Below are 56,744 nucleotides of genomic sequence, written 5' to 3' on the forward strand. Positions count from 1 at the left end.
GGTTCACCGTCGGCATGGTCGGTGCGATGGGAGTCGCGGCGCTGTTCGTGCTGTATTCGGCTGTGCGACAGACCTTTATGCCGGTGGCGATGCTGCTGCGGTCGGTGCCGCTGGTGGCGCTGAGCCCCATCGTGGTGCTGGTGTTCGGCCGCGGGACGACGGGCGTGACGGTGCTGACGGCCATCGTCGTGTTCTTCCCCGCGCTGGTGATGATCATGACCGGTCTGCGTGAAGCACCGAGGCAGGCGATGGAATTGGTGACGGTATACGGCGGCTCGCGATGGACCGGGCTGCGGATGGTCGCGGTGCCCGCCGCGCTGCCGTCGATTTTCGCCGCCGCGCGAGTTTCGGTGCCCGGCGCGCTGATCGGCGCGCTGCTCGGTGAATGGCTGGGCAGCGGAACGGGTTTGGGTGCCGCTCTGGTGCGTGCCATTCCGATGTTCCAGTACAACCGGCTGTGGGCGTCGATCGTGGTCGTCACCGTGGTGTCGGTGGTGCTGTACGCGCTGGTCGGGGTGATCGAAAACCTGGTGCTCGCCCGATTCGGGGTGAGGCGGAAAGAATAGTCGCGGAACCTGGCGGCAAAGAAAACGAAACGCGACGAATCTAGCGTCTGCGTATGAACAGTATCGACCGCCGTAGTTTCCTTCGCTTTTCCGCGCTCACCGGCGCCGCTGTCGGCGGTGCGAGCGTGCTCGCCGCATGCGGGGGTAGTTCGGCGACTTCCGGTTCCACCGACGACGGCTCGAAATACGGCAAGGTCGCGGTGCAGTTGTCGTGGATCAAGAACATCGAATTCGCGGGCGAGTATTTCGCCGATTCGCGCGGGTATTTCAAGGAAGCCGGATTCGGAACGGTAGATCTCATCGCGGGTGGTGCGGCGAGTACCTCTGTGGAGGCCGGTCTCGACACCGGGAAGGTGTGGATCGGCCTGTCCGCCCCGCAGACCACCGCGCCCGCCGTGCTGGAGGGATTGCCCGCCAAGATCGTCGGCGCGACGTACCAGAAGAATCCCTTCGCGATCGTCAGCGCGGCGGGTAAGCCGATCAGATCCCCGGCGGAGATGAAGGGCCGCAAGATCGGTGTGCAGGACACCAACCAGCTGATCTTCAGCGCACTGCTGGCCGCCAACGGCATCGCGCCCGGCGAGGTGACCGTGGTGCCCGCCCAGTTCGACCCGACCCCGCTGGCCAACGGCGAGGTGGACGGCTGGGTGAGTTATGTGACCAACGAGCCGATCACCTTGGCCGCCAAGGGTTTCGCCAACGACCACTTCCTCTTCGCCGACTTCGGTCTACCGCTGGTGGCCGAGACCCTGACCGTCGCCCAGTCGACCATCGACAACGAACGCGACAAACTCAAAGCCTTCCTCACCGCCCAGATCAAGGGCTGGAAGGACGCCGTCGCCGACCCCGCCGAGTCGGCCCGCCTGGCGGTCGAGGTGTACGGCAAGGACCTCAAACTCTCCCTCGACGAACAGATCAAGGAAGCCACCGCCCAGAACGACCTGGTCGTCTCGGCCGCCACCCGCACCGACGGCCTGCTCACCATGTCCGACGCCCTGATCGAACAGAACATCGCCGCCCTGCGTACCGCCAAGATCGACATCAAGGCAGACCAGCTCTTCGACCTGTCGATCCTCCGCGAGATCTACGCGGAGAACCCCTCCCTCAAGTGACCCGCGGCGCCGGCCGCGATCTATATCGCCATGCCCACCGAGGTCGAGGTGTCGAAGTCTCGGTGGGCGGCCAGGCGCAGGCCTGCGCGCGAGGCGAGGAAGTCGGCCGTGATGAAGACGGCGGTTTCGGCGGGGGTGCGTGGGCCCGCTTCCAGCCCGGCGGGGACGTGCAGCCGGGACAGGGTCGGCTCGTCGAAGCCGCCCGCGCGCAGGTCGTCGAGGCGACGGGCCTGGTCGGCGGGGGTGCCGAGGGCCGCGAGGTAGCCGAGCTCGGGCAGGCGAAGGGCAACGGTGAGCAGGGGAATCTCGAAGCGCGGCTCGTTGGCGAGCACGACAATGCCTGTGCTGCTGTCGATTTCGCCTGCGGCGGAAAGCGTGTTCAGGTAGCGGTGCGGCCAGTCGACGACCACCTCGGCGCCGGGGAACGACGCCGGGTCGGCGAACTCGGGGCGCGAATCGCAGATGCTCACCCGGTAGCCGATCATCCGCGCCTGGGCGGACAGGGTGGCGGCGTAGGCGTTGGCGCCGAAGATGAGCAGGCGCGGCGGCGGGCAGTAGGAGGCGACGAACAGGTCCGACTCGGGCAGGGCGACCAGCTCGGTGGCGTGTTTACGGTCGGTGATCAGGTGCTGGCCGATGACGTCGGGATCCTGGTTCCACACCACGGTGAACACGGTGACCCGGCGATGGGCCTGAATGTCGGCGGCGACGGTGGGGAATTCGGGGAAATCGCGGCAGGAGAACGGTTCGACGAAGATGTCGACGAGGGTGCCGTCGTCGGAGGACGATTCCAGCCCGGTGAGTGTGCTGTAGCGGCGTAGTTGCCGGATGCCGGTGCGCGCGGCTTCCATCGCCGCCTCGTACACGGTTTCTTCCAGCCTGCCCGACGCGATGGATCCGAAGACTCCGCCGTTGGGGGTGACGAGCATTGCCGAACCGATCGGCAGGGAGCTGGTTCCGATGGTGCGGACTACCGTTGCCAGGCCGCCGGTAGCGCCCGAATGCCACACTCGCAGAAGGTCATCGACGATATCGCGCATATCTCAAATCTCCGATCACCGTGCGTCGACTTCCGGGAAATCGCGATCGGCCCCTGTCGCCAAGTCGTCGCACGTGACGCACACCATATCCTGTCGGGTACCCAAATAGGAACCTGCCCCCGCATCCCCAACGGCGGCAGTGTAAATGGCTTCCCAGTGCTTGTTCTCTATCACAACTGGATGGCCCGGAGTGTCGTGGAACACACCACGAGCCAAACCGCTCTCATTCTCGCGGGCCGCGGCGAGCACTCGGGCCACCACTTCGGCACCGATATCGGGGGTGTCGACGGGCCGGAAGGCCACATATCGGGTACCTGCCCGCGCCGCCTCGGCCAACCCCGCGCGCACCGTCGCCGACAGTCCCCTGGCCCAGTCTGCGACCCAGTGCCATCGAGTGCCGGGTGGCAGGTTCAGTGCCGCGGGGTCGGGGCCGGTGGCGCCGAGCAGCACGATCACCGGGTCGCAGCCGCCGTCTCGCAAGGCAGTGATCGCGGCGGTGAGCCAGGCACCGTTTTCGGCGAGTGCCTTGGGTTTGCCGTAGCGGGTTCCGGCGCCCGCCGCGAGGACGATGCCCGCGCACGAGTCGTGCGTGAGCGCTTCGATCCGGGGCATGCAGGTGAAGGTAATGGCGCAATGTTGCCGGTCGATTACGGCCGGGGAGCGCGCGGGCGACGACACGGGTACGTCGGCGGTCGGCTCGAGTGGCGGGCCGCCGACATTGGGGAGATGCTGGATCGATGACTAGGGAAGCGATCGGACTCGCGGGCTTCAACTCGTTGCCCGACGACGCCGCTGAGCAGGCATTGCTTGCCTGTTGCTCGTCGCCGCGCTGGGCGCGGGCCATCGCCGCCGCCCGGCCGTACCCGACTCTGCTGTCCTTGCTGGATGCCGCCGACGTGGCCGTCGACATGCTCAGCGAGGCCGATATCGATGCCGCGCTCGCCGGGCACCCTCGCATCGGTGACCGCGCCACCGGCACCGCCGCCCACGAGCAGTCCGGCGTCACCGGCGACGACGTGCGCGCACGGCTGGCGGAGGGCAACCGGGCCTACGAGGAGAAGTTCGGGCACATCTACCTGGTCTGTGCGGCGGGCCGCGACGGTGAGGAATTGCTCGCCGTGCTGCGGGCACGTCTGGAAAACGATCCGACGACCGAAAGGCAGGTTATGCGAAGGGAATTGGCGAAAATCAATCTGCTGCGCCTTATCCAGCTGGTGGCGTCGTGACCGGGCTGAGCACGCATGTGCTCGATGCCGTACGCGGAGTCCCCGCCGAGGGGGTCGCCGTGTGGTTGATGCGCGGTGAGTTGCGGCTCACCGAGGCATTGACCGATGCCGACGGGCGAGTGAAAGAGCTCGCCGCCGGGCTGAATCCGGGCGAATACCAGTTGTACTTCGATACCGGCAGTTACTTCGCGGCTCAGGGCGTCGAGACGTTCTACCCGGAGGTCTGTATCGCTTTCACCGTCGGCGAGCAAGCGCATCTGCATGTGCCGCTGCTGCTTTCGCCGTTCGCCTATTCGACCTACCGAGGGAGTTGAGCCGTGGCACTGACCGGCCCGATCATGTTGACCGACAACCGATACGGCAAGGCCGAGAACCGGGTGGTGCGGTTCTACCGGGAGAACGCACGCCACGAGATCCGCGATGTGAATGTCACGACCACCCTGCGGGGTGACTTCGAGGCGGCCTATACCGAGGGCGATCAGCGGCAGGTGCTGCCGACCGATACGCAGAAGAACACGGCCTTCGCCTTGGCGAAGAAGGTCGGTCTCGACACCGTCGAGGATTACGCGATCGCGTTGGCGAGGCATTTCCACGAGACCGTCGAGCCGGTCAGCAGCGCTCGCGTCGATGTCGAATCCTATGGCTGGCAGCGGGTTTCGATCAACGGTGCCGAACACGATCACACCTGGGTGCGGCAGGGTCCTGAGGTGCGCATCGTGGCGGTGACGGCCGCCGATGCCGGAACCTGGCTGATCGGCGGGATCAAGGATCTCGTGCTGCTCAAGTCGACCGGGTCGGAATTCGCCGACTTCCTCGTCGACGAATACACCACCTTGGCGCCCACGAACGATCGCGTCCTGGCCACCTCCCTCGACGTGCATTGGCGATTCGCCGACATCGATGGCATCGACTGGGACGAGGTGTTCGCCGGTATCCGCGCCACCCTGCTGGAACTGTTCGCCACCACCTATTCCCGCGCACTGCAGCAGACCCTCTACGCGATGGGAACCGCTGTGCTGGAACGTTTCCCGACGCTCGCCGAGATCCGCCTGTCGGCCCCGAACAAACACCACTTCGACTACGACCTCGACCGATTCGATATCGAGAACAAGGGTGAGGTGTTCTGGGCCGCCGACCGACCCTACGGTTCGATCCACGCGACCTTGCAGCGTGCGGACGCACCCGACGCCGGAACGGCGTGGTCGGCGTGAGCGGGCGGGGTGTGGTCGCCGTCGGCGGCGCGGCGGGTCCCGGGACGGTCGTGCGTGCGATGCGTAGTGGGGCGAGGTGGTCGCGGTGAGCGCGCCGGATCTGGTTGTCGACGGGTGTGCGGTAGTCACTGTCGACGCTTCCGGGACCGAATATCGGCGCGGGTGGGTTTCGTTGCGCGGCAACAGGATCGAAGCGCTCGGGGAAGGCAGGGCACCGGCGTTCGGTCCGGAGACCGCGCGGATCGACGGGCGGGGTTGCTTGCTCACGCCGGGATTGGTGAACACCCATCACCACCTCTACCAGTGGATCACCCGTGGGCTCGCCGCCGACAGCACCCTGTTCGAATGGCTGAAAACCCTGTACCCGGTGTGGGCGCGGATCGACGAGAAGTCGGTGCGGGTAGCCGCGACCGGCGCTCTGGTGTCGCTGGCCCGTACCGGTTGCACCACCTCCGCCGACCACCACTACCTGTTCCCGCACGGTGGTGGCGACCTGCTCGCCGCCGAGATCGCGGCCGCCGCCGAGGTGGGGTTGCGCTTCCATCCCACGCGCGGGTCGATGGACCTCGGGCAGAGCAAGGGCGGGCTGCCGCCCGACGACGTGGTCGAGTCCATCGACGACATCCTCGCCGCGAGCACCACCGCGATCGAGCAGTGGCACGACCCCTCGCCCGACGCCATGGTGCGCATCGGCCTCGCCCCCTGTTCCCCGTTCTCGGTGACCGCCGATCTGATGCGCGAATCGGCTGCCCTGGCGCGCTCGGCCGGGGTGCGGTTGCACACCCACCTCGCCGAAACCGTCGATGAGCTGGACTTCTGCCGCGAGAACTTCGACTGCACGCCCACCGAGTACATGGAACGGCTCGGCTGGCTCGGCGACGACGTCTGGTACGCCCACGGCGTGCACCTCGACGACCACGCGATCTCGGCGATGGCCCGCACCGGCACCGGCATCGCCCACTGCCCGACCTCCAACGGCCGCCTCGGCGCGGGCATCGCCCGCACCGCCGACCTGGTCGCGGCGGGCATTCCCGTCGGCCTCGGCGTCGACGGCGCGGCCAGCAACGAATCGAGTTCGCTGATCGAGGAGCCACGCAACGCCCTCCTCTACGCCCGGGCCGTCGGCGGCCCCCAGGCGATGACGGTGCGCGGGGCACTCGAACTCGCCACCATGGGCGGTGCCCGCGTCCTCGGCCGGGCCGACGACATCGGCTCGATCGAACCCGGAAAACTCGCCGACCTCGCCCTCTGGCGCCTCGACACCCCCGCCCACGCGGGCATCGAAGACCCGGTCGTCGCCCTGATCCTCGGCTCCGCACCGCCACTGGCCGCCCTGTTCGTGAACGGTCGCGAGGTGGTCCGCGACGGCGTGGTCACCACGGTCGACGAAGCGGCCGTCGGCGCCGACGTCGCCCAGGCCCAGGCCACCCTCCTCGCCGGAGCCTGATCCCCGGAACGCGCCGATCAAGATCACCACGCGCTGGTGGTGGGACCTACTCGGCCGATGCCGCCACCACAGGGTGGTGATCGGGCGACCAGGTGCGGAACGCGGGTGGAGGGGCACACTGGAGGGTGGATATCGGGTTTACCGTGGCGCAATCTCGAGTGGGTGTCGCGCAACATCGTGGCAACTCGCCGCCCCTAGTGTGGCTGGTGAGGTAAGCGAGGTGGATGTGGATCTGGATACCGTGCGGGAGGTGGTGCTCGCTCGCCGGCGCGCCGATTTGGCGCAGGTCGGGGCGGGGAGCGCGGTGCTGGCCGGCGGGACCTTCCTCTACTCCGAACCCCACGATCACCTCGACCGGCTGATCGACATCACCACGCTGGGCTGGCCGTCGCTCGTCGAGACCGCCGAGGGCCTGGAAATCGCCGCGACCTGCACGCTCGCCGAGTTCGCCGGTGCGCGTCCCGGTCAGGAACTCGGCTCGAAGACCCTGCGGCCGGATTGGCCAGGGACGGAATTGTTCGCGCGGGCATGCCGGGCTCTGCTCGCCTCGCACAAGATCTGGCGCACGGCGACGGTCGGCGGAAACGTATGCCTCTCCCTGCCCGCCGGTGCCGTACTCGGCGCGCTGGTCGCGCTCGACGCTGACGCGGTGGTGTGGCCACGTGAGGGTGGTGACCGGCGAATCGCGTTGCGCGACTTCGTGACCGGCCCTGGAACGAATGTGCTGCCGTCGGGATCGGTGGTTCGCTCCTTCGTCGTCCCGGTGCGTAATCTCCACGCGCGCATCAGTTTTCGGAAGATCGCGTTGGCTCCGCTCGGGCGTTCCGGTTGCGTTGTGATGGGCAGGCGTACAGCGGACGCCTGCGCACTGACGATCACGGCGGCGACGACCCGGCCTGTCGTCCTGGAGTTCGGCGGTCCGCCGAGCGTGGACGCGCTCGCCTCCGCGCTCGCCGAGATCCCACCGAACATCTGGTTCGACGATCCACACGGCGCACCGGACTGGCGCAGACACGTCACCCACCTGCTGGCGACCGAGGTTGTCGCCGACCTGGCGGAGGGCCGGTCGTGAACCCGGCGACCCGGTACGAGGGAGGTGGACCGTGCGGCTAGAAGTCGACGGCCGCGTCGTCGAAACGGCACCCAGGCCGGGCCAGTGCCTGCGGACCCTGCTGCGGGAGCAGGGCACTCTCGCGGTGAAGAAGGGCTGCGATTCCGGCGACTGCGGCGCCTGCTCGGTCCTGCTCGACGGCGCCCCGGTGCACTCCTGCCTGATCCCCGCCCACCGCGCCGCCGACCGCACCGTCACCACTGCCGCCGGTCTTTCCGGTGCAGGCGGACCGAATGCCGTGCAGCGCAGTTTCGTCGACAATGCCGCGTTCCAATGCGGCATCTGCACCGCCGGAATGGTCGTCACCGCCACCGGATTACTCCGCGACCGCACCGATTCGGAAATCACCGAGGACGAGCGCGCGGAGTTGATGAAAGGAAACCTGTGCCGCTGCACGGGCTACCGAGCCATTACCGACGCCCTCACCGTGTGTGCACCACTGTGCACAACTCGTGAGGCCACCCCTGAACCGCCTCCCGGTGTGGAAGCGCGAGTCAGAGTGCCTGGCGATGCCGCCTTTGGCCAGCCTCCCGGTGTGGAAGCACGAGCTGGAGTGCCTGGCGATGCCCCCCTTGAACAGCCTCCCGGTATGGAGGCACGAGTTGGAGTACCTGCCGATGCCTCCTCCGTGCGCCCGCACGATGGGCAGCGGCGGAGTGCCGGAGGTGTGACGACGGCGTCCGCGGGGGAGGGTCCTGCGGTGGCGGGCCGTGAGGTGCGGGCGGTCGCGGAGCGGGTGCGGGGCGAGGAGTTCGGGGCGGGGCAGGTCGGTAAGGGTGTGGGGGCGCCTGCTGGGGAACGGGTTGTGCGGGGCGGCGAGGCTTTCACGTTCGATGTCGGGGTGGGGGAAGAGCGGGGCCCGGGGGTGGCGCCTTGGCATATCGCGGTGTTGAGCAGTCCGCACGCGCATGCACGGGTGGTGTCGATAGACATCGCGGAGGCCGAGGCTGTGCCCGGCGTGCGGGCGGTGCTGACGTCGGCAGACGCGCCGGGGGTGGCGTTTTCCACGGCACGGCATGAATTCCGGGAGGACGATCCCGACGACACCTTCGTCCTCGATCGCACGGTGCGTTTCGTCGGGCAGCGCGTGGCGGCGGTGGTGGGGGAGACGCTCGATGCGGCGCGGGCGGGGGTGCGGGCATTGCGGGTGGAGTACGACGTTCTGCCTGCTGTGTTCGAGCCGACGGAAGCGCTCGGAGACGACGCGCCGAAGCTGCACGGGGACAAGCCGGACTCCGCGCGTATCGCCGACCCGCAACGCAACCTGATCGCTGAAATACACGGTGGTGTCGGCGATTTCGATCGCGGAATCAAAGAAGCGGCGCACGTTGTCCGTGGTGTCTGGCATTCGCCGCGCGTGCAGCATGTGCACCTGGAAACGCACGGCGGAATCGGCTGGCTCGACGACAACGGCAGGCTCGTACTGCGCACCAGCACCCAGGTCCCGTTCCTGGTTCGCGACGAACTGTGCCACCTGTTCGGCCTGGACCGCGACCGGGTGCGGGTATTCGCGGCCCGGGTCGGCGGCGGGTTCGGCGCCAAACAGGAGATGCTGGTCGAAGACCTCATCGCGCTCGCAGTCCTGCGCACCGGGCATCCGGTGCAATACGAATTCACGCGGACCGATGAATTCACCTCTGCCACTTGCCGTCACCCGATGCGGGTGGAGGTCACTGCCGCCGCCGACAGGAATGGGTTGCTCACCGCATTGTCGGTCGACGTGCTCGCCGACGCGGGTGCCTACGGCAACCACAGTGCGGGTGTGCTGTTCCATTCCGTCGGTGAATCGGTGGCTGTCTACCGGTGCCCGAACAAAAGAGTCGACGCACAAGCGGTGTACACCAACAACATTCCCTCCGGCGCCTTCCGCGGTTACGGGCTCGGTCAGGTGATCTTCGGCGTGGAGTCCGCCATCGACGAACTGGCCCGCCGAATCGGCGTCGACCCGTTCGATTTCCGTAGGCGCAATGTGGTCGTTCCAGGCGACCGGTTCACCGGCGCCGAAGTCGACGAAAGCGACCTCACCTTCGGCAGTTACGGCCTGGACCAGTGCCTCGACACCGCCCAGCGGGCGCTGCGTCGCGGCAACGGTGCGAAGGCGCCCGGCCCCGACTGGCGCGTCGGAGAGGGAACGGCGGTGGCGATGATCGCGACCGTTCCACCGCGCGGCCATCATGCCGACGCGACGGCGCACCTGCTCGTCGACGGACGCTACGAGATGAGCGTGGGCACAGCGGAATTCGGGAATGGAACCACCACCGTCCACGCCCAGCTCGCCGCGACCGCCCTGGCGACATCCGCCGACCGGATCGTGATCCGCCAATCCGACACCGACCTCGTCGGGCACGACACCGGCGCTTTCGGTTCGACCGGCACCATGGTCGCGGGCAAGGCGTCCTATGCCGCCGCACTGGAACTGCACGCGATGATGCTGGCGCGAGCCGCCAAGGTGAGCGGCCATCCCGAACGGGATTGCGTGCTGGAGGCCGGTGGCGTGCGCTGCGGGGACGAACTCGTCACCGCCGCACAACTCCTCGCCGACGGCGACCTCGTCGCCCACGGAACCCATTCGGGCACACCGCGATCGGTGAGCTTCAACGTGCACGCCTTCCGGGTAGCCGTGCGTCCCGCGACGGGTGAGGTGCGGATTCTGCAATCCATCCAGGTGGCCGACGCGGGCACCGTACTCAATCCGGTGCAGTTGCGCGGTCAGGTGGAAGGTGGTGTCGCGCAGGCCATCGGGACCGCGCTCTACGAAGACATGCGCACCGACGCGGGTGTGGTGACCACCCGCACCCTGCGGCACTACCACGTACCGCAATTCGCGGACCTGCCCCGCACGGAGGTGTATTTCGCCGAAACCAGTGACACGCTCGGCCCGCTCGGTGCCAAATCGATGAGTGAGTCTCCCTACAACCCGGTGGCCCCGGCCCTGGCGAACGCGATCCGCGACGCCATCGATGTCAGACCCGACCGATTACCGATGACCGCAGACCGGATCTGGCGGCTCGCGAGGAAAGGAACGGCCGAGTGAATACCCGACTGCCCGAACACATCCGGGCACGCGTCGACGCAGTCCTCGATTCCGTCGACGCGGAACTGCGGCTGCGATATCCCGGTCAGGGGACGCGGATTCAACCGGTGCACACGGTGTATGTCCCGGCCGACCGTGCCACCGCCGACACCCCAGCGGAATGGGGCGCCACGGCGCTGGAACTGCTGGATCGCCATGCCGACTTCCTCGGTGGTCTCGACACCACCGATTCCCTTCCCGCGGTCCGGGCAGGCCTATCCACTCGACCGGTGCAGGACCTGCGGATAGATTTCGAGGACGGATACGGTTTCCGCGCCGACGAGGTGGAAGACGCCGCCGCGACAGCAGCGGGAAAGACCTTGGCATTGATGGCCGAAAAGCCCGGCGCACCCGGTTCGTTCGGTATCCGGATCAAGGGGCTGGCGAAGGATGAACGCAGGCGAGCGCTACGGACACTGGAATTGGTGCTCGACGGCGTCGCCGACGTATTACCCGGATTCCTCTTCACCGTTCCGAAAATCCGAGCGGCCGAACAGGTCTCGGCCATTGTCGACATCTGCTCCGGCATCGAACGCGCCCACGGACTTCCCGACCACACCCTGCGCTTCGAACTGCAGATCGAAAGCCCGCAGGCGATCATCGCGCCCGACGGCACAGCCCCCATCGCCCGCATGCTCGCCCTGTCCGACAACCGCTGCAGTGCCTTGCATTTCGGCACCTACGACTACACCGCCGCCTGTGGAATCGCCGCCACCGACCAGGCGCTCGACCATCCGGCCGCAGACCACGCCAAGACGGTGATGCAGGTCGCCGCCGCCCAGACCGGCGTGTGGATCTGCGACGGCTCCACCCAGATAGTGCCGGGCAACGACCCCGAATTCGCTTTCACCAACCACTACCGCCTGGTGGAACGTGCTCTGCGCCGCGGCTACTACCAGGGCTGGGACATGCATCCCGGCCACCTGGTCACCCGCTGGCTGGCCACCCACAACTTCTTCCGCACCGCCACCGAGGTGGCCGTCCCACGCCTGCAGGCCTACCTGGGTCGCGGCCAGGAAGGGGTGGTCGACGAGCCGGCCACCGCCGAAGCCCTGTCGACAACGGTGATGCGCGCCCTGCACTGCGGTGCCGTCGGCGATGACGAGCTACGCACCCGCGCACCGGAACTCACCGAACAGACCCTCGTGGACCTGATGACCCGCCGGTGGTCGAGCCGAGCGAACACCGAAGCACGGGAGACCCGATGACCGACGACTTCACCCACCTGCCCGACCTGGCGGTCCGCCCGCTCGGCGGGTCGGTGATCTGGGCGAACGACGAGTTCTTCGCCGAGAAGGAAAACCTCGTCAACCCCGGCCCGGCCGAATACCGGCCCGCTACCTTCGGGCACAAGGGGCAGATCTATGACGGCTGGGAAACCCGCCGCCACCGCGGTAGACCCGGTGACGATTCGGCCATCGTCCGCCTCGGCGTGCCCGGCGTGATCCGCGGCATCGTGGTGGACACCGCCTGGTTCAAGGGCAACTACCCACCCGAGGTGTCGGTGTCGGCGCTGGCGATCGACGGCTACCCCACCGCCGAGCAGATCGCCGAACGCACCGACTGGGTGCCGCTGCTCGATCGGGTGAAGGTCGCGGGCGACTGCCGGACCCCGTTCACCATCGACGACGAAAACCGGTGGACCCACGTCAAACTCACCATGCACCCCGACGGCGGCGTCGCCCGGCTGCGGGTCCACGGCGAGGGCAGACCCGACCCGGCGCTGCTCGGCCTCGGCCCACTCGACCTGGCCGCTCTGGAGAACGGTGCCCTGGTTCTCGACTGCTCCAACCGCTTCTACAGCTCACCCAATCAACTGCTCTACCCCGGCCAGGCGCGCGTCATGGGCGACGGCTGGGAAACCGCGCGCCGTCGCGACGACGGAAACGACTGGGTTCGCATCAAACTCGCGGGCCCCGGCGCCATCCGGCTCGCCGAGATCGACACCTCCTGCTTCCTCGGCAACAGCCCCGGCGCCGCCTCCCTCACCGGCTTCACCAGCGACGGAACCGAAGTCGAGATCATGCCGCGCACCGACCTGCTGCCCGACACCCGCCACCGGTTCGCCCTCACGCCCGCCGGCGCGTCGGTCGAAGAGGTTCGCCTCGACATCTACCCCGACGGCGGCCTGGCCCGCCTGCGGCTCTACGGCGAGCTGTCCGCATGACCGGGCCACGCGATTTTATCGGCTACGGCCGCACTCCGCCGGACCCGCGATGGCCCGGCGGCGCCCGGATCGCAGTGCAATTCGTGCTGAACTACGAAGAGGGCGGCGAGCACAACGTCCTCGACGGCTCACCGCATTCGGAAACCTTCCTGTCCGAGATGACACCGGCCGAAGCCTTCCCGAACCGGCACATGAGCATGGAATCGCTCTACGAATACGGTTCGCGCGCCGGCCTGTGGCGGATACTGCGTGCCTTCGAACGGCGCGATATCCCGCTCACCGTTTTCGCCGTCGCCCGCGCGATGCAACGCAATCCCGAAGCGGTCGCGGCCTTTCTCGAACTCGGCCACGAAATCGCCTGTCACGGTCTGCGCTGGCAGTCGTATCAGCTCGTCGATCGCGACACCGAACGTGCCGACATGGCCGAGGCCGTGCGCATCCTCACCGACCTCACCGGTGCGCCGCCACGCGGCTGGTACACCGGCCGCGACTCACCCAACACCCGCGAATTGGTCGTCGAACACGGTGGTTTCGTCTACGACGCGGACTCCTACGCCGACGATCTGCCCTACTGGACCACGGTGCACGGGCAGCAGCACCTCGTCGTCCCGTACACCCTCGACACCAACGACATGCGCTACTGCTCGCCGGCGGGCTTCGCCACCGGCGAGGAGTTCTACGCCCACCTGCGCGACGCCTTCGACGTGCTGTACCGCGAAGGGACCGAGGGCAGCCCGAAGATGCTCTCGGTCGGCCTGCACTGCCGCATCGCGGGCCGCCCCGCCCGCACCGCGGCCCTGGAACGCTTCCTCGACCACGTGCAATGCCACGAGAACGTGTGGATCACGCGCCGCATCGACATCGCCGAGCACTGGCGAACGACGCATCCGGCCGGATCAGGCGAACAGGTCCCGGACGAACGGGAGCGAGTCGACCAGTGAGGCGTTGACCGTGCCGTCGTGGTCGGTGGGGTAGGTGCGGGTGGTCACCGGCTGGCGATTGGCCTCGAGCACCGCGAAGTAGCGCAGGGTCGCGGGGGTGACCACGTCGGTGTCGCGCAGGCCCTGGGCCAGCAGCAGCGGGCGGTCGTAGCCGGATTCGGGCAGGCCCATGTACTCGCCGAGCAGGCCGCGCAGGTTCGGGATGGACGACAGCGGGCGGGCGAACATGCTGCCCACCGACGGTTTGGCGGCGGCGAGTTCGTCGCCGAGCGACCCGATGCACGCGGTCTGGGCGCGCTCGAGCCAGGTGCGGCCGGTGTCGGTGAGCAGGCCGTCGATGCCGAGGTCGGGGTAGGTGGTGCGCAGGCCGCTGAGGATGTACAGGACGTAGGCGGTCAGGTGCGAACTCAGGGCGATCGGGGGCACGCCCGGGCCGACGAGCCCGATGACGTCCTCGATGTAGGCGGGCACGCCCGTGCCGACGGCACCGCGATAGTCGAGTTCGGGGCCGCCGAACTCGGTGGCGTAGCGGGCGGTGAACACCGCAGCGCCGCCGCCCTGCGACTGGCCGACAACGGCCCACTTGTTCGACAGCGACGGGTAGTGCGCCGTAGCCGCGCGCACCGCGTCGACCACGTTGTGCGCCTCGACGACGCCGTTCAGATACGGGTGCTCACCCGGCCCGCCGAGACCCGCGTAGTCGGCCGCGACCACCGCGTAGCCCTGCTTCAGCCAGGTGCCGAGGTAGGCCCAGTCGCGTTCGACGGCGGCCGGGCCGGCCACGCTGTAGGCGCAGTCGTCGCCGAGGCCGACGGTGCCGTGCGCCCAGGCGATCACCGGCCAGCCGCCAGCAGGCGCCTCGCCCGGCGGGAAGTACACGGCGGCACTGGTGGTCGTCGGCTGATCGCCTGCGGTGGTGGAGCGGTAGATCAACCGCTCTGCCTGCGCGGAACCCGGCAGCGTCGCCGCGGCCGACAGCGATTCCACCGAGACGACCTGTCCGCCGGTGGGTTCGGCGTGCGCCGGAACGACCGGCAGCACGGTCAGCGCGGCCATCGCCGCGATCGTCAGCATCCTCGACTTGCGCACGGTCCCTCATTCCCTTCGTCGGACAGCCCGATTCTGCACCGTGCGCATCGGGTGTGACACGCCGGCCGGGGGTTCGGCAGTGACGACACGCACATGACCGACGCCCGGCGTGGTGTGTGAAACGACTCACAGGCTGGAAGGCTCGGGGGCGTCGGCACGCACCCGGCCGAAGATCGCTAACAGTACGAGCGTTATGCTAAAACTCCTGGTCAGCACTACCCATCGGTAGCCGCAGCGCTTGCAATCACAGGGCAAATTTCGCAAAGTTAGCAACAGCGGCGGCAAACCTAGCTGAGATTCACACAACCAACAGGTAGACGGCTATTTCCGGGTGTGCCATTGTTTGGAAGTACACCCCTCAGGCCCTAGCTAGTCCTAGCAAGCCTGCAAATTGCTTCAGCAGTACGACCCGTGCAACCGAAAGCGTTCAGCCGCCGGTTGTTTGAGCGGCCGGACGGCGCGGAGCACCGACCACACCGAGGAAGTGGAGTCAGAGATGTCGACTGCCGGCACCCCGAAGACCGCTGCGGAAATCCAGCAGGATTGGGACACCAACCCGCGCTGGAAGGGCATTACCCGCAACTACACCGCCGAGCAGGTTTCCAAGCTGCAGGGCACTGTTGTCGAGGAGCACACCCTCGCCCGTCGTGGTTCGGAGATCCTGTGGGACCTCGTGAACAACGAGGACTACATCAACTCCCTCGGCGCCCTCACCGGCAACCAGGCCGTGCAGCAGGTTCGCGCCGGCCTGAAGGCCATCTACCTGTCGGGTTGGCAGGTCGCCGGTGACGCGAACCTGTCCGGTCACACCTACCCCGACCAGTCGCTGTACCCGGCGAACTCGGTCCCCTCGGTGGTCCGTCGCATCAACAACGCGCTGCTGCGCGCCGACGAGATCGCCAAGGTCGAGGGTGACACCTCGGTCAAGAACTGGCTGGCCCCGATCGTCGCCGACGCCGAGGCCGGCTTCGGTGGCGCCCTGAACGCCTACGAGCTGCAGAAGGCCATGATCGCGGCCGGCGCCGCGGGCGTGCACTGGGAAGACCAGCTCGCCTCGGAGAAGAAGTGCGGCCACCTCGGTGGCAAGGTGCTGATCCCCACCCAGCAGCACATCCGCACCCTGACCTCCGCGCGTCTGGCCGCCGACGTCGCCGACGTGCCGTCGGTGATCATCGCCCGCACCGACGCCGAGGCCGCCACCCTCATCACCTCCGATGTGGACGAGCGCGATCGTGAGTTCCTGGACGGCACCCGCACCGCCGAGGGCTTCTTCGGTGTGAAGAACGGCATCGAGCCCTGCATCGCGCGTGCCAAGGCCTACGCCCCCTACGCCGACCTCATCTGGATGGAGACCGGCGTGCCGGACCTCGAGGTCGCGCGCAAGTTCGCCGAGTCGGTTCGCAGCGAGTTCCCGGACCAGCTGCTGGCCTACAACTGCTCGCCTTCGTTCAACTGGAAGGCGCACCTGGACGACGCGACCATCGCGAAGTTCCAGCGTGAGCTCGGCGCGATGGGCTTCAAGTTCCAGTTCATCACCCTGGCCGGCTTCCACTCGCTCAACTACGGCATGTTCGACCTGGCGCACGGCTACGCTCGCGAGGGCATGACCGCGTTCGTCGACCTGCAGGAGCGCGAGTTCAAGGCCGCCGCCGAGCGTGGCTTCACCGCCATCAAGCACCAGCGTGAGGTCGGTGCCGGCTACTTCGACACCATCGCCACCACCGTCGACCCCAACACCTCGACCGCGGCCCTCAAGGGCTCGACCGAAGAGGGTCAGTTCCACTGAGTTGCTTTGACTAGCAACGGATTTCCTCTACACCAGTAGGGGTGTACGCCCTCCCCTGCCGATCAGCCCCGGCAGGGGAGGGCATCCCTATATTGTGGGTCGCGAGCCGCGGTGGCCAGTGACCCGAACAGGGCCGAAATCCGCGGCGCCAGCCGCCAACAAACCCAGGAGTGGGACGTGAGCAGCGACAAGATTCAGCGCGTCGGGATCATCGGCGCCGGACAGATGGGCGCGGGTATCGCGGAAGTGTGCGCACGCGCGCACGTCGACGTCCTCGTCTACGAAACCACCCGTGAACTGGCCGCCGCCGGTCGTGCGCGCATCCTGCGCTCGCTCGATCGTGGCGTCAGCAGCGGCAAGATCACCGAGCGCGAGCGGGAGCAGGCCGCCTGGCGGCTGCGCTTCACCTCCGACCTCAGTGACTTCGCCGACCGTCAGCTGGTCGTCGAGGCCGTTGTCGAGAACGAAGAGGTCAAGACGGCCATCTTCAGCGAGCTGGACAAGGTCGTCACCGACCCCGACGCCGTGCTCGCCTCCAACACCTCCTCCATCCCGATCATGAAGATCGCCGTCGCCACCGCCAATCCCGAGCGCGTGGTCGGTCTGCACTTCTTCAACCCGGTGCCGGTGCTGCCGCTGGTGGAGCTGGTCACCACGCTCAAGACCAGTGAGCCGGTCGCCAAGCGGGCCGAGGCGTTCGCCGCCGATATCCTCGGCAAGCAGGTCGTCCGGTCGGCCGACCGCTCCGGGTTCGTCGTCAACGCGCTGCTGGTTCCGTACCTGCTCTCGGCTATTCGGATGGTCGAGTCCGGGTTCGCCACCAAGGAAGACGTCGACAAGGCCATGGTGCTCGGCTGTGCCCACCCGATGGGCCCGCTGGCGCTGACCGACCTCGTCGGCCTCGACACGGTGAAGTCGATCGCGGACTCGATGTACGCCGAGTTCAAGGAGCCGCTGTATTCGGCGCCGCCGCTGCTGATGCGCATGGTGGAAGCCGGTTTGCTCGGTAAGAAGACCGGCGCCGGTTTCTACCAGTACGGAAACTAGGTTCCACGCACCGACGGCCGCCTTCCTCCCGACGAGACGAAGGTGGCCGTCGGTGTTTCCAGGGGTGTTTGCAGGGGGAACGGCACACTGCCGACCGCTCGGCTTAAGCTGCTGTAGGCCGTTCGTGCACGCGCGAACCGGCTACTCGTCGAGCGCAGTAATTGCGCGGCGCCCGGTTGCCGGGCGACCACGCAGGTGATGGAAAGGGATGTCCCGTTCATGGTCAACGTCACCGATGGATTCGGGTCGAGCGTTCTCGGATATCCGCGGATCGGTCCGCACCGGGAACTCAAGCGCGCGCTGGAGTCGTACTGGCGTGGGTCGCTCGAGCGGGAGGAGCTGCTCGCGGTAGGCCGGGACATCCAGGAGCGTCAGTTCGACGAGCTGGCCGCCACCGGGCTCACCCAGGTGCCGGGCAACACCTTCTCCTTCTACGACCACATCCTCGACAACGCGCTGCTGTTCGGTGCGGTGCCGTCGCGGTTCAAGCCGCATCAGGAGGGCCTGCACCCGCTGGACTTCTACTTCCTGATGGCGCGCGGTAACCCGGATCTGCCGCCGCTGGAGCTGGTGCGTTTCTTCGGCACCAACTACCACTACCGGCAGCCCGAACTCGACGCCGACTCCACGTTCTCGCTGCACCCCGAGGCTCTGCTCGACGAGTGGGACCGGGCGATGGCGCGCGGGATCGAACTGCGCCCGGTGGTGCTCGGGCCGGTGTCGCTGCTGCTGCTGTCCAAGGCCGGCCAGGTGCCCGGCGAAGTGGAGTTCGACACGCTGAGCCTGCTCGACAAGCTGCTGCCGTTCTACGAGGAACTGTTCGAACTGCTCGCCAAGCGCGGGTCGACCTGTGTGCAGCTCGACGAACCGTGCTTCACCGGGGAGCAGTCCGACGCGGCGCTCGCGGCGTTCGAGAAGACGTATCAGCGGTTGTCGAAGGCGCCGCTGCGCCCGCGCATCCTGGTCACCGGCCAGTACGGTGATTTCGGCGAGGCGCTGCGGATTCTCGCGGCCAGCAACGTGGAGGCCATCGGACTGGACCTGGCGTCCTACCGGATGACGCCCGAGGAGCTCGCCGAGATCCCCGGCATCCGCCGCAAGCGGATCTACGCCGGCGTCATCAGCGGCACGAATGTGTGGCGCGCCGATCGTTACGTGACGCTGAACTACCTGAACTCCATCGCCGAGGTGTGCCCCGATCTGGTGGTGTCGACCGGCACCACGCTGCTGCACGTGCCCTACGACGTGCTCGCCGAATACGACATCGAGGGCAATGTCGCCGACCGGCTCGCCTTCGCGAAACAGAAGGTGGGCGAGGTCGTCTCGCTGGCCAAGGCCCTCACCGAGGGCCCGTCGGAGAAGTGGCGCAAGCGACCCACCTCGGTGCACTTCAAGCAGAAGCACGCCGTGCGGCAGCGGGTCTACGCGATCACGCCGGACATGCGCGAACGGGTGCCCTACGCCGAGCGGGCCGCCGCCCAGCAGGAACGGCTGAACCTGCCCTTGGTCCCGGCCACCACACTCGGGTCGTTCCCGCAGAGCAGCCGGTTGCGGCAGGCGCGTCACGAAGTCGCCGCGGGCCGGTTGTCCGAGCAGGACTACCGCAAGCAGGTCGAAGCCGAGATCGAGGCGACGATCCGGTTGCAGGAGGACATCGGTCTGGACGTGTTCGTGCACGGTGAACACGAACGCAACGACATGATCCAGTTCTTCGCCGAACAGCTCGACGGCATGGCGACCACCCGCTTCGGCTGGGTGCAGGTCTACGGCTCGCGCTGCGTGCGACCGCCGATCATCTACGGCGACGTGGCCCGGCCCGCGCCGATGTCGGTGGACTGGACCACCTACGCCCAGTCTTTGACCGACAAGCCGGTGAAGGGCATGGTCACCGGGCCGGTCACCATGCTCGCACGCTCGTTCGTCCGCCAGGATCAGCCGCTCTACGAGACGGCCGACCAGGTGGCGCTGGCGATCCGCGACGAGGTGATTGATCTGGAGAAGGCGGGCATCGCCATCATCCAGGTCGACGAACCCGCCATCCGCGAACTGCTCCCCGCTCGCCCACAGGGTCGCGAGGAGTACCTGCGCTGGGCGGTCGGCGCGTTCAAACTCGCCACCTCCGGCGTGCGCCCCGACACCCAGATCCACACCCACATCGGCTATTCCGGCCGCACCGAGGTGGTGGACGCGATCGAACAACTCGACGCCGACGTCACCGCGATCGTCGCGACCCGCTCGATCGAATGGGTCATGCAGGCCCTCACCGAGGACGTCGCCACCGGCCACGGCCTCAGCCACGGCGTCGGCCCCGGCGTCTACGAAAGCCGCTCGGCCCGCATCCCCGACATCGACGAACTCGACGAACTCCTCACCCAAGCAGCCAAAGCGGTTACCCCGCAACGGTTGTGGGCCAACCCCGACGGTGGTCTGAAAACCCGCCACTACTGGCAACTCGACCCGTCGCTGCGCAACATGGTCGCCGCGGCCCGCCGAGTGCGCCGCCGGGCCTTGGCCGCCCTCGCGGAAGAAGCCACCGCGAAGTAACACCTGAACCCGAAGGGGCACACCGAATCCGGTGTGCCCCTTCGTCATATCTGCGCTCGCTACCGAAAATTTCTGAACGGCAGCGCATTCGAGGCCCCAGCGGCTAGAGTTCGCCCTCGGCGGTGTCGGGTGGGGTCCAGGAGGGGCGCGGTGCTGGATCCGAACAATCATCAAGGCGCGTTCGGCGAGGACTACGTTCGGGTGCTCGCCTCGGCGGCCGGGCTGGTCTGGTCGACCGACAGTGTCGACGTCGACGGTGTGGACCTGACCATCAAGAAGCCAGGCAAGACACCGTACGGGTTTTCGCCACAGATATCGGTGCAGGTCAAAACGGTTTCGAGACCGCGGTTTCAGCGGGGACACCTGGTCTTCCCCGGCTTGACCCACAAGCAGTTCAACCAGCTCGCCGGTCCGGACTTCGCGACACCCCGGTTCCTGTTCGCCATCCACGTGCCCCGAACGGCGGACCATTTCGCCGATGCCGTGACCGGTGCGATGACGCTGCGCCACTGCGGATACTTCTTGTCGCTGCGTGATCGCACCCGGTTCGCTGCCGACGACACCAAGCGCACGCTGTCGGTGCACATTCCGCTCGGCAACATTCTCGATGTCGAGGCGCTGCGTTCGCTCGTCGCCGGAACGCCACGGTAGCCGCGATGCCGACCATGCCCCGGCACGAGGAAGTGATCGGGTATCTGCAAGCCCAGGGTTGGACGCCGCGGGAGCCGTGGGGTGGTGGCACGGTGTGGTCGAACGGCGACTTCGAAGTGCTCGTGCCCGGTGGCGACGTGGTCGACTACGGCATACGGATGCGTGAACTGGCCTTGTGCGTGGCGGATTTCGAGCGACGCCGCTGGACATCGTTGTGCGCGACATCGTCTCGGGTGGGGTCGATGTGATCGGCTACCGTGCGGGCCACGACGGTGACGAGATCTCGCTCGAGACCGGCGCCGCCGCGCTCGCCGCGCTGCGCTCGTTGCTGGCGACCTGTGTCGACCAGGCTGCAGAGCGGGAGATCACGGCGTGGTCGATGCGCAGATATGCCGTTGCCCAACTGCTGGCCGCCACCACGCTGCTGCCACACCGCGACTCCTTCGGGTTCGACGTATTTCTCGGCGGGCCCGGCTCACGGCTGGGCCGCAGCTCGGCGGTCCGGCTGCTCGATGTCGCCGCGACCGTGCGCGAGGCCGCCGGCGGTGGGCACGGGTGGGGCGACGAATTCCGCCACGACACGATCGACGCTTTCGGTGCGCTCGGATCGGCTGAGCAGCATCCGATGCGTTTCGTCCTGAGTTTTCACTGGTCACGTCAGGTCCCACGACCGGATGTCGTCGTCGAGTTCCCGCGTCCGACAGTCGAGGGGTTGGGACAGATGCTGAACGTCGCGGTGGCGTCGTCGCCACCGCCAGACATGGTCTCCGACCGGGATGTGGCCGAGATCGAGGCCGTGGTCGACGGGACCGTCGTCGGCGTCGACAACGATGCGGCCCTCAAAGCCGTTGTGCGAGGGTCACTCCGGGTCGACGGGGCGAGCACCGGTCGGCAGCGCCGCATCACCGTGCGCCTGCGTACCGAGCAGGAGTACGCCCGAGCGCTCGCCGCGCACAGTTCCGGCGCGAGGGTCCGTGTCAGCGGGCTCTTCGACGGCAAACGGGACCTGCGGGTGTCCGAAAACGGATTCTTCGTCGTCGACGGCGACGAATCGTGAGAGAACGGATCGAACATTGTCGGATCAGATGAGCCCACGCGAACTCGCGGTGCTGTTGACGCTGCTCGCGGAAGCGCGCGAACTCACCAACGCCGATCTCTTCGCAGTGGCGGGCGTGACGCTGGACGGTGCGCCTCGGCGCCGACTCAACGATATGGGGCTGGTTGTCAGCGAGAAGGTCGGGCGGGCGTTGGTGCACGAGCTCACCGAAGCGGGGGTGCAGTGGTGCGCCCGCGAACTCACCAGCCCACGCCCGGCCAAGTCGGGGTCGTTCGGTGGTGCGCTGTACGCGGTCCTGGCCGGGCTGCACCGTCACCTGGACGACAGCGGCCGACAATTGACCGACATCTTCCAGCCCGACGTGCCCGCACAGATCCTGCGCAAGTACGCCGAGCTCACCAAGGGCAAACCGGACCAGATCCGGATCGCAGACCTGCGCAACGATCTGCCGCACATTCCGCCCGAGGATTTCACGCGCGCGATGACGGCACTGGCCGACCGCGACGGCGTGCACGTGCGCGCCGAAGCCGATCGTAAGACACTGACCGAGGACGATCACGCCGCCGCCGTCGTACTCGGTGGGACCGCGCGCCACCTGCTCACCGTCGAGGCCGGGCGTTGAACGAGCAGCAGCGCCGTGCTCTGGCGCGGGTGCAGTTCAGCACCGCACTCGGCCCGGATTCGATCTGGCGCCCCCAGACCCACCACGTCGAGGACCTGCATCGCCGGGCGTCCGCCGAGATCGTCCGGGCGATCGAACTGGCCGAGGACCGGCCGGAGATCTCACCCACCGGGTTCATCGTCAACGGTGATCCCGGTGTCGGGAAAACCCACCTGCTCGGCTGGATTCGTCAGTACGTCCACGAGCGCGAGGGCTACTTCTTCATGCCCAAGCTGATCGACGGCGAATCGTTCTGGGACGGTGCCGTCCACGGCGTCACCAACCGGCTGACCGGAGCCGACGGCGGTCAATTGCGCAGGCTGCTGATCGCCTTGGCCCGGCGGGCCGGGTGCGATCCCGAACATGTCGCGCGGATCGCGGGCCCGATGCGGCCGAAACCCGAGGACCTCGAACGATTCCTGGACGACCTGTCCGGCCCCGAGCCGCAATTGGCCTACGAATGCCGCGACACCCTGCGGGCGCTTGTGCTGTTCCGGGCGGGCGGTTCGCTGCGCGATATCGGTGACAGCTTCCTCGTCCTCCGGGAACCGCTCGAACCGGACATCGCCGAGCAGTGGGGTTTCCGCCGTGCACAGCGCAACGCGCAGCTGATATTCCACGATCTGATCCGCCTGTTCGCCGCGGCGGGCCCGGTGGTGATCGCACTCGACCAGATCGATGCCGTGCTCGCGGAGTCGGCGGCGGGCGGCATCCGCGTGGCCCATCACGCGGACAGTTTGATGAAGCTGCGGGAGGAGACGGTGCGCACCATCATCGTCGCCGCCTGCATCCCCTCCACCTGGCAGCGTCTGAAGGATCAGGGGCTGACCTCGTCGGCCGACCGGTTCACCGAACTGTATCTGGACACCGCGCTACCGGGCGCCGAGGTGGCGGCGGCGGTTGTCGCCGGGCATCTCGCGGTGCAGTACGACGAGGTCGACTTCACGCCGCCCTATCCGACCTGGCCGATCCGGCCGTCCGCCTTCGACACCGACGACGTGGCTCGCTCGACACCGCGCAAGCTGCTGCAGTCGGTGGCCGAGCACGTAAGGACCTGCCTCGCCGACGAGCAGCTCCGTGAACTGGACGACTTCGCCGCGCTGGATCCCGATTCGGGGCCGAAGGTCCCCGCGGCACTCGCCGACCCGAGCGTGTTCGACGCGCAGTACGCCGCCCTGCGGGCCGCCGCCGACATCACGGCGCCGCTCGACCCGGCCAGGGAGGACGAAATCATGGTCGGGTTGCTCAACGCCGCCCTGCAGTGCTTCGTCCTGGAACGGGCCGACCGCGACGACCTGCGCATCGACGACGCGACCTCCACGGGCCGCGCGGTCCACGCCCGGCTGCGTCGCACGATCGACCCGGTCCTCGAGGTGCAGGAGCATTGGAGTTTCCGGGCGATCGCGCACACGCACCACCTGGCTGTGCAGTCCCGGATGCGTTCGGCCGTCGTCGAATCCGGCATCGAGGAGACCAACGATCTGCGTCACCTGACGATCCTGCGCAACATCCCGTACTCCAACGGGCCGAAAACCCGTGCGATGCTGGACGACCTGCAGGCCGCCAACGGGACGACCCTGCCGATCGGCCAGGACGATCTGCGGACCTTCACCGCGTTGCAGCAGCTGATCGAGGACCCGAAGCCCGGTTTCGACGGCTGGCTGGTGCAGCGCGCGCCCGCCGGGCAGACGCAACTGTTCCGGCGGATCTTCGGTGACCTGCCCCAACCGGTCGACGGGCCGGTGCGACCCCGAATGGATGAGGCCGAACCTCCTACCGCACAACCGGCTTCACCCAATGTCGCCAGCGGTCCCGACATTGCCATGGACGACTCTCGAACCGACGGGCCGACAATCGTTCTCGGGCGGGGACTCACCGACGACGCCACCTTCAGCATTCCGCTCGACCTCCTGCGCAAGCACCTCGTCTTGTTCGCGAGCAGCGGTTCGGGAAAGACCGTCCTGCTTCGGCGGCTGGTGGAAGAGGTCGCTCTGCAGGGTGTTTCGGCCATCGTGCTCGACGTCAACAACGACCTCTCGCGGCTCGGCGATGCGTGGGAGCAACCCCCGGCAGGCTGGGGGCCCGGTGATGCCGAGAAGGCGGCGCAGTACCTGGCCGAGACGGATGTCGTGGTGTGGACACCACGTCGCCAGGCGGGGCGGCCGCTGATCCTGAACCCGCTCCCGGATTTCGCAGCCGTGCGTGAGGATCCCGACGAACTGCGCACCGCGGTGGAGGTGGCGGCCGGTGATCTGCTGGCGCGCTCGGGAATCGCGCGGACCAAGGCGGCGCAGGCACGCGCGGTGCTGTTGCAGGCCCTCCTGCATTTCGCCCGGTCGGGTGAGCCGAAACTGGAGGGCCTGATCGCCCTGCTGTCGGACCTGCCCGACGGGGTGAGCCGGGTCCGCAACGCGGCCGCGCTCGCGGCCGAAATGGCCGACGGACTCACGGTTTCCATGATCAACGATCCGCTGTTCGGTGGCGATGGTGAACCGGTGGATCCCGGCGTGCTGCTCACCCCGGCACCGGGCAAGCGCGCGCGGGTGTCGGTGATCAGCTGTGTCGGTCTGCCCGACACCGATCAGCGGGCCAGATTCATCAGCCAGCTCCAGGTTGCGCTCTTCACCTACTTCAAGACCAACCCGGCCGGTGATCGACCGCTCGGTGCCCTGCTCGTGCTCGACGAGGCGCAGATGCTCGCGCCTTCGGGTAAGAGCACACCCGCCTCGGCCAGCACCCTCATGCTCGCCGCGCAGGCACGCAAGTACGGGCTCGGCATCGCCTACGCCACCCAGGCACCGAAAGGCCTGGACAACAAGGTGGTCGGCAATACCGCGATCCAGTTCTTCGGGCGGTTGGGGACGGCGGCGCAGATCCAGGCGGCGAAGGGTATCGCCGCCACCTGGGGTGGGAATGTGGACGATATCGGTCATCTGAAGACCGGCCAGTTCTACGGTGCCAGTGAAGGCCGGTCGTTCCGCAAGCTGGCCACGCCCCTGTGCTTGAGCCATCATCCGCCGAGTCCGCCGATCGAAACGGATGTGCTCGAGCGTGCCCGCCGCGGTCGCGAGCAGCCGTAGCCCGGGTCAGTGGCTCAGTGCCGACACCACGAACATCGCGCCGACTCCGAGGATGGTGAGGAAGAGGGTCAGGCGGGAGGGGTGTTCGGCGTGGGCTTCGGGGAGGATGTCGGCGGTGGCGAGGTAGAGGAGGAAGCCGGCGAAGTAGCCGAGGTAGAGGCCTATCCATTGTTCGGGGACGTGGATGAGGGTGCCGAGGACGGCGCCTACCACGGGGGCGAGGGCGTCGAGGGCCAGGAGGGTGATGGCGCGTTTGCGGGCGTGGCCGTAGAGGGTGGGGATGGTGAAGGTGTTGAAGCCGTCGGCGAAGTCGTGGCAGATGACCGCGATGGCTACCGACAGGCCGACGGTGGCGCCCGCCTGGTAACCGATGCCGATGCCGAAACCGTCGAGGGTGCTGTGGAAGATCAGGCCCATCGCGGCGAGCAGGCCGACGGATTCGAAACCGTGGTGGTGCGAACCGAATTCGTCCTCGTGGCCGGTGTGGATGGCCACCGCGCGTTCGATGATGTGCAGGCTCATGAACCCGACAACCGCCGCGATCAGCGCCACCGGCACACCGAACGCCTCGTCGGGTGACTGCTCGAGGGCCTCGGGGATCAGGTCGAACGCCACCAGGCCGAGCATCACCCCGGCCGCGAGACCGAGGACCAGGTGCTTGCGGTCGCCGATACGCATGGCGACGAAACCACCGAACAGGGTGGACAGCATGGAGACCACAGACAACAGAATTGCCATGGTGCGGGCCTATTCGTCGGCGGTTCGGTCGGGCTCGACGGGTGTCTTCGTCCGGGGTCTGGGGAACCACCGGCGCTTCTGCTTCGGCGGTGGCCCGGCTTCTTCGGTCACCTGATACCGCCGGACGTAGGCCCCGGCGAATCCTTGCAGCGTTGCGGTGACCGGGATCGCGAGCAGGGCACCGGTCGGCCCGAGCAGCGCCGCACCCGCGATCACCGCCCCGAACGCCACCGCCGGATGCATGTCGAGGGTGGTCGCGGTGATCCGTGGCTGCAGCACATAGTTCTCGAACTGCTGATACGCCACGATGAACAGCAGGATCCACAGCGCGGTGATCGGGTCGTGCACCAGCGCGACCAGCACCGGAAGGGCACCGGCGAGATAGGTTCCGACGGTCGGGATGAACTGCGAGACCACACCCACCCAGAGCGCCAGCGCGAACGCCGAGGGCACATCGAACACCCGCAGCGCCACATAGTGCGCGATCGCCGAGCACAGCGCGAGCAACGCACGCGAGTAGATGTAGCCGCCGGTCTTCTCCACCGCGATATCCCAGGCGCGCAACACATGTTTCTGCTGACGCGGCGGCAGGAGCGAACACACCCAGGTGCGGAAGCGCGGCCCGTCGGCGGCGAAATAGAACGTGAACAGCAGCACCCCGAGCAGCTGGAACAGCGCACCGATCGCGACTGTGCCGATGCCCCAGACGTTTCCGGCCAGACCCACGAGGTAGCCCTCGATGGTGGAGCTCCACTCGGTGGCGTATTTGGTGAGGTCGGCGCCGGACAGGTCCTGGTCGAAGGTGCGGTTGATCCAGTCGACCAGGTCCTGGATGTAGCCGGGGGCGTCCTGCACGAGCATGGTGACCTGGTCGATGAGCAGCGCGCCGAGCGTCCCGAAGAACGCCACCATCACCACCAGCACGACGAGGAACACCGCCCCGGTGCCCGCACCGCGTGGAATGCCGTGCCGGGCAAGCCAATTCACCGCTGGTTCGATGGCGAAGGCCAGGAACAGCGACACCAGCAGGATGGTCAGCAGCCCCTGCAGCTTGCCGAGCACCCAGAAGCCCGCGATCAGGACGACGAGGGCGAGGGCGGTGTAGAGCAGGGCGCGCGGGAACCAGCTGGGCGGGGTCCGCACCGTCCAGGTGATCGGCAGGGCGCCCACCGCGGTCGGTGTGTCCGGGCGCGTATCGTCGTCGGCCACGACGTCACGGTACCCGGCGGTGGGCGCCCTACCGGCTCAGATGGACGCGGTGTCGATCACGAACCGGTACTGCACATCGCTGGCGACGACCCGGTCGTAGGCGGAATCGATGTCGTCGGCGGAGATGAGCTCGATCTCGGCGCCGATGCCGTGCGAGGCACAGAAATTCAGCATCTCCTGGGTCTGCGCGAGCCCGCCGATCATCGAACCCGACAGGGAGCGGCGGAAACCGGCCAGATTACGGCCGGTGACGCTCATCGGCTTCTCCGGCAGACCGAGGATCACCAGGGTGCCGTCGAGGGCGAGCAGCCGCAGGTAGTTATCGATGGGCAGGTCGGCCGAGACGGTGTTGATGATGAGGTCGAACTCGCCGCGCAGCCTGCGGAAAGTCTCCTTGTCGCTGGTGGCGTAGTAGTTCGTGGCGCCCATGCGCAGGCCGTCGTCGCGCTTGCGCAGCGACTGGCTCAGCACTGTCACCTCGGCACCGAGCGCGGCGGCGATCTTCACCCCGACGTGCCCGAGCCCGCCCATGCCGATGATCGCGACCTTCTTGCCGGGGCCCGCGCCCCAGTGGCGTAACGGCGAATACAGGGTGATGCCCGCGCACAGCAACGGTGCGGCGACGTCGAGGCCGATGCCCTCGGGAATGCCGACGACGAACTTCTCGTCGACGACGATGTGGGTGGAGTACCCGCCCATGGTGTACCCGCCGGGCTGGACCTCCTCGGGGACGGGGTTGTTGTAGGTCCAGGTCGCGCCCTTGGCGCAGTACTGCTCCTCACCGGCCAGGCACGGCGCGCATTTGCCGCACGAATTCACCAGACAGCCCACCCCGACGCGGTCGCCCACCTGGTACTTGCGCACCGACGACCCGACCGCGCTGACGATGCCCGCGATCTCGTGCCCCGGCACGCACGGGTACCGCGCGCCACCCCATTCGTTGCGTGCGGTGTGGATGTCGGAGTGGCAGATGCCCGCGAATTTGATGTCGATCGCGACATCGTCGGGTCCGAGCGCACGGCGTTCGATCGCGACCTTCTCGAAGGAACCGTCGGCGGACGGCAGGGCATAGGCGGCAGCGGTGCTCATGGGTATATGCCTACCGCTGCATACGAGGTTTGCCAACCGCCGCGTACCGGATGTCGATCGGGCCGGACCCGAGCCGGGGGACAATGGGAAGGGTCGGCCCGCGAGAGAGGACGTGCGCGTGCAACGTGGATCACGGGTGCTCATGGCGCTGGTCGTCGCGCTGCTCGCCCTCGGCGGTGTCCTCGGATATCGCGGTGAGCTGGGGCTCGAGCGGGCCGCCCCGCAGGAATTCGTCGCGGCCACGCCTGCGCCCGTGCCGCTGGATCCGGGCCTGGTCGCCGCGCAGGTGCAGCCCGCGCTGGTCAATATCTCGGTCGACGCGAGCCGGTTCGGAACCGCGGCCGCCGGCTCGGGCATCGTGCTCACCGGCGACGGGCAGATCCTCACCAGCCACCACGTCATCAAGGGCGCCGAGGACGTGTCGGTCACCGACGTGGGTACCGGTCTGCGCTACCCGGCCACCGTGCTCGGTTACGACTCGAGCGCCGACGTCGCCCTGCTGGCGCTGGCGGGCGCCTCGGGGTTGCCGACCGCGCGGATCGGTTCCTCGGCCGGGCTGCGGTTACGTCAGGATGTGCTCGCCATCGGCGACGCGGGCGGCGACGGTGGCGAGCAGACCTCGGTGGCCGGTCCGATCACCGACCTGGACGCCAGCATCGTCGCGATGAACTCCGCGGACCTGAGCCGCAAATCGTTGCGCGGGATGGTGGAGATCGCGGCACCGGTGGTGGGTGGGCAGTCCGGTGGGGCGCTGGCCGACGGCACGGGCGCGGTGGTCGGCGTCATCACCGCCGCCTCCGGCGATCGCGGCACGCAGGACCGGCAGCCCAAACCGGCGCACGGTTACGCGGTGCCCATCGACACGGCCATGCGGATCGTCGCCCAGATCCGCTCGGGCACGCCGACCGACAGCGTGCACATCGGCCCGACCGCCACCCTCGGCGTGCAGATCGTCGACGCGAAACCGGCGGGCGCGCGGGTCGACTGGGCCTTCTTCGGGCAACCGGCCCGCGCCGCCGGGATCAGTGACGGTGACGTGGTGACCGCCGTCGACGGTGCGTCGATCACCACCGCCCGGGCGCTGAGCGCGGCCATCGGCAGGCGCAAACCGGGCGACGTGGTCCGCCTCGATGTCACCGCGCCCGACGGCAGCACCCGCGTCGTCGACGTGGTGCTCGCCGAAGGCACGCCCAACTAGACCTTGCTCAGCCAGTAGTCCTGGAACTTCAGGAACATCAGCAGCAGCACCACGGCGTAGAACACGACGACGAGCGTCCAGCGCCACTCGGCCAGGATTCCCATCGGCCCACGCGAGCCACCCCAGGTCTCCTGGGTGGCCACCGCGAACAGCACCGGCACCGCCACCCACACCACCATGCAGTACGGGCACAGTGCGTTGATGCGGTACAGGCTCTGGAAGATCAGCCAGCAGATCGCGGCGACACCGAGGACCGTACCGCCCCAGAGCGAACCCCAGATCCAGCGCGGGAAACCCACACCGATCACCGAGAGCACGCCGAGGGTCACCACCACCGAGAACCCGACGATGCCGATGATCGGATTCGGGAAGCCGAACACGGCGGCCTGCTGCGTCTGCATGATCGATCCGCACGACAGCACCGAGTCGAAGTTGCACGAGGCCATGTAGGTGGGATCGGTGAACAGCTTGAACCGTTCGACGGTGAGCGTGCACGACGCCAGCCACCCGGCCAGCCCGGCGATCAGCAGCAGCCAGGCCGAGCGTGCCGACGCGGTGATCACTTGGCCGCGTCGGCGATCACGGACGCCAGGCCGTCTTCGGTGTAGACGGCGTTGCTCTCGATCAGCTCACCGTTGACGAAGACCGACGGTGTGCCCTTGAGCCCGCTGGTCAGCAGGGTCTGGGTGGTCTTGGCGAGGGGGTCGGCCATGGCCTTGTCGTTGATGCAGGTGGCCACGGCCGGATCGGTGTACCCGGTCTCGTCGGCGATGGCCACGAGCTGCTCGTTGCTCAGGCCCGCGCCGCCCTCGGCGGGCTGGCGGTGGAACATCAGCTGCAGCCAGGTGGGGAACTTGTTCGCGTCCGAGCGGGCCACGCAGTAGGCGGCGTTGCCCGCGCGCGAGGAGTACTGGTTCGTCGAGGCCTTGTCGAGGAAGGAGATGATCTGGTACTCGACCGACGCGGTGCCCTCGGCCGCGGCCTTGGCCAGGGCGAGGCCGTTGGCGGTCTCGAACTGCTTGCAGGCCGGGCACTGCAGGTCTGCGACGACGCGCACCTTCACCTTGGCGTCGGGGTTGCCGATCAGCACGCTGCCCGACGGGGTGACCGTGCCGACGGTCGCGGGCAGCGTTGGCAGTCCCTCGGCCGCCGTGGAACCGCTGCCGCCGCTGGTGTCGGAATCGGACCGGTTCATCGCGATACCGATGCCGATCGCCGCGACCAGCGCCACCAGCACCGCTGCGACACCGACCTGGATCGCCAGCTTGCGCTTCTTGTCGGCGGCCTCTGCCGCCGCAAGCGGATTCTTGCTGCCCGTGCTCACCGTTGTCACACGCCTTTCGCTCGTCTGCTCCACGACATCATGCGGGCCGAACCTGAGAGTTTGTTCAAAGACAGGGTCAGGACTGATCGAGCAGGCGCAGCTGTTCGGCCACGTCGAAATTCGCGCCGGGCCAGTCCAGGTTCAGGCCGGTGAGCGCGTCGATCAGTAGTTCGGTGACAGCCAGCCGCGAATACCATTTCTGATCGGCGGGCAGCACGTACCACGGAGCGTAATCGGTATTCGTGCGATCGAGAACGGCCTGGTAGGCCTTCTGGTATTCGGGCCAGAAGGCGCGTTCGGTGATGTCGGCCGGGTTGAACTTCCAGTACTTGTCCGGTCGTTCCAGGCGGGCGCGCAGCCTGCGCTTCTGTTCGTCGAGGGAGACGAACATGGCGACCTTGACGATGGTCGTCCCGGAGTCGGCGACCTCTTTCTCGAAGGCGTTGATCTTGTCGTAGCGCTGCTCCCATTCGGCCTGCGGTACCAGGCCGTGCACCCGGACAACCAGCACGTCCTCGTAGTGGGAGCGGTCGAAGACGCCGAGCTGGCCGGGAGCGGGCAGGCGTTTGCGGATGCGCCACAGGAAGTCGTGCGCCCGCTCCTCCTCGGTGGGCACCCCGAAGGAGGCGTGGTCGACGCCTTGTGGGTCGACCGAACCGATCACGTGCCGCACGATGCCGCCCTTACCCGCGGTGTCCATGCCCTGCAGGATCAGCAGCACCCGGCGGTCACCACCGGTGCGTCCGTGCGCGAACAGCTTCTCCTGCAACACCGACAGCACCTCGCCGCGTTCGGGCAGCATCGACTTGCCCAGCTGCTTGCCGCCGAGGAAACCGGGCGTGGCCGAGGTGTCGATATCGGCGACGCGCAGCCCGTCGGCGCGCAGGGCGGTGGTGACGGGCTCGGTCCACAGATTCGCCATCAGCCATGCCTACCACTAGTCGCGGCGGGTCTGCCAGCACGCCACCCCGGCGGGGTCGGCGATCTCGGCCCGGTGCACGTACACCGGGTCCTTGCCCGCGCGGCGCTGGGTGCGGTAGTCGGCGAGCAGCCGGAACGCCACCGCGCCCAGCGGCAGGATCGCGGTGAGGTTGACCAGGGCCATCACGCCCATGAATACGTCGGCCAGGTTCCAGATCAGCGCCACCGAGCCGAGCGCGCCGCCGAATACCGCGACCAGCACCAGCACCCGGAAGACGGTGAGCAGGCGCGGATGATCGGTGATGAACTCGATATTGGCGCGGCCGTAGTAGAAGTTTCCGATCATCGAACTGAACGCGAGCATGAACACCACCGCGGTGAGCACGTGCCCCGCCCAGCTGCCGAGGGTGGTGTGCAGCGCGGTCTGGGTGAGGTCGGCGCTGTGCCGCTCGGACAGGTCCGGGTCGCTGGTCAGGATGATGAACGCGGTGATGGAGCAGACCAGCAGCGTGTCGAAGTAGACGCCGAGCGACTGCACGAGCCCCTGCTTCACCGGATGCGAAACGTCCGCTGCCGCGGCGGCATTCGGGGAGGAGCCGAGACCGGCCTCGTTGGAGAACATGCCGCGCCGGATGCCCTGGGTGATGGCCATGCCGATACCGCCGCCGACCACCTCCCGCAAGCCGAACGCCCCGCCGACGATATCGGCGAACACCCGTGGCAGGTCGTCGAGATTCAGCGCGACCACGGCGATGCCGAGCAGCAGGTACACCATGGCCATCACCGGGACGAGCACCTCGGTGATGCGGCTGATGCGGCGCACTCCACCGAAGATCACCAGGCCGAGCAGGACGACCAGCGCCAGCCCGACCAGCGGGGCGAACCAGTCGCCATCGATCGCCGTCAGCGAGGCCCGGCTGGTGGCGACGATGGTGTTGGCCTGCACCGCGTTGAAGACGAAACCGAAGGTCAGCGTGATGACCACCGCGAAGATCAGGCCCTGCCAGCGCCGGCCGAGACCGTACTGCATGTAGTAGGCGGGACCGCCACGGAAGGTGCCGGGTTCGTGTTCGGGTCGCTTGTAGAGCTGGGCCAGCGTGGATTCCACGAAGGCCGACGCGGCACCGAGCGTGGCCATCGCCCACATCCAGAACACCGCACCCGGCCCGCCCACACTGATGGCGGTGGCGACGCCGGCGATATTGCCGGTGCCGACCCGCGCGGCCGCGGAGATGCTGAAGGCACCGAACGCCGACACCGACCGCTTGCCGTCGGCGGCGGGGGTGCCCTTCTCGGCGACCACCCGGAACATCTCCGGCAGGAACCGCAACTGCACAACCCCGCTGCGCGCGGTGAAATACACCCCGGTCACGATCACCAGCGGGATCAGCAACCAGTCCCAGAACACGTTGTTGACATCGACGATCACCGAGTTCAGCGTGTCCATGCCCGGCAGGCTACCGCCGGGCTACCGCAGGTCGGCTCAGGCGGGGCGGGTCGCCTCGACGTATTGCATGAAACGGTGCACGCGCTGGGTGATTTCGGTGAGCCCGGAGGTGGCGAACAGGGTGGGGAAGGTGTCGCGGTCGAACAGGCGAAGACCGCTCACGCCCGCGGCCAGGGTGCTCGCCTTACCGAAGAGGTTGTCGTCGCGGTAACTGGTGGTGATGGCGATGCGGCCGCCCGGCGCGAGGACGCGGATCATCTCGCGGGCGGCGGCGATCGGGTCGGGGATCAGGTAGAGGGCACCGAAACAGCAGACGGCGTCGAAGGTTTCGTCGGCGAAGGGCAGGGTGCGGGCGTCGCCGCGCACGTAGCCCACGCGCGGTCCCGCGTTGTCGGCGGCGGCGCGCGCCAGCATCGGCGCGGAGTAGTCCAGGCCGGTGACGAAACCGTCGCCGCTGAGGTGTTCGCTCAGGTAACGAGTGAAAATGCCGGGGCCGCAAGCCAGATCGAGCACCTTCTCCGGCCCGCCCAAGCGCAGCGAGCGCACCGCGTCGCGACGGTCGTCGCCCGTGGTGCGGCCGCTGGCCAGGTAGAACAGGGTGGGACGCCAGGCGTGCTCGTAGATCGCGGCGAGCGCGGGCGCGTTCATGGCTTTGCGAGCCAGGTTCACTGCCGGACGACCTCGATGGTCATGCCCGCCGCGCGCAGCCGCTCGGTGAGCGCCTCGCCCATGGCGGACGCGGGGGTGAGAACGCCTGCGCGCTCGGGCAATTCGTCGAACGCCAGGCACAGACCGCTCTGGCCGAGCAGCACGGCGGTGGCCTGATAGCCGGGGTCGCCGGTGCCGGAGAACGTGGCCTGGTACTTGGCGCCGGAACTGGTGCGGGCGAAGGTCTTCATGGTGAACCAGCCGCTGCGGCGAGCCTTCTCGTCCGGGCCGGTGCCGGGCTTGGGCAGGATGCGGTCGAGCAGCTTGCGACCGAACGACACCCGCGACAGCACCGCGCCCGAGGTCATCCCGGCCACGATGCCGCCCGCGATACCCGCCGCCACCAGCGGTGCGGTGGCCGAGGTGCCCGCGTTCATCACCTCGCGGTAGCGGAACTGCTTGCCGTAGGGCCAGCCGAGCAGACCGTTGCTGCGGCGGACCACCTTGGTGTTGTGCGAGGCCATGATGAATGTGGTGACCCAGCCGTGCAGGCTCGGATCGATGCTGTCGGCGCGGGCGAGGGCCTGGTCGGTCTGCCTGCCGACATCGGGGTCCATGCTGCGATCGGGGCTCAGCGAGTACGGGTGCGCCAGGATCTTCGCGCGGCCGGAGTCGGCGGCGATGTCCTCCATCATGGCGCGACCGGAGTCGATGGTTCCGCCGCTCATCCCGCCCTTGAGGTAGGCGACCAGCGTGGTGTCCTCCAGCTCGCCGGTGTTGTCGGCGACCGAGGCGCGGTAGATCTCGTACACGCTCAGATCCGACGGAATCGAGTCGTAGCCACAGGAATTCACGATCTTGGCGCCCGAGTCGACGGCGGCCTGCTCGAACTGCTCGATCGCGTCGTGGATGAACAGCGGTTCGCCGGTGAGGTCGGCGTAGTGGGTGCCCGCGGCGGCGCACGCACCGAGCAGCGGCAGACCGTAGCGCAGGTACGGCCCGACCGTGGTGACCACGACCTTGGTGCGCTCGGCCATCGCCGCGAGCGAGGCCGCGTCGGTCGAATCGGCGACCACCAGATCCCAGGACGCGGCAGCGGGACCGAGGTCCTCGCGCACGGCGGCGAGCTTGTCGCGCGAACGGCCCGCCAGCGCGATCTTCGCGGTGGCGGGTGCGGCGGTGAGCAGGTACTCGGCGGTGAGTTTGCCGACGAAGCCCGTGGCGCCGAACAGGATCAGGTCGAACTCGCGGTCTTGCGGCACAGAGGAGCCTTTCATCGGGTGGTTGCCTTGCGGGGGCGCGTCTTCTTCACCGGTTTCGGTGGGTGGGTGCGCAGCCAATCATGATGGGCGATGCCGAGTTCGGTGATCGGCGGCTCGTCGTAGAGCCATTCGCGAGCGATCGAATGCCAGTTGTTGGTCGCGTCGAGCTGGCCGAGCATGCCGAAGGTGAGGAAGTCGGCGCGGCGGGAGAACAGGTGCTCGGGCGGCAGATTCTGCTGCTTCATCCCGGTGAACTCGCTGGCCCTCGGGTCGACGGCGAGCAGGAAAGCCCCGCTGGCCAGCTCGGGGGTGATGGTGAGGACCTCGTCGACAAGACACCACTCGGAGGCGGCGAGCACGTATTCGAGGCACTCCTCGGCACCGATCTCGTCGGGCGAATCGATCACGCCGCGATCGATCATCAACTGGCGCAGGTCTTCCGAACGTTCCTCGGCGGCCGCACGCAGGCACAATTTCTCGAAGTGCACCAGTTTGGGGTCCATCCGGTTGAACAGGCCGAAATCCAGGAACGCCACCCGGCCGTCGGGCGCGAGCAGCACATTGCCCGGATGCGGGTCGCCACAGAACTCGTTGAACGTGAACAGCGAACCCACGTAGAAGCGGTAGACGATCTCGCCGATCCGGTTGCGCTCGGAGTCGGGCAGCGTGCGCATCTCGTCGAATCCGGCGCCGTCGACGAACTCGCTCACCAGCACCCGGGTGGTCGACAACTCGGGCACGGCCGAGGGAACGAAGATGAACGGGTGGTCGCGGTAGAGGTGCGCGATCTCGCTCTGCGTCGCCGCCTCGGCCCGGTAGTCGAGTTCGGCCTCCATGTTGAGCTTCAGCTCGTCGAGCACGGCCGGGGTGATCCACGGCATGGCCGAGGCGAGCACTCGCCGGAACATGGTGAGGTTCTTCAGATCGGCGCGGACCGCCACGTCGACGCCGGGGTACTGCACCTTCACCGCGACCCGCCTGCCGTCGGCGAGGGTGGCGCGATACACCTGGCCGATCGAGGCGGCGGCGATCGGCTCGGGGTCGAACTCGGCGAACACCTCGTCCAGCGGGCGGCCGTAATCCTGCTCGATCACCGCGCGCATGTTCTCGAACGACACCGTCGGTGCCGCATTGCGCAAGACGGCAAGACGCTGCTGGAACCGATCGCGATGGTCCTCGGGGACCAGGTCCAGATCCAGCACCGACATCATCTGGCCGAGCTTCATGGCCACGCCCTTCATGGTGCCGAGCACCATGACGACCTGCTCGGTGGTGCGGATCATCGACTCCTCGGCCATCTTCGCGCGCACGGCCTCGGACCTGCCGCGCATCGACAACCGGGTCTTCTTGGAACGGATGACCGAACTCGCCGCCACCGCCCCCAGCTTCGTGCCACGGGCAAGCCGGGATGTCGGCACGTTCTTCGCCATCGAGGTACCTCCGTTGGTGCCGACGTGCACGCTGCCCGAACGCCTGACGGCGCACGGCAACCTCGCGGTGACACAAGCCACAGCGCCCCGCTCGGTTCAGCGTAACCAACCGCGCGGCGATGTCGAGCCCGGGACGGCGATATCTGGTATCAGCGCTGGTCAGGACTCCGGAAGTGGCGGTAGAACGTGTGTCTGCTCGGTGAAGACAGCGGGCGAGCCACCCGCGCGAGCGATGCCCTCGATCGCGCTCCAGGCCATCATCGTGAGGTAGTCGATGACGTCCTGGCGCGGCATCGCCTTGTCGGTGGTGGTCCACCAGTGGGTGGCCAGCTGGATGCCGCCGACCAACACGTAGGACCACAGCATCGCGCCATCGGTGCGGATGCCCTTGGCGCCGGCCCGGTCGATGAGCACGGCGGTGACCACCTCGGCGAACAGGCGCTCGAACTCGGCGAGCGAGGCATTGTCGCCGCTGCCGTTGTGCATGATGAACCGGTAGACCTCGGGGTCGTCGTCGACGGTCCCCACGTATTCGGTCATGGCGGCCCGCACCAGCTGGTACTCGTCGGCATCGAGGCTGATGGCGCCGTACACGCGCGGCAGCAGCGTGGTCTCGATGAAGCGCTGCATTGTGGCGTGCACCAGGTCGTTCTTGTCGGCGAAGTACCGGTACAGCACGGTCTTGGACACGCCGATCTCGGCGGCGATCTCGTCCATGCCCGCCTGCGCGCCGCGCACGCGGATGGCGTTGAGGGTGCCGTCGACGAGCTCCTCGCGCCGGTCGATCTTGTGCTGGCGCCACCGCCTCTTGCGGCCGTCGACGGGACCCGCGCCGCGCACGGCGGAACCCCGACCGGTCTGCTCGCCGATCTCGACAAGGTCTTCGGTGGACAGGACAGCCCCCTTGCGATCGATGTGGCGTCTCTCGCGATACAGCTTATGCCTGCCGATGTGGGGTGGCGCTCGTTTAGGCGACGTTGGGGGATTTACCACAGGCCGGCGTCGGCGCGGCGGCATTTCGCACAGCAGAATGGGGGCCATGGAGAAAGCTCCCGGCAACACGGCGGTGCTCACGCCGCGCACCGCACCGGCGCAGCCCGCCGGGTTCGCGGATCTGACCGACGAGGCGGGCAAACGACGCGACCTGTTCAAGATGAAGGCCCTCGCCACCGGCTTCCTGCTGGTGGCGACAGTGATCTATCTGCTGTGCCGCTGGCTCGAGTCACGCGGTGGCGGCGGCGCATGGGTGGGTTATGTGCGCGCGGCCTCGGAGGCGGGCATGGTCGGCGCGCTGGCCGACTGGTTCGCGGTGACGGCGTTGTTCAAGCACCCGCTCGGCTTGCCCATCCCGCATACCGCGATCATCCGCAAGAAGAAGGACCAGCTCGGCGAGAGCCTCGGCGCGTTCGTCGGCACCAATTTCCTCGCTCCCGATGTGGTGTCGGCCCGGCTCGACGCGGCCCAGATCTCGCTGCGGGTCGGGCGGTGGATGGCCACACCGGCCAACGCGGCGCGGGTGGCGCAGGAGAGTTCGACCATCCTGACCGCCGTGGTCGGCGTGCTGCGTGACGAGGACGTCGAGCAGATCATCGACAACACCATCGTCAAGCGCATCGCCGAACCGCAATGGGGTCCGCCGCTCGGTCGGGTGCTCTCGGAGCTGATCGCCGACAACCGGCAGCTGCCGCTGATCGACCTGCTCGCCGAGCGGGCGCACCAGTGGGCGCTCGGTTCGCAGGAGACGATCGACCGGATCGTGTTGCGCGACGCGCCGCAATGGGCGCCGAAATTCGTCAACACATTGTTGTCGGAGCGGATCTACCGGGAATTGGTGGAATTCACCTGGAAGGTGCGTTCGGACCCCGACCACGAACTGCGTCTGGCCGCCACTCGATTCCTGCAGGATTTCGCCGACGACCTGCAGCACGACGATGCCATGATCGCCAAGGCGGAAAAGGTGAAGGCCGAGATCATGGGCCGCGAACAGATCACCGGAATGGCGGAGGCCACCTGGCGTGCGGCCAAGCGATTGATTCTCGAGTCGGCGAACGACCCCGATTCCACGTTGCGACGCAAAGTGGCGGAGAATGTGCAACAGCTGGGTGAACAGTTGCGTGACGATCCGGCGATGCGTGGCAAGGTCGATGGGTGGATCGACCGGGGGGCGCGCTATCTGGTTGGTAACTACGCCGCCGAGATCTCCACGCTGGTGACCGACACGGTCGCCCGCTGGGATGCCGACGAGGCGAGTCGCAAGATCGAATTGCAGGTTGGCCGGGATCTGCAATTCATCAGGATCAACGGCACGGTCGTCGGATCGCTCGCGGGCCTGGCGATCTACACGATCTCGCAGCTGCTGTTCCACTGATTCCGGGTGTTCGCCCGGCGGCTGCTAACTGTAGTGCTTGCAAGAGCTAGCACCCTGACCTAGTATTGACCGTACAACGCCAGAAGGTGAGTGATGGCAGACCAACCCGAGAACCGAGTCGTCCACGCGGCTCAAGACATCGGAGGGTTCATCAGGTCCCAGCGCGAAGCCGCGCAGGTGTCCTTACGTCAACTCGCCGCGCTGGCCGGGGTGAGTAATCCGTACCTGAGCCAGATCGAACGCGGATTACGAAACCCCTCCGCCGAAGTACTCGCGCAGATCGCCAAGGCGCTGCGGGTTTCTTCGGAGGTGTTGTATGTGCGGGCCGGATATTTGGAACAGCGCCCGCACAGCCCGGTCCGGGACGCCCTGCTGGCCGACACTTCGGTGACCGAACGGCAGAAACAGGTGTTGCTGGAAATCTATGAGTCGTTTCGCCGGGAAAACGGGGAAGAAACCGGCTCAGGGGGGAACGAACGGGACAGCGACGTTTCGTTCACGACAATTGACACTCCGCCACACCAGGAGAGCGAAGACTGATGACCGAGAAGACCGCTACCGTGACCAAGCCGCTGTTCGCCACCGTCGGCGCCGGTGATGCCATCTACACCGCCGTGAACGAGGTCGTCGCCGACGTCCGCGAGCGGGTCGCCACCACCGATGCAAAGGCCCGTGTCGAAGAGGCTCGCGAGCGCATCGCCAATGTGCCCGCCGACGTGCAGGCCCAGTTCGACACCATCCGCGAGCGCCTCGCCGGCCTGCCCTCGGAGCTGCCGGAGGACCTCGCCGAGCTGCGCGAGAAGTTCACCCCCGAGGAGCTGCGCAAGCTGGCCGAGCAGTACTACCGCCAGGCTCTCGACATCTACGCCGACCTCGCCGTGCGCGGTGAGGAGACCGTCGAGCGGCTGCGTGCCAACGAGGCCGTCGACGAGCAGATCGGTCGCGTCGAGTCCCTGTACAAGGATGCCTCCACCCGCGCCGAGGAAGCCCTCGCCAAGGTCACCGACCTGCTGGGCCGTGGCAAGGAAGAGGCGCAGGCCGCTGCCGCCGAGGCCGCCGCTGTGGTCGAGGCCGAGGTCGTCGCCGTGACCGACGAGGCCGCCCCGGCCAAGGCGCCCGCCGCCAAGAAGGCGCCGGCCAAGAAGGCCCCCGCGAAGAAGGCCGCACCCAAGAAGGTGTAACCCTTCACCGCCGACAGCGGCCCCGCGCACCCCTGGTGTGTGGGGCCGCTGTTCGTATGATGGGGGAGTGAATATGGTGCATGGAGTGACGGGGATGATTTTGCTGGTCCTGTGGCTGGCAGCCTTCGGTGCGACGGTGTTCGCGCTGATCCATGCCGTGCGTCAGCGGCCGGACGCGTTTACGGCCGTCGACAAGATGACCAAGCCGATCTGGCTGGCGATCCTGGCGGGTGCGCTGGTGTTCCTGCTGCTGGGGATCAGCGGGTTCGGCATGCTCACCTCGTTCATCGCGATCATCGCGACCGGTGTGTATCTGGCCGATGTGCGGCCGAAAGTCGACGAGGTGCAGCGCGGGCCGCGCTGGTAAATCGTCGCCGGACCCTCGCGGTCGAGCGCTCCCGGTGTTACTGTTTCTATGAGTAACACAAAGGAGTGTGTCGATGCGCGCAATGATGCCCGCGACCGTGAACGACCTGGTCGATACCGTGACCGCCAGGATCAAGGCCGGACTTGCCGCCCACCGGGCCGATCTGCGGACCCGGACCCACGGCGTGGCGGCCTTCGACCCGCCGACGGTCCCGCACGAGGTGATCCCGGTGGTCACCGCCGACGGCGCCCGGCTGCGTGTGCACGCCTACGGCCCGGTCGACGCACCCGTCATCGTGTTCGCCCACGGTTGGACCTGTTCCATCGAGTACTGGAACGCCCAGATCAACGCCTTCGCCGGCGAGTACCGCGTGATCGCCTACGACCAGCGCGGCCACGGTGAGAGCACCAACGGCTACGCGCGGCCGAGCACCGACCTGCTCGCCGACGATCTGTGCGACGTACTCGACGCGGCGCTGCTGCCCGGCCAGCGCGCGGTGCTCGTCGGCCACAGCATGGGTGGGATGACGCTCATCGCCTGGGCCGGTCGCTACCCCGAACGAGTCGCCGAGCAGGCCGCGGCCGTGCTGCTCACCAACACCGGCGCGCACTCGCTGGTCGAGGTGTCGACCATGGTTCCCGGTCTGAACAAGCCGCTGCGATTGCTGCGCGGCCGGGCCCTGCCCTCGCCGGACTGGCTCGGCAAGCTCATCCTCGGCACTCCGGTGGTGTTCCCGCCGATCGCGCCCGTGCGCTGGATCTTCGCCCGTCAGGTGATGACCCTCGACACAACGCCGGAGAAGCTGAGCTACGCCCTGTCGGTGGTGCGTGGTTGCCCGATGATGACCCGTTCGCGCTACGGCCTGCTGCTGGCCGCGCTGCATCTGGGCGACGCCGCGAGCAACTTCACCGTGCCCACCACCGTGCTCGCCGGTGACCGCGACGACATGACCCCGGCCATTCACGCCGAACGGCTCGCCGAACTGCTGCGCAAGGCGGGCACGCTGGCGAAGTTCGAGGTGCTGCCCACCGGCCACCTCGGCAATGTGGAGCGCTACGACCTGTTCAACCGGGAGCTGCGCGAAGTCCTCGCCGCTGTCCGCGAGCCCGCACGCGCCTCTGCCTGAGGGCCTGCGAGGATGAGGGGATGAGTTCTGCCCCTGTGACCTCGGACGACCGTCGGTTCGTGTTGACGCTCGGCTGCCCCGACCGGCCCGGCATCATCGCCGCGATCTCCTCGTTCATCGCCGATTTCGGCGGGTCGATCGTGGAGGCCGGCTATCACTCCGACGGTGACATCGGCTGGTTCTTCACCCGGCAGGCGGTGAAGGCATCGACGGTGCCGTTCGGCATCGACGAACTGCGCACCCGGTTCGCGCAGGTGGCCGCGGAGTTCGGTCCCGAGACCGACTGGCAGCTGCACGACACCGGCGCCCGCCGCCGGGTGGTGCTACTGGTGAGCAAGGACGGGCACTGCCTGCACGACCTGCTCGGCCGCGCGGGGGCCGGTGAGTTGCCCGCCACCATCGAGGCCGTCATCGGCAACCACCCCGACCTGGCCGCGATGACCGAGGCGCACGGGGTGAAGTTCCATCACGTGCCGTTCCCGAAGGACCCGGCCGAGCGCGGTCCGGCGTTCGAGCAGGTGCGCGAACTGGTCGACGTGCACGACCCGCACGCGGTGGTCCTGGCCCGGTTCATGCAGGTGTTGCCCGCCTCGCTGTGCGAGCACTGGGCGGGCCGGGCGATCAATATCCACCACAGCTTCCTGCCGTCGTTCGTCGGCGCCCGCCCCTACCACCAGGCCTACGACCGTGGGGTGAAGCTGATCGGGGCGACCTGCCACTACGTGACCGCCGAGCTGGACGCGGGCCCGATCATCGAGCAGGACGTGATCCGCGTGGATCACGCCGACGATGTGCCCGACATGGTCCGCCAGGGTCGCGATATCGAGCGGGTGGTGCTCGCCCGGGGCCTGCGCTGGCATCTCGAGGGCCGGGTGCTGGTGCACGGCCGGCGCACCGTGGTGTTCGAGTAGGTCTACAGGTCGTAGAACGGCGCCGGGTAGCGGAATTCGCCGGTGACCGCCGGATCGTAGGCGGCGAGCGGCCTGACCTGGAAGTATTCGGCCCAGTCGGCCTGGTCGGGGACGATGCCGCGGCGCGCGCCCGGCACGAAACCGAAGCGCGAGTAGTAGTCGGGGTCGCCGACCAGTCCGACCACCGATTCGTCGAGCGCGTCGGCGGCGCCGAGGGCCGCGTGCACCAGGGCCGAACCGACGCCGGTCTTCTGATGGTCGGGGTCGACGCCGAGCGGGCCGAGGGCCAGCACCGGGAACGGGCCGATGCCCGCCCTGGTGAGGCAGATGTGCCCGACCACGGTGTCGTAGGCGAGGGCGACCAGCGACAATGTCGGCATCCAGGATTCGTCGGCGCGTAGGGCGTCGACCAGCGCGGGCTCCGGTGGTTCCGTGACGGCCGGATCGCCGAGATAGTGCGGGGCGAAGGCGGCACGGTGGATCGCGGCGATCGCCGCGGCGTCCGCAGGGGTCTCGCGACGAATCAACACGGTCCAAGTCTCCCGGATAGGGGTACGCGTGCGCAATGGACTTCTGTGCCGATATGCCAGACTCGCTCCCATGACGTCGCTGACCCGGGCCGACGTGGCCGCCATGATCGATCACACCCTGCTCGCTCCCGAGGCGACTCCCGACCAGGTGAACGACCTGATCGCCGAGGCCCGCAAACTCGGCGTGTACGCGATCTGCGTTTCACCGTCGATGCTTCCGGTGCGCGCGCCGGGCCTGGTGGTCGCCACCGTCGCGGGATTCCCTTCGGGCAAACATCATTCGCTGATCAAGGGAGCCGAGGCACGTCTCGCCGTCGACAGCGGCGCGGCCGAGGTGGACATGGTGATCGACGTGGGCGCCGCTGTGGCCGGTGATTTCGCGGCGGTGCTCACCGACATCATCACCGTGCGTGAGGCGGTCGAGGACCGGGCCGTGCTGAAGGTCATCATCGAATCGGCCGCGCTCACCGACGAGGCGATCGTCGGCGCCTGCCGGGCTGCCGAGAAGGCCGGTGCCGATTTCGTGAAGACCTCCACCGGTTTTCATCCCGCCGGTGGGGCGAGCGTGCACGCGGTGCGGCTGATGGCCGAAACCGTCGGTGGCAGGCTCGGTGTCAAGGCCAGTGGCGGCATCAGGACCGCACAGGACGCGGCGGCGATGATCGAGGCGGGCGCCACCCGGCTCGGGCTGTCGAAGTCGGCGGTCGTGCTCGACGGCTTTCCGGACTGATCAGCAGCGCAGCTCGGCGTCGCTGCGCCCGGAGCTCTCCAGGACGGTGCGCCCGCCCGAAAGGTGAACGACCACACCGTCATCGGTGACATCTACCTTCTGGGCACGCAGGCCGAGCGGGTAGCTCTGCAAGCTCTGGGTGAAGGTCTCGACGATGCCCTGCACCAGGTCGGTGGGCAGGCCGATGCCGAGCAGCTGCGCGGACTTGGTCTCCACCTCCACATTGCCGTTGCGGACCATCGGCTGCACCTGCAGCTGGGCCAGGCCGCCGAGCACGTCGAGGGTGAGCACGTCGCTGCTCGCCGAGGAGCTCACCCCGCTCACCATGGTGCCGAGGGTCTGGCGGATGCCGTCGTTGTTCCAGGTCACCTCGGCATTCGAGCTGCCGACGGTCGCGCCGCCGCGCCCGCGATCGGTGAGTTCGATGTCGGAGAACTTCGCGTGCACGACCATGCCGACGGCCGGACCGAACTTGTTGTCCTCGCTGTCGATGCTCAGCGACCCGACCTTGCCGTCGAGATAGGTGATGAGCATCGGTTTCGGACCGAAACTCACGTCGATGCTCGAGCCCATCTCCTGCTCGAACTGGCTGCTGATGCAGCGCGAGATCTGGTGGCGGGCATACGCTTCGGTCGCCACGATGGTGCCGACGAGGAGCACGGCGACCACGGCCAACACGATCACCAGCGTGCGCCGACGGACCTTCGGGCGTTGGGGTGTCTGGGTGCTCATGACAGTCGATTCTTCCGGATTTTTCTGTGTCCGCTCTGAGGAGGCCATGAAGGCCTTCTTTCATTTTGTGATCTGCACCACTTCGCTAGGCGTAGCATGGCTGGATGGCTGGCGAGGGAGCGCGCCGGATGGCGGGGACCACCGAACACCGGTGGCGGGTGCTGCGGCGCCTCGCCGGACGACACGCGGGGTTCTTCACCACCAGGCAGGTCCTGCGCACCGGCTGTGAGCTGCGGGTGCGGGCGGCACTGGCCGACGGGTCGGTGACCAGATCGGGAGTCGGGATGCTGCGGTTGGCGCAATGGCGGCCCGGCCCGCTCGATGAATACGCGATGTGGGCGGCCTGGTTCGACGGTGCCGCCGTGGTGTCGTATCAGAGCGCGGCCGAACTGCACGGGCTCGGACGGTTGCGGCCACGGTTCCTGCACCTGTCGGTGTCGGCGGGGCGGCCACCGGTGACGCCACGGCTGGTGCTCACCCGCCGCAAGCTCACCGGGGCGGCGACGGAATCGGCGGGATCGTTCCTGGTGACCACACCGGCACGGACGGTGCTCGACCTGGCCGAAACCGAGATCGCGCAGTCGGCGCTGAACGAGGTGGTGACCGACGCGGTTGCCATCCACCGGTGTGATGTCGACGAAATACGTTGGGGTGCAGAACAATTGGCTCCCCGGGCAGCCGGTCGGATACGGCGGGCACTGCTCGCGGTCTGACCTTCGTCCGGCGGGGCTACTCGCCCGCCTGCCACCCGTTCGGTGCGACGACATCCCACGGCACCGACAGCACACAATCACGCATCCGCCGGTTGTAGGCGCGCACCGGGAACCCGTTGGCACGCAACAACTCCGCCGTACCCCGCCAGCGGATACGTGGCCCGAAGGGTGCGAGTGCGGCACTGCGCTCCCAGGCCTGATCGGCGGCGGTGAGCAGGGCGTGCACCTTCTCGCCGCGAATATTGCGGTGGATCAACACCTTCGGCAGTCGCTCGGCGATGTCGGACGGGCGCTCGACGGTGAACGGATCCCACGCGAGGGTGAGCGAGAGGGGGCGGTGCCGGTCGAGGAGCACCCAGGCGCTGCGGCGGCCGAGTTCGTCGCAGGTGCCGTCGACGAGCAGTCCGTCGGGTGCCAGATTCGACTGGATCCGCGACCAGGCGGCAGGGACCGCGTCCTCCGGATACTGGCGCAGCACATTGAAGGCGCGGACCAGCACCGGGCGCAGACCGGCCAGCTCGAAACCGCCACGGGCGAAACGCACACCGTCGCGCGGGGGCAGCACCCGGGCGGGGTCGATCTCGAGGCCGACCACACGCAGATCGGGGCGAACGGTGCGCAGGCGCGCGGCCAGTTCGATCGTCGTCCAGCCCGCCGCGCCGTAGCCGAGGTCGACCACGAGCGGGTCGACGGCCTCGCGCAGGCGGGTGCTCACGAGGTCGTCGTTGACCAGCCAGCGGTCGCTGCGGCGCAACCGGTTGACGCCGGTGGTGCCGCGTGTGATGGTGCCGACCGGCACCGTCCTCCTCGTGCCGGTCATGGGCGACGATCAGACCGGATTCTTGGCGGCCGTCTCCAGCCAGCGCAGGGTCTCCTCCTGCTCGGCGCGGAACAGGTCGACGAGATTCACCAGCATCAGCTGTTCCAGGCGCGGGCCGACCATGGGGATGAACACCTTGGCGACGGGGGAGAAGCGCATGGTGGCGCCGGTCTCGGTGGGGAACAGGCGGATGGTGCCGTTGAGGCTGCCCGGGCCCGCCGGGATGGAGGCGGAGAACTTGCCCTCGGTCTCGTCGTGATCGAACGGACCCCAGCTCTCCTTGCGGGTGATGACCATGTCCTTGCGCATCACCGTCTGCGCGATCTCCGGGAGCATCTCGCGCGGCAGGGTATGCGCGAGCACGATATCGATGCCGTCGTCGGTCACCTCATGGCTGACGACTTCGTTGTGCGGCGAGTACTTGCGCATCTCCTCGACGCGGGCTTCCCAGTAATCCCTGCTCTGCAGGGCTGCGTACAGCTCTTCAGTGGTGTGCAGGGGGTAGCGGGCGGAGTAGTCCAGTCGACGTGCCATGCCCGAACACGTTACCGGGGCGCCGTCACCGGGCGCCCCGGACGGGTCCTACTTGGTGGCGAGCCACTGTTCGGTGAAGGTGGCCTCGTTGCTCAGGAGTTCGGTGAGGCGTTCGGCGATGGCGGCTTCGATCTTGCCGCCGAAGAGGGGGATCTTCACCTCGATGGTGCCGGTGACCGAACCCTCGCAGCCGGTGGCGGTGGGGGTGAGGGTGACCCTGCCGCGGACGGTGGCGGGGGCGCCGTCGACGTGGGCCTCGAAGGTGCCCGAGGTGCCGGTGTAGTGCTCCACGCGGGGGATCACCAGGTCGCCGGGGCGCACGGCGGTGATGGCGGGCGGGAGCTGGTCGGCGGGGATGGACTGCACCAGCTGGATGCGGACCTGGTCGCCGTCGACCGTCAGCGAATCGAGGCGCGCGCTGGGGCCGCCGACCTCGGCGATGCGGGCCTTCCAGTACTGCTCATCGGAGTACGCGGCGCGCACCGCGTCGATGGAATGCGTATAACCGGCCGTGAACGCCAGAGGTGTAGCCATGTGCGACACGGTACCGTCTTCTGACGTGCGAACAACACGGGTGGTGTCCCCCGAACAGCTGCGTGACCTGCTGGCCGAGACCGGTGCGGTGGTGCGCCCGGCGGTGCCGCTGTCGGAACTGACGACGCTGCGCGTCGGCGGGCCCGCGCTGGTCGCCGATTGCGACAGCACGTCCTCGCTCGTCGCCACCGTGCGGGCGCTCGACGAGGCAGGTGTCGCGGTGCTGCTCGTCGCGGGCGGGTCGAACCTGCTCATCGACGACGCCGGTTTCGACGGTGTTGTGGTCCGGGTGCGCAACGCCGGAGTCGAGTTCGGCACCGATTCGGTGCTGGCCGAGGCGGGCGCGAACTGGGACGAGCTCGTCGCGGCGACGGTCGCGGCCGGGTTCGGTGGGCTCGAATGCCTGTCGGGTATCCCGGGTTCGGTCGGGGCCACACCGGTGCAGAACGTCGGGGCCTACGGCGTGGAGGTGGAGTCGCTACTGAGCCGGGTGCGGCTGCTGGACCGGGTGAGCGGAGAGGTCCGCTGGGCGGAACCAGCCGAGCTCGGTTTCGGTTATCGCACCAGCGTGCTCAAGCACAGCGACGCCGCCGTGGTGCTTGCTGTTGAATTCCGGCTCGACCCCACCGGAACCAGCGCACCGTTGCGCTACGGCGAATTGGCCCGCGTGCTCGGCGCGAGCGAAGGCGAGACCCGGCCCGCCGCCCAGGTGCGCGCCGAGGTGCTTCGGCTGCGCGCGGGCAAGGGCATGGTGCTCGACCCCGCCGACCACGACACCTGGAGCGCAGGTTCGTTCTTCACCAACCCCGTCGTCGGCGACGACCGCCTCGACCAGGTGTTGGCCGCGATCACCGCCCACCTCGGCGAGGTGAGCGTCCCGACCTACCCGGCCCCTTCGGGCACCAAGTTCTCGGCGGGCTGGCTCATCGAACGCGCCGGTTTCGCCAAGGGTTTCCCCGGCGAGCACGCGGCCGCGCGGCTGTCGACCAAACACACTCTCGCCCTGACCAATCGGGGCTCGGCGCGGGCGGCCGACATCGTCGAGCTGGCCCGCACGGTCCGCGACGGAGTGCGCGAACGGTTCGGCATCGTGCTCGAACCGGAACCGGTGACCGTCGGGATCAGTCTGTGAGCTGAGCCGGGTCCTTCTTGGCCTGCTCGGTGCTCAGCGCCGCGGTCTGCGCCGCATCAAGACCCTGCTGCTTGGCCAGCAGATCGCGGATCTCGATGAGCAGTTCGGTCTCGGTGGGCTCGGCTTCCTTGGTGGTGCCGAATTTGTTCTTCAGCGACTTCATCGGGACCATCAGCACGAAGTAGAGCACCGCGGCGACCATCATGAAGTCGATGAAGGCGGTGATGATCGGGCCGACCGCGATGAACGTGGCGGGCTTGTCGGCGATGAGCTGCACGCCGAGGCCGAGCTCATTGGTCGAGCCGAACACCGCGAGCAGCGGGTTCACAAAGCCCTTGGTGACCGAGGTGACCACCGCGGTGAACGCGGTACCCATCACCACCGCGACCGCGAGATCGATGACGTTCCCGCGCATCAGGAAGTTCTTGAAACCGTCGAATACCGACTTGATTCTGCCCATCGCAGAGATGTTAATGACTGGTTGTTCACTCAGCGAATTGTCAGCAACAATCTGTGGTCAGGCTCACGACCTGGGGTTTCAGTTCACCGGGCGACGCGAGAAGCGGCCGGGCCCCTCCTGATCGCGCGGCTTCACCACGATCGTGTCCAGGTTGACGTGCGCCGGCCTGCTCGCGGCGAAGGCGACGATCTGGGCGATGTCCTCGGCGTAGAGCGGGTCGATGCCCTCGTAGACCTTGGCCGCGCGCTCGGCGTCACCGTCGAAGCGGACGAGGGAGAACTCGGTCTCCACCGCGCCGGGCGCGATCTCGGTGAGCCGCACCGGCTGACCGAGCAGTTCCCCGCGCAGCGTCCGGTGCAGCACGCCCTGGGCGTGCTTGGCGGAGGTGTAGCCCGCGCCGTTGTCGTAGGCGTGCATGGCCGCGATCGAGGTGACGGTGACGATCAGGCCGTCGCCGGAAGCGATGAGCTTGGGCAGTAGCGCCTTGGTGACGCGCAGGGTGCCGAGCACGTTCGTCTCCCACATCCAGCGCCAGTCGTCGAGGTCGGCCTCGAGCACGGGCGCGAGCCCCTTCGCGCCGCCCGCGTTGTTGACCAGCACGTCGACCCGCTCCACCGCGTCGGTGAACGCGCGCACCGAGTCCTCGGAGGTGACGTCGAGTTCCAGCGCGGTGCCGCCGATCTCCTCGGCCAGCCGCTGCACGCGGTCGAAGCGGCGGGCCCCCACGTAGACGTGATACCCCTGCTTGGCCAGTTCCCGTGCGGTGGCTTCCCCGATGCCCGAGCTGGCTCCGGTGACGACGGCGGTGCGAGTGCTCATGAGCTGATCTTATCGGCGGCTGGTGCCGCGGTTCTCGGCCCTAAACCCCTACCTCTTCCCTCCCTCCGGGCACTCCTTCGTCGCACCCTCCGGTCAGTCCAGAGGCAGGGGACGGGCCGAGAACTACTCTGTCGGCATGGCTATTCGTGATGCTGTCAGCGCCGATGGAACGACGATCGTCTACCGGGTCACCGGTCCGGAGACGGGCAGGCCGCTGGTGCTGCTGCACGGCTGGGCGGGCAACCTGCGCTGCTGGGGCGGCGCCGCCGACGACCTCGCCCAGCGCTACCGGGTGATCGCGGTCGACCTGCGCGGGCACGGCTACTCCGACGACCCCGGCGTGTACGACGACCCGAAGGCCTGGGCCGCCGACGTGGCCGCGGTGCTGGCCGCCGAGGGCATCGACTCCGGCGCCGTGCTGCTCGGCTGGTCCTACGGCGGCATCGTCGCCACCGACTACCTCGCCACCTACGGCACCGGCGCCGTCGCGGCCGCGATCTACACCGGTTCGCTGGCCCACATCGGCCCAGGTGTGCCGGGTGCGGCGACCGGGCCCGCGATGGACAAGGCGATCCCCGGTGTCTTCGAGGAGTCGGCCGGGCGGGCGGTGCGCGCCTTCGCGGTGTTCGGCAATGCGAACACCGGACCGGGGGAGGACAAGGGTGTCGACGCGCAGCGGTTGTTCGGCGGCAGTCTCGCCACCGCGCCGTCGGTGCGCAAAGCGCTGTTCTACCGCACCATCGACAACACCGAAACGCTTCGCGCCCTTGATGTTCCGGTGCTCGTGCTGCACGGCACCGCGGATCCGGTTGTGCCCGCCGACAACGGGCGCTACATCGTCGACAACGTGCCGGGCGCGCGTGGTTCGTTCTGGGAGGGTGCCCAGCACGGGCTGTTCATCGAGGATCGGGCGCGGTTCGTCGCCGAGGTGAGCGAGTTCGTCGACGCGCTGGACTGAATTGCGTCGCGGCGTCGTCGGGGGATTGCCGGACTGTGCCCGGAACCAATCCGGAGGGTCTATTTTTAGGCTGTAAGGAGGTTGATTCCGGCAAAGTCGATGTCCGTCGCGAGTGCCTCGCGTCGAGGTACTCGCCTCCTGTTTCCGCAGCTAGAGCACTGGTCGTCAAGTAGCGTTGCACGGGCGTGATAAGTCCGTGATTGCGTTCGTTCCTGTAGCGAACTATCCGCACAGTTTCACGGAAAATCTTCTGGGGATCGTCACAATGATTTCCGGAAACCGTGTGTAGCGTTCTGATATGTCGTTGAATCACGAATCAGGAACAGGATTCGGCGATCGGAGTTCGATGAGGTCTTGTCGGGCATTGGGGGCTCGGATCGTCATCGCGGCACTGGCCGCGATGCTCGCCACGGGAACGATGGCGGGCCAGGGGATTTCCGAGCCCATCGAGCGGGCACGGATCGACGATCGGCGCGTGGAAGCCGATCAGACCATCGATATCGGCGTGTACTCACCCGCCATGGACAACGTCAACCGGGTGCGGGTGCTGCGCGCCGCCGACCCGTCGAAACCCGCGCCGACGTTGTATCTGCTCAACGGCGTCGGTGGCGGCGCCGACGGCAACTGGCTCGACCGCACCGATGTGGTGTCGTTCTTCCGCGACAAACAGGTGAACGTGGTGATCCCGTTCGGCGGCGCGGGCAGCTATTTCGCCGACTGGCGCAGCGACGACCCGGTGCTGGGCAAGCAGCGCTGGGCGACCTTCCTCACCAAGGAATTGCCGCCCCTGATCGACGCCGAATTCGGGGGCACCGGCGCCAACGCGATCGCCGGGCTCTCGATGGCAGGCACCTCGGTGTTCCAGCTCGCCCTCGCCGAACCCGGCCTCTACCGGGCGATCGGCTCCTACAGCGGGTGCGTGCGCACCAGCGACCTGCGCGGGCAGGCGATCGTGCGCACCGTCGTCGGCAGCCGGATGGGCAACGCGGCCAACATGTGGGGCCCGCCCACCGACCCGGCCTGGTCGGCCCACGACCCGTACCTGCACGCCGAATCCCTGCGCGGCACCGAGGTCTACATCTCCTCCGGCACCGGCCTTCCCGGTCCGTACGACAACCCGGCCGTCCAGCCTGACCCGCTGCAGCTCGCCTACCAGCTGGCCTTCGGCGCCACGCTCGAAGCGGTCACCCACCAGTGCACCCGTCAGCTGCGCGACCGGTTCCAGTCGCTCGGCATCCCCGCCACCGTCAACCTGCGGCCCACCGGCACCCACTCGTGGGGCTACTGGGAGGAGGACCTGCACACCTCGTGGCCGCAGTTCGAGTCCGCGCTCAACCGCTGAGCGCCCCGGCGAATGCGACGGCCGAAAAGCGCTGGCGTGTGGCGCCCGGATCGGGCACGCTCGATGACGATCGGTGCGTGAGCTCACTCACCGCACGCCTGTGATGGCCGTCACCGATCCCGGTAGGGATGTTATCGGTGGCGTCGCGGCGTGCACACTGGAAGGTGTGAGTCAGCGACGTCTTGAACATCGGCCCCGCCGCATCGCGGTGCTGTCGGTGCATACCTCCCCGCTGGCCCAACCCGGCACCGGTGACGCCGGAGGCATGAACGTCTACGTGTTGCAGACCGCGCTGGAACTGGCCGCCAGGGGCACCGAGGTGGAGATCTTCACCCGGGCCACCTCCTCGGACCTGCCGCCGGTCGCCGAGGCCGCACCCGGTGTGCTCGTCCGCCACGTCGTCGCCGGACCGTTCGAAGGGCTCGACAAGCACGAACTACCCACCCAGCTGTGCCCCTTCACCGCCGAGGTGCTGCGGCAGGAAGCTCGGCACCTGCCCGGCCACTACGACCTCGTGCACTCGCACTACTGGCTCTCGGGTCAGGTCGGCTGGCTCGCCCGCGACCGCTGGCGGGTGCCGCTGGTGCACACCGCGCACACGCTGGCCGCGGTGAAGAACCTGGCGCTCGCCGAGGGCGACACTCCTGAACCCGAGACGCGGGTGATCGGGGAGAAGCAGGTGATCGCCGAGTCCGACCGGCTGGTCGCCAATACCGCCGACGAAGCCGGTCAGCTGGTCGACCTCTACGGCGCCGACCGCGACCGCATCGATGTCGTCCCGCCGGGCGCAGACCTGGGCCGCTACCGGCCCGGCGACAAACTCGCCGCCCGCGCCGAACTCGGCTTGCGCGCCGACGAGCAGGTCGTCGCGTTCGTCGGCCGGATCCAGCCGCTCAAGGCCCCCGATGTGCTGGTCCGCGCGGCCGCCGAGCTGCTTGGCCGCGACCCGCGGCGCGCGCTGCGCGTACTGATCGTCGGCGGACCGTCCGGCACCGGCCTGGCCCGCCCCGACGCCCTGATCGAGCTGGCCGCCGACCTCGGCATCGCCGAGCAGGTCACCTTTCTGCCGCCGCAGCCCGCCGACCGCCTCGTACAGGTGTACCGCGCGGCCGACGTGGTGGCCGTCCCCAGCTACAACGAGTCGTTCGGGCTGGTCGCCATCGAGGCGCAGGCCAGCGGCACCCCCGTGCTCGCGGCAGACGTGGGCGGCCTGGGAACCGCTGTGCGGCACCGGGAATCGGGTCTGCTCGTGCCGAGCCACCGCACCGGCGACTGGGCCGACGCCCTGGCCGCCCTGCTCGACGACCCCGACCGTCTCGGCCGCATGGGCACCACGGCGGTCGAGCACGCGAGCCGGTTCTCCTGGGCGCACACCGCCGAAGGACTGCTCGACAGTTACGCCGCCGCGATCGCGGGTATGCGCGTGGAACGCAACCCGATCGCCCTGCGCGCGGGTGAGACAAGCCAGGCCAGATCGCGGGCGCTGTGGCGGCGCCGGACAGGAGTACTCAGGTGAGCGCCGTATCGCAGGTGATCGACGAGACGCTGCGCGACCGGGAGATCGAATACACCCGCCACGGTGACGACACGTTCATCGTGGTGCTGCCCGGCGAGCGCAAGCTCAAGACCACCGTGATGCTCACCGTCGGCAAGCACGGTGTGCGGATCGAATCGTTCGTCTGCCGCAAGCCCGACGAGAACTTCGAGGGTGTCTACAAGTACCTGCTGCGCCGCAACCGCCGCCTCTACGGCGTGGCCTACACCCTCGACAATGTGGGCGACATCTACCTGGTCGGTCGCATGTCGACCGAGTCGGTGACCGCCGACGAACTCGACCGCATCTTCGGTCAGGTCCTCGAGGCCGTCGACACCGACTTCAACATGCTGCTCGAGCTGGGCTTCGCCGAATCCATTCGCAAGGAATGGAAGTGGCGCGTATCGCGCGGGGAATCGCTGAAGAACCTGCGCGCCTTCGAACATCTCATCGACGAGGCCGACAAGGTATGAGAAACGCGGGTGCCGTTGTCCGGCACCCGCGTTCGGATTCTCAGCAGGTAGTCGGCACCGGTTCGTCACGGAAACGGGATTCCACGTAGCTCCACGCGTCGACGAAACCGGCCACGGCCGCGGTCATGTGCTCGGCGATGTCGTAGGTCGCCAGCTTCACGGGCGCGCCCGCACCGCACCAGTGCGACACGGTGTCGGCCACCGGGCCGTACGGGGTGAGGGTGTCGTAGCGGCCCTGCCAGATGTAGGTCGGCGCGGTCGGCGCACCCTCGTAGTGCACGATGCTGTTCTCGCGCAGCACCCCACGCGCCACCTGGCTCGACAGCAGCTCCTTCGACGCGGCCATCTGCTCGGCGTTGCGGAAGATGCCGTGGAAGAGCAGGAAGCGACGGCAGGCGTCCTTGGTGAACTCGCGGAACCACAGGCCGGTCTCGTTGAGCTGATCCGACACCGGCACCCGATCCGGGTACTCGCGCTCGATGCCCATGGCGGCCGCGAAGGCCAGGCCGAAACCGGGGTGCGGTGCGAAACCGAGGGCGTCGGCCATCAGTTCGAGGTCGCTCGGAATGCCGCCGGCGACCACCGCGGCCAGCTTCAGCTCGGGCGCGTACTCCGGCTGCAGCGCACCGGCCCACGCGGTGGCCATGCCGCCACCGGAGTACCCGGCCAGCGCCACCGGCGAGCCGCCGAGGCCGAGTTCGGTGGCCTTCTGTACCGCTCGCACGCTGTCGAGGGTGACCATGCCGCTCATCCGCGCCGCACCGTAGGCGACGGTCGGGCCGAGGTAGTCGGGCACCGAAACCGCCCAGCCGCGACCGATCGGCAGCATCGCGCCCGGGGCATCCTGCAATTCACCGTTGAACAGCGACTTCGACGGGTTGCACCGGGTGCCGATGGAGTTGATGAGGGCCTGGTAGGAGACCAGTGGTGGGTTCTTCACCCCGATCGGCATGAAGACCGTGGTCACGCCCATGATCGCGTTGCCCGCCGAGTTGGTGGAGCGGAACGCGACCTGCCAGCCCTCGGTGCCGGGGTAGAGCATCGTGTCGATGCGGCGAGTGCGGACCACGTCGCCGGGAGCCAGCGCGGCGATGTCGGCCGGTGCGGTGAAGAACGGGTCAGGATCGGGCGTCGGATACAGCGGGTTCGCAGCCGCGGGAGCGGCGAGGAGGCCTACCGAGAGCAGGCTCAACACCAGTACTACTAATTTCGACACAACTTTCCTTCATCATCAGTAACGCAGCCCAACGGAGTCACCCGACCCGGACGAAGTATCCAACGAAAACCGGCGGTGTGGAGCAACCACTAGTCAAAGTGTCCACCGCCACATTTTTGTGAGCGTTCACATCGACGACGAGGTCATGGCTGCTCAACCGGCTACCGGCCGAACAGACAGGAGTGGGCGATGGTTGTCCTCGCACTCGACATCGGAGCGACGAAATTCGCTGTAGGAGTGGTGGATCCGGACTACACGGTGCATTCGGTGCGGCGCGCGGCCGTGGCCGTGGCCGATCCGTGGGCGGTGTGTCGGGAGTTACTGGTCGCTGTGGCGGGGGACAACGAGGTTCGCGCGGTCGGCATCGGGTCGGCCGGGCCCGTCGACGTGCCCGCCGGAGTGACGCGACCGCTGAACTTTCCCCGGTGGCGCGACGGGTTCCCGATCGTCGACCGGGTGCGCTCGGTCTTCCCCGGTGCGGCCGTACGGTTCGCGATCGACGGCGCGTGCCTCGTGCTCGCCGAACACCGGGTCGGCGGGTTGCGCGGGCTCGACAACGGGCTGGCGTTGACGGTGTCTTCGGGCGTCGGCGGCGGCGTGCTCGCCGACGGGCGGGTGCTGCGCGGGCGGACCGGTAATGCGGGGCACATCGGTCACATCATCGTGCCCGGTGATGAAACACCTTGTGCCTGTGGCGGTTTCGGTTGCGTTGAAGCGGTTGCCGGTGGGATGTCGACCGTGCGCTGGGCGCGCTCGCAGGGCTGGACCGGTGCGACGGGGATCGAGCTCGCCCAGGCCGCCCACGACGGCGAGCCCGTCGCCGTCGCCGCGATGGCACGGGCAGGTACCGCTCTCGGTCGGGCCGTCTGTTCGGCCGCCGCCCTGCTCGATGTGGACCGCGTCGTGATCGGTGGCGGCTTCGCCGACTCCGGCGAACCGCTGTGGGGACCGTTGCGCGCCGCCGTCGACCGGCACGCCGGGCTCGAATTCATCGACGCTCTTGACGTTTCACTCTCCACCCTCCCCGAGGGCGCCACCCTGGTCGGTGCGGGCGTGCTCGCCATCGACGAGGTGGCGTGGGCCGAGCGCGGGTGAAATGCCAGAATGACCTCATGACCTACACCCTCGTGCTGCTGCGCCACGGCGAGAGCGAATGGAATGCCCTCAACTTGTTCACCGGCTGGGTGGA

At 68.0% G+C, this 56,744-nt stretch carries 57 protein-coding genes (2 of these 57 cut by a window edge); 35 read left to right on the plus strand and 22 right to left on the minus strand.

Annotated features, from left to right (window positions below):
* Together LDL21_RS01025 and LDL21_RS01030 are read left to right on the plus strand one after the other, a co-directional pair.
* Positions 1–566, plus strand: partial view of an ABC transporter permease gene (locus tag LDL21_RS01025; protein WP_225278446.1) — the 3' portion only. 229 nt of this gene lie to the left of the window's left edge; 566 of the gene's 795 nt are visible here — the last part of the coding sequence; its start codon lies beyond the left edge, outside the window; it ends in the stop codon at positions 564–566.
* Positions 567–619: 53 nt separating this feature from the next.
* Positions 620–1,678, plus strand: a complete 1,059-nt coding sequence (locus LDL21_RS01030) for an ABC transporter substrate-binding protein (RefSeq protein WP_225278447.1) — start codon at positions 620–622, stop codon at positions 1,676–1,678.
* Between the two features lie 20 nt (positions 1,679–1,698).
* Here LDL21_RS01030 and LDL21_RS01035 read toward each other — a convergent pair whose 3' ends face one another.
* Together LDL21_RS01035 and LDL21_RS01040 are read right to left on the minus strand one after the other, a co-directional pair.
* Positions 1,699–2,718 (minus strand): XdhC family protein, encoded by a 1,020-nt coding sequence (locus LDL21_RS01035; RefSeq protein ID WP_225278448.1) that lies wholly within the window; start codon positions 2,716–2,718, stop codon positions 1,699–1,701.
* Positions 2,719–2,733: 15 nt separating this feature from the next.
* Positions 2,734–3,396, minus strand: a complete 663-nt coding sequence (locus LDL21_RS01040; RefSeq protein WP_372462120.1) for a nucleotidyltransferase family protein — start codon at positions 3,394–3,396, stop codon at positions 2,734–2,736.
* Between the two features lie 59 nt (positions 3,397–3,455).
* On the opposite strand from LDL21_RS01040, the gene uraD reads away from it, so the two are divergent.
* From uraD to puuE, 9 genes are all read left to right on the plus strand, one after another.
* Positions 3,456–3,944 (plus strand): 2-oxo-4-hydroxy-4-carboxy-5-ureidoimidazoline decarboxylase, encoded by a 489-nt coding sequence (gene uraD, locus LDL21_RS01045; RefSeq protein WP_225278449.1) that lies wholly within the window; start codon positions 3,456–3,458, stop codon positions 3,942–3,944.
* A complete protein-coding gene (uraH, locus tag LDL21_RS01050) occupies positions 3,941–4,258 on the plus strand; it encodes a hydroxyisourate hydrolase (RefSeq protein WP_067484762.1) in 318 nt (105 codons plus the stop codon). The genes uraD and uraH overlap by 4 nt, the downstream gene beginning before the upstream one ends.
* Before the next feature lie 24 nt (positions 4,259–4,282).
* On the plus strand, positions 4,283–5,155 hold the full coding sequence (gene pucL, locus LDL21_RS01055; RefSeq protein WP_225279190.1) for a factor-independent urate hydroxylase: 873 nt from the start codon (positions 4,283–4,285) through the stop codon (positions 5,153–5,155).
* Between the two features lie 76 nt (positions 5,156–5,231).
* The gene (locus LDL21_RS01060; RefSeq protein WP_372462121.1) at positions 5,232–6,602 is read left to right on the plus strand and encodes an 8-oxoguanine deaminase; all 1,371 of its coding nucleotides are present in this window, start codon (positions 5,232–5,234) and stop codon (positions 6,600–6,602) included.
* Between the two features lie 220 nt (positions 6,603–6,822).
* Positions 6,823–7,674 (plus strand): FAD binding domain-containing protein, encoded by an 852-nt coding sequence (locus tag LDL21_RS01065; RefSeq protein WP_308017105.1) that lies wholly within the window; start codon positions 6,823–6,825, stop codon positions 7,672–7,674.
* Between the two features lie 31 nt (positions 7,675–7,705).
* On the plus strand, positions 7,706–10,747 hold the full coding sequence (locus tag LDL21_RS01070; protein WP_225278451.1) for a molybdopterin-dependent oxidoreductase: 3,042 nt from the start codon (positions 7,706–7,708) through the stop codon (positions 10,745–10,747).
* Positions 10,744–11,994 (plus strand): DUF6986 family protein, encoded by a 1,251-nt coding sequence (locus LDL21_RS01075; RefSeq protein ID WP_225278452.1) that lies wholly within the window; start codon positions 10,744–10,746, stop codon positions 11,992–11,994. Before LDL21_RS01070 ends, LDL21_RS01075 begins: the two co-directional genes overlap by 4 nt.
* Complete coding sequence (alc, locus tag LDL21_RS01080) at positions 11,991–12,953, plus strand: allantoicase (RefSeq protein ID WP_225278453.1); 963 nt, start codon at positions 11,991–11,993, stop codon at positions 12,951–12,953. The genes LDL21_RS01075 and alc overlap by 4 nt, the downstream gene beginning before the upstream one ends.
* Entirely contained in the window at positions 12,950–13,894 is a 945-nt protein-coding gene (puuE, locus tag LDL21_RS01085) for an allantoinase PuuE (RefSeq protein WP_225278454.1), read from the plus strand. Before alc ends, puuE begins: the two co-directional genes overlap by 4 nt.
* On the opposite strand, the gene LDL21_RS01090 is transcribed toward puuE, so the two are convergent.
* A complete protein-coding gene (locus LDL21_RS01090; RefSeq protein ID WP_225279192.1) occupies positions 13,850–14,968 on the minus strand; it encodes an alpha/beta hydrolase in 1,119 nt (372 codons plus the stop codon). The two genes, puuE and LDL21_RS01090, sit on opposite strands and share 45 nt — an antisense overlap.
* 511 nt (positions 14,969–15,479) lie before the next feature.
* Here LDL21_RS01090 and aceA point away from each other — a divergent pair.
* The 8 genes from aceA (at position 15,480) to LDL21_RS01130 (ending at position 25,809) form a co-directional block, all read left to right on the plus strand.
* Positions 15,480–16,769, plus strand: a complete 1,290-nt coding sequence (gene aceA, locus LDL21_RS01095) for an isocitrate lyase (RefSeq protein WP_067484780.1) — start codon at positions 15,480–15,482, stop codon at positions 16,767–16,769.
* A 177-nt stretch (positions 16,770–16,946) separates the two neighbouring features.
* The gene (locus tag LDL21_RS01100; protein ID WP_225278455.1) at positions 16,947–17,816 is read left to right on the plus strand and encodes a 3-hydroxybutyryl-CoA dehydrogenase; all 870 of its coding nucleotides are present in this window, start codon (positions 16,947–16,949) and stop codon (positions 17,814–17,816) included.
* Positions 17,817–18,035: 219 nt separating this feature from the next.
* The gene (gene metE, locus LDL21_RS01105) at positions 18,036–20,360 is read left to right on the plus strand and encodes a 5-methyltetrahydropteroyltriglutamate--homocysteine S-methyltransferase (protein WP_225279193.1); all 2,325 of its coding nucleotides are present in this window, start codon (positions 18,036–18,038) and stop codon (positions 20,358–20,360) included.
* A gap of 150 nt (positions 20,361–20,510) precedes the next feature.
* Positions 20,511–21,011, plus strand: coding sequence for a DUF4365 domain-containing protein (locus LDL21_RS01110; protein ID WP_225278456.1), 501 nt, complete (start codon positions 20,511–20,513; stop codon positions 21,009–21,011).
* A 5-nt stretch (positions 21,012–21,016) separates the two neighbouring features.
* Positions 21,017–21,259, plus strand: coding sequence for a hypothetical protein (locus tag LDL21_RS01115; RefSeq protein WP_225278457.1), 243 nt, complete (start codon positions 21,017–21,019; stop codon positions 21,257–21,259).
* A complete protein-coding gene (locus LDL21_RS01120; RefSeq protein WP_225278458.1) occupies positions 21,226–22,068 on the plus strand; it encodes a hypothetical protein in 843 nt (280 codons plus the stop codon). The genes LDL21_RS01115 and LDL21_RS01120 overlap by 34 nt, the downstream gene beginning before the upstream one ends.
* Before the next feature lie 28 nt (positions 22,069–22,096).
* Positions 22,097–22,690 (plus strand): hypothetical protein, encoded by a 594-nt coding sequence (locus LDL21_RS01125; RefSeq protein WP_225278459.1) that lies wholly within the window; start codon positions 22,097–22,099, stop codon positions 22,688–22,690.
* On the plus strand, positions 22,687–25,809 hold the full coding sequence (locus LDL21_RS01130) for an ATP-binding protein (RefSeq protein WP_225278460.1): 3,123 nt from the start codon (positions 22,687–22,689) through the stop codon (positions 25,807–25,809). The genes LDL21_RS01125 and LDL21_RS01130 overlap by 4 nt, the downstream gene beginning before the upstream one ends.
* A 6-nt stretch (positions 25,810–25,815) precedes the next feature.
* Here LDL21_RS01130 and LDL21_RS01135 read toward each other — a convergent pair whose 3' ends face one another.
* Genes LDL21_RS01135 through LDL21_RS01145 form a run of 3 tightly spaced genes read right to left on the minus strand, consistent with a single transcriptional unit; the run spans position 25,816 to position 28,845 of the window.
* Entirely contained in the window at positions 25,816–26,547 is a 732-nt protein-coding gene (locus tag LDL21_RS01135) for a ZIP family metal transporter (protein WP_225278461.1), read from the minus strand.
* 9 nt (positions 26,548–26,556) lie between these two features.
* On the minus strand, positions 26,557–27,756 hold the full coding sequence (locus tag LDL21_RS01140) for an AI-2E family transporter (protein WP_225278462.1): 1,200 nt from the start codon (positions 27,754–27,756) through the stop codon (positions 26,557–26,559).
* Between the two features lie 36 nt (positions 27,757–27,792).
* A complete protein-coding gene (locus LDL21_RS01145; protein WP_225278463.1) occupies positions 27,793–28,845 on the minus strand; it encodes an NAD(P)-dependent alcohol dehydrogenase in 1,053 nt (350 codons plus the stop codon).
* A gap of 118 nt (positions 28,846–28,963) precedes the next feature.
* Between LDL21_RS01145 and LDL21_RS01150 the strand changes: the two genes are divergently transcribed.
* Positions 28,964–30,043: a S1C family serine protease gene (locus tag LDL21_RS01150; RefSeq protein ID WP_225278464.1), complete on the plus strand. Its 1,080-nt coding sequence runs from the start codon at positions 28,964–28,966 to the stop codon at positions 30,041–30,043.
* Here the strand turns inward: LDL21_RS01150 and LDL21_RS01155 are convergent.
* From LDL21_RS01155 to LDL21_RS01190, 8 genes are all read right to left on the minus strand, one after another.
* A complete protein-coding gene (locus LDL21_RS01155) occupies positions 30,040–30,606 on the minus strand; it encodes a vitamin K epoxide reductase family protein (protein WP_225278465.1) in 567 nt (188 codons plus the stop codon). The two genes, LDL21_RS01150 and LDL21_RS01155, sit on opposite strands and share 4 nt — an antisense overlap.
* Positions 30,603–31,367 carry a DsbA family protein gene (locus tag LDL21_RS01160; RefSeq protein ID WP_225278466.1) on the minus strand — a complete coding sequence of 255 codons (765 nt, stop codon included), beginning with the start codon at positions 31,365–31,367 and terminating at the stop codon, positions 30,603–30,605. The genes LDL21_RS01155 and LDL21_RS01160 overlap by 4 nt, the downstream gene beginning before the upstream one ends.
* A gap of 76 nt (positions 31,368–31,443) precedes the next feature.
* Complete coding sequence (locus LDL21_RS01165; protein WP_225278467.1) at positions 31,444–32,289, minus strand: polyphosphate kinase 2 family protein; 846 nt, start codon at positions 32,287–32,289, stop codon at positions 31,444–31,446.
* Positions 32,290–32,304: 15 nt separating this feature from the next.
* Positions 32,305–33,735 carry an alanine/glycine:cation symporter family protein gene (locus LDL21_RS01170; protein WP_225278468.1) on the minus strand — a complete coding sequence of 477 codons (1,431 nt, stop codon included), beginning with the start codon at positions 33,733–33,735 and terminating at the stop codon, positions 32,305–32,307.
* 36 nt (positions 33,736–33,771) lie between these two features.
* Complete coding sequence (locus tag LDL21_RS01175; RefSeq protein ID WP_225278469.1) at positions 33,772–34,404, minus strand: class I SAM-dependent methyltransferase; 633 nt, start codon at positions 34,402–34,404, stop codon at positions 33,772–33,774.
* Positions 34,401–35,660: a saccharopine dehydrogenase family protein gene (locus LDL21_RS01180; protein WP_225278470.1), complete on the minus strand. Its 1,260-nt coding sequence runs from the start codon at positions 35,658–35,660 to the stop codon at positions 34,401–34,403. The genes LDL21_RS01175 and LDL21_RS01180 overlap by 4 nt, the downstream gene beginning before the upstream one ends.
* The gene (locus tag LDL21_RS01185) at positions 35,657–37,075 is read right to left on the minus strand and encodes an ABC1 kinase family protein (protein ID WP_225278471.1); all 1,419 of its coding nucleotides are present in this window, start codon (positions 37,073–37,075) and stop codon (positions 35,657–35,659) included. The genes LDL21_RS01180 and LDL21_RS01185 overlap by 4 nt, the downstream gene beginning before the upstream one ends.
* 159 nt (positions 37,076–37,234) lie before the next feature.
* On the minus strand, positions 37,235–37,915 hold the full coding sequence (locus LDL21_RS01190; RefSeq protein WP_084475774.1) for a TetR/AcrR family transcriptional regulator: 681 nt from the start codon (positions 37,913–37,915) through the stop codon (positions 37,235–37,237).
* Positions 37,916–38,114: 199 nt separating this feature from the next.
* Between LDL21_RS01190 and LDL21_RS01195 the strand changes: the two genes are divergently transcribed.
* The 6 genes from LDL21_RS01195 to purU all read left to right on the plus strand — a co-directional run bounded on the left by LDL21_RS01195 (position 38,115) and on the right by purU (position 43,028).
* Positions 38,115–39,443, plus strand: a complete 1,329-nt coding sequence (locus LDL21_RS01195) for a DUF445 domain-containing protein (protein WP_372462122.1) — start codon at positions 38,115–38,117, stop codon at positions 39,441–39,443.
* A gap of 93 nt (positions 39,444–39,536) precedes the next feature.
* On the plus strand, positions 39,537–39,983 hold the full coding sequence (locus LDL21_RS01200) for a helix-turn-helix domain-containing protein (RefSeq protein ID WP_067641944.1): 447 nt from the start codon (positions 39,537–39,539) through the stop codon (positions 39,981–39,983).
* The gene (locus tag LDL21_RS01205) at positions 39,983–40,624 is read left to right on the plus strand and encodes a heparin-binding hemagglutinin (RefSeq protein ID WP_225278472.1); all 642 of its coding nucleotides are present in this window, start codon (positions 39,983–39,985) and stop codon (positions 40,622–40,624) included. The genes LDL21_RS01200 and LDL21_RS01205 overlap by 1 nt, the downstream gene beginning before the upstream one ends.
* Positions 40,625–40,718: 94 nt before the next feature.
* Positions 40,719–40,991: a DUF2516 family protein gene (locus LDL21_RS01210; RefSeq protein WP_067485839.1), complete on the plus strand. Its 273-nt coding sequence runs from the start codon at positions 40,719–40,721 to the stop codon at positions 40,989–40,991.
* Positions 40,992–41,064: 73 nt separating this feature from the next.
* Positions 41,065–42,117, plus strand: coding sequence for an alpha/beta fold hydrolase (locus LDL21_RS01215; RefSeq protein ID WP_308017106.1), 1,053 nt, complete (start codon positions 41,065–41,067; stop codon positions 42,115–42,117).
* Between the two features lie 20 nt (positions 42,118–42,137).
* Positions 42,138–43,028 carry a formyltetrahydrofolate deformylase gene (gene purU / locus LDL21_RS01220; protein ID WP_225278473.1) on the plus strand — a complete coding sequence of 297 codons (891 nt, stop codon included), beginning with the start codon at positions 42,138–42,140 and terminating at the stop codon, positions 43,026–43,028.
* Positions 43,029–43,030: 2 nt separating this feature from the next.
* Here the strand turns inward: purU and LDL21_RS01225 are convergent, their stop codons facing one another.
* A complete protein-coding gene (locus LDL21_RS01225; RefSeq protein WP_225278474.1) occupies positions 43,031–43,558 on the minus strand; it encodes a GNAT family N-acetyltransferase in 528 nt (175 codons plus the stop codon).
* A 70-nt stretch (positions 43,559–43,628) separates the two neighbouring features.
* Here LDL21_RS01225 and deoC point away from each other — a divergent pair, with 70 nt between their 5' ends.
* Positions 43,629–44,288: a deoxyribose-phosphate aldolase gene (gene deoC / locus LDL21_RS01230; protein WP_225278475.1), complete on the plus strand. Its 660-nt coding sequence runs from the start codon at positions 43,629–43,631 to the stop codon at positions 44,286–44,288.
* On the opposite strand, the gene LDL21_RS01235 is transcribed toward deoC, so the two are convergent.
* Entirely contained in the window at positions 44,289–45,020 is a 732-nt protein-coding gene (locus tag LDL21_RS01235) for an LmeA family phospholipid-binding protein (protein ID WP_225278476.1), read from the minus strand. It lies immediately after the preceding gene.
* 104 nt (positions 45,021–45,124) lie between these two features.
* Here LDL21_RS01235 and LDL21_RS01240 point away from each other — a divergent pair, with 104 nt between their 5' ends.
* Positions 45,125–45,733: a type IV toxin-antitoxin system AbiEi family antitoxin gene (locus LDL21_RS01240; RefSeq protein ID WP_067484825.1), complete on the plus strand. Its 609-nt coding sequence runs from the start codon at positions 45,125–45,127 to the stop codon at positions 45,731–45,733.
* A 16-nt stretch (positions 45,734–45,749) separates the two neighbouring features.
* Here the strand turns inward: LDL21_RS01240 and LDL21_RS01245 are convergent, their stop codons facing one another.
* Genes LDL21_RS01245 through LDL21_RS01255 form a run of 3 tightly spaced genes read right to left on the minus strand, consistent with a single transcriptional unit; the run spans position 45,750 to position 47,621 of the window.
* The gene (locus LDL21_RS01245; protein WP_225278477.1) at positions 45,750–46,553 is read right to left on the minus strand and encodes a class I SAM-dependent methyltransferase; all 804 of its coding nucleotides are present in this window, start codon (positions 46,551–46,553) and stop codon (positions 45,750–45,752) included.
* 9 nt (positions 46,554–46,562) lie between these two features.
* Entirely contained in the window at positions 46,563–47,087 is a 525-nt protein-coding gene (locus LDL21_RS01250) for a DUF2505 domain-containing protein (protein ID WP_067484831.1), read from the minus strand.
* Positions 47,088–47,135: 48 nt separating this feature from the next.
* Positions 47,136–47,621 carry a DUF2505 domain-containing protein gene (locus LDL21_RS01255; RefSeq protein ID WP_225278478.1) on the minus strand — a complete coding sequence of 162 codons (486 nt, stop codon included), beginning with the start codon at positions 47,619–47,621 and terminating at the stop codon, positions 47,136–47,138.
* Here LDL21_RS01255 and LDL21_RS01260 point away from each other — a divergent pair.
* Positions 47,620–48,753, plus strand: coding sequence for a UDP-N-acetylmuramate dehydrogenase (locus LDL21_RS01260; protein ID WP_372462123.1), 1,134 nt, complete (start codon positions 47,620–47,622; stop codon positions 48,751–48,753). The genes LDL21_RS01255 and LDL21_RS01260 overlap by 2 nt on opposite strands.
* Here LDL21_RS01260 and mscL read toward each other — a convergent pair.
* Positions 48,743–49,213 carry a large conductance mechanosensitive channel protein MscL gene (gene mscL, locus LDL21_RS01265; RefSeq protein ID WP_225278479.1) on the minus strand — a complete coding sequence of 157 codons (471 nt, stop codon included), beginning with the start codon at positions 49,211–49,213 and terminating at the stop codon, positions 48,743–48,745. The two genes, LDL21_RS01260 and mscL, sit on opposite strands and share 11 nt — an antisense overlap.
* 78 nt (positions 49,214–49,291) lie before the next feature.
* On the minus strand, positions 49,292–50,032 hold the full coding sequence (locus LDL21_RS01270) for an SDR family NAD(P)-dependent oxidoreductase (RefSeq protein WP_225278480.1): 741 nt from the start codon (positions 50,030–50,032) through the stop codon (positions 49,292–49,294).
* Positions 50,033–50,168: 136 nt separating this feature from the next.
* On the opposite strand from LDL21_RS01270, the gene LDL21_RS01275 reads away from it, so the two are divergent.
* From LDL21_RS01275 to LDL21_RS01290, 4 genes are all read left to right on the plus strand, one after another.
* Positions 50,169–50,990 (plus strand): alpha/beta fold hydrolase, encoded by an 822-nt coding sequence (locus tag LDL21_RS01275; protein WP_225278481.1) that lies wholly within the window; start codon positions 50,169–50,171, stop codon positions 50,988–50,990.
* Between the two features lie 346 nt (positions 50,991–51,336).
* Positions 51,337–52,332 carry an alpha/beta hydrolase gene (locus tag LDL21_RS01280; RefSeq protein WP_372462124.1) on the plus strand — a complete coding sequence of 332 codons (996 nt, stop codon included), beginning with the start codon at positions 51,337–51,339 and terminating at the stop codon, positions 52,330–52,332.
* A gap of 157 nt (positions 52,333–52,489) precedes the next feature.
* The gene (gene mshA, locus LDL21_RS01285; protein ID WP_225279199.1) at positions 52,490–53,848 is read left to right on the plus strand and encodes a D-inositol-3-phosphate glycosyltransferase; all 1,359 of its coding nucleotides are present in this window, start codon (positions 52,490–52,492) and stop codon (positions 53,846–53,848) included.
* The gene (locus LDL21_RS01290; protein ID WP_225278482.1) at positions 53,845–54,339 is read left to right on the plus strand and encodes a type III secretion system chaperone family protein; all 495 of its coding nucleotides are present in this window, start codon (positions 53,845–53,847) and stop codon (positions 54,337–54,339) included. Before mshA ends, LDL21_RS01290 begins: the two co-directional genes overlap by 4 nt.
* Before the next feature lie 40 nt (positions 54,340–54,379).
* Here LDL21_RS01290 and LDL21_RS01295 read toward each other — a convergent pair whose 3' ends face one another.
* Positions 54,380–55,555 carry a lipase family protein gene (locus LDL21_RS01295; RefSeq protein ID WP_225278483.1) on the minus strand — a complete coding sequence of 392 codons (1,176 nt, stop codon included), beginning with the start codon at positions 55,553–55,555 and terminating at the stop codon, positions 54,380–54,382.
* Positions 55,556–55,744: 189 nt separating this feature from the next.
* Here LDL21_RS01295 and LDL21_RS01300 point away from each other — a divergent pair, with 189 nt between their 5' ends.
* Positions 55,745–56,650, plus strand: coding sequence for an ROK family protein (locus LDL21_RS01300; RefSeq protein WP_225278484.1), 906 nt, complete (start codon positions 55,745–55,747; stop codon positions 56,648–56,650).
* 17 nt (positions 56,651–56,667) lie between these two features.
* A protein-coding gene (locus LDL21_RS01305; protein WP_067485849.1) for a phosphoglyceromutase crosses the window boundary here: on the plus strand, positions 56,668–56,744 show its beginning. It continues 661 nt past the right edge of the window; the window shows 77 of its 738 coding nt (coding positions 1–77); its start codon is at positions 56,668–56,670; its stop codon lies off the right edge, out of view.

The organism is Nocardia rosealba (genome assembly GCF_020216065.1).
Classification (GTDB): Bacteria; Actinomycetota; Actinomycetes; order Mycobacteriales; family Mycobacteriaceae; genus Nocardia; species Nocardia rosealba.

What these genes read in the sequence shown, in the direction of transcription:
- LDL21_RS01205 (WP_225278472.1), top strand. Translation starts at nt 39,983, where the DNA reads ATGACCGAGAAGACCGCTACCGTGACCAAGCCGCTGTTCGCCACCGTC.
- LDL21_RS01255 (WP_225278478.1), bottom strand. Translation starts at nt 47,621, where the DNA reads ATGGCTACACCTCTGGCGTTCACGGCCGGTTATACGCATTCCATCGAC.
- LDL21_RS01235 (WP_225278476.1), bottom strand. Translation starts at nt 45,020, where the DNA reads ATGAGCACCCAGACACCCCAACGCCCGAAGGTCCGTCGGCGCACGCTG.
- pucL (WP_225279190.1), top strand. Translation starts at nt 4,283, where the DNA reads ATGTTGACCGACAACCGATACGGCAAGGCCGAGAACCGGGTGGTGCGG.
- LDL21_RS01185 (WP_225278471.1), bottom strand. Translation starts at nt 37,075, where the DNA reads ATGGCGAAGAACGTGCCGACATCCCGGCTTGCCCGTGGCACGAAGCTG.
- LDL21_RS01195 (WP_372462122.1), top strand. Translation starts at nt 38,115, where the DNA reads ATGGAGAAAGCTCCCGGCAACACGGCGGTGCTCACGCCGCGCACCGCA.
- LDL21_RS01260 (WP_372462123.1), top strand. Translation starts at nt 47,620, where the DNA reads ATGTGCGACACGGTACCGTCTTCTGACGTGCGAACAACACGGGTGGTG.
- LDL21_RS01240 (WP_067484825.1), top strand. Translation starts at nt 45,125, where the DNA reads ATGGCTGGCGAGGGAGCGCGCCGGATGGCGGGGACCACCGAACACCGG.
- LDL21_RS01300 (WP_225278484.1), top strand. Translation starts at nt 55,745, where the DNA reads ATGGTTGTCCTCGCACTCGACATCGGAGCGACGAAATTCGCTGTAGGA.
- mscL (WP_225278479.1), bottom strand. Translation starts at nt 49,213, where the DNA reads ATGGGCAGAATCAAGTCGGTATTCGACGGTTTCAAGAACTTCCTGATG.
- deoC (WP_225278475.1), top strand. Translation starts at nt 43,629, where the DNA reads ATGACGTCGCTGACCCGGGCCGACGTGGCCGCCATGATCGATCACACC.
- LDL21_RS01250 (WP_067484831.1), bottom strand. Translation starts at nt 47,087, where the DNA reads ATGGCACGTCGACTGGACTACTCCGCCCGCTACCCCCTGCACACCACT.
- LDL21_RS01170 (WP_225278468.1), bottom strand. Translation starts at nt 33,735, where the DNA reads ATGGACACGCTGAACTCGGTGATCGTCGATGTCAACAACGTGTTCTGG.
- LDL21_RS01180 (WP_225278470.1), bottom strand. Translation starts at nt 35,660, where the DNA reads ATGAAAGGCTCCTCTGTGCCGCAAGACCGCGAGTTCGACCTGATCCTG.
- LDL21_RS01270 (WP_225278480.1), bottom strand. Translation starts at nt 50,032, where the DNA reads ATGAGCACTCGCACCGCCGTCGTCACCGGAGCCAGCTCGGGCATCGGG.
- alc (WP_225278453.1), top strand. Translation starts at nt 11,991, where the DNA reads ATGACCGACGACTTCACCCACCTGCCCGACCTGGCGGTCCGCCCGCTC.
- LDL21_RS01275 (WP_225278481.1), top strand. Translation starts at nt 50,169, where the DNA reads ATGGCTATTCGTGATGCTGTCAGCGCCGATGGAACGACGATCGTCTAC.
- uraD (WP_225278449.1), top strand. Translation starts at nt 3,456, where the DNA reads ATGACTAGGGAAGCGATCGGACTCGCGGGCTTCAACTCGTTGCCCGAC.
- puuE (WP_225278454.1), top strand. Translation starts at nt 12,950, where the DNA reads ATGACCGGGCCACGCGATTTTATCGGCTACGGCCGCACTCCGCCGGAC.
- metE (WP_225279193.1), top strand. Translation starts at nt 18,036, where the DNA reads ATGGTCAACGTCACCGATGGATTCGGGTCGAGCGTTCTCGGATATCCG.
- purU (WP_225278473.1), top strand. Translation starts at nt 42,138, where the DNA reads ATGAGTTCTGCCCCTGTGACCTCGGACGACCGTCGGTTCGTGTTGACG.
- aceA (WP_067484780.1), top strand. Translation starts at nt 15,480, where the DNA reads ATGTCGACTGCCGGCACCCCGAAGACCGCTGCGGAAATCCAGCAGGAT.
- LDL21_RS01090 (WP_225279192.1), bottom strand. Translation starts at nt 14,968, where the DNA reads ATGCTGACGATCGCGGCGATGGCCGCGCTGACCGTGCTGCCGGTCGTT.
- LDL21_RS01200 (WP_067641944.1), top strand. Translation starts at nt 39,537, where the DNA reads ATGGCAGACCAACCCGAGAACCGAGTCGTCCACGCGGCTCAAGACATC.
- LDL21_RS01215 (WP_308017106.1), top strand. Translation starts at nt 41,065, where the DNA reads ATGCGCGCAATGATGCCCGCGACCGTGAACGACCTGGTCGATACCGTG.
- LDL21_RS01165 (WP_225278467.1), bottom strand. Translation starts at nt 32,289, where the DNA reads ATGGCGAATCTGTGGACCGAGCCCGTCACCACCGCCCTGCGCGCCGAC.
- LDL21_RS01125 (WP_225278459.1), top strand. Translation starts at nt 22,097, where the DNA reads ATGAGCCCACGCGAACTCGCGGTGCTGTTGACGCTGCTCGCGGAAGCG.
- LDL21_RS01035 (WP_225278448.1), bottom strand. Translation starts at nt 2,718, where the DNA reads ATGCGCGATATCGTCGATGACCTTCTGCGAGTGTGGCATTCGGGCGCT.
- LDL21_RS01280 (WP_372462124.1), top strand. Translation starts at nt 51,337, where the DNA reads ATGAGGTCTTGTCGGGCATTGGGGGCTCGGATCGTCATCGCGGCACTG.
- LDL21_RS01210 (WP_067485839.1), top strand. Translation starts at nt 40,719, where the DNA reads ATGATTTTGCTGGTCCTGTGGCTGGCAGCCTTCGGTGCGACGGTGTTC.
- LDL21_RS01135 (WP_225278461.1), bottom strand. Translation starts at nt 26,547, where the DNA reads ATGGCAATTCTGTTGTCTGTGGTCTCCATGCTGTCCACCCTGTTCGGT.
- LDL21_RS01030 (WP_225278447.1), top strand. Translation starts at nt 620, where the DNA reads ATGAACAGTATCGACCGCCGTAGTTTCCTTCGCTTTTCCGCGCTCACC.
- LDL21_RS01245 (WP_225278477.1), bottom strand. Translation starts at nt 46,553, where the DNA reads ATGACCGGCACGAGGAGGACGGTGCCGGTCGGCACCATCACACGCGGC.
- LDL21_RS01115 (WP_225278457.1), top strand. Translation starts at nt 21,017, where the DNA reads ATGCCGACCATGCCCCGGCACGAGGAAGTGATCGGGTATCTGCAAGCC.
- LDL21_RS01145 (WP_225278463.1), bottom strand. Translation starts at nt 28,845, where the DNA reads ATGAGCACCGCTGCCGCCTATGCCCTGCCGTCCGCCGACGGTTCCTTC.